General features: G+C 62.4%; 52 protein-coding genes and 1 pseudogene (1 of these 53 running past the window's edge). 26 read left to right on the top strand and 27 right to left on the bottom strand.

What is annotated here, in order from left to right:
- On the top strand, positions 1 to 278 hold the 3' portion of the coding sequence (locus NKF06_RS02615; RefSeq protein WP_253244439.1) for a hypothetical protein. 172 nt of this gene lie to the left of the window's left edge; 278 of the gene's 450 nt are visible here — the last part of the coding sequence; its start codon lies off the left edge, out of view; the stop codon is at positions 276 to 278.
- A gap of 91 nt (positions 279 to 369) precedes the next feature.
- Here NKF06_RS02615 and NKF06_RS02610 read toward each other — a convergent pair whose 3' ends face one another.
- The gene (locus tag NKF06_RS02610; RefSeq protein WP_253244438.1) at positions 370 to 675 is read right to left on the bottom strand and encodes a cupin domain-containing protein; all 306 of its coding nucleotides are present in this window, start codon (positions 673 to 675) and stop codon (positions 370 to 372) included.
- Between the two features lie 158 nt (positions 676 to 833).
- Here NKF06_RS02610 and NKF06_RS02605 point away from each other — a divergent pair, with 158 nt between their 5' ends.
- Positions 834 to 1133, top strand: coding sequence for a hypothetical protein (locus NKF06_RS02605; RefSeq protein WP_253244437.1), 300 nt, complete (start codon positions 834 to 836; stop codon positions 1131 to 1133).
- 30 nt (positions 1134 to 1163) lie between these two features.
- Here NKF06_RS02605 and NKF06_RS02600 read toward each other — a convergent pair whose 3' ends face one another.
- A complete protein-coding gene (locus NKF06_RS02600; protein ID WP_253244436.1) occupies positions 1164 to 2504 on the bottom strand; it encodes a hypothetical protein in 1341 nt (446 codons plus the stop codon).
- A 111-nt stretch (positions 2505 to 2615) separates the two neighbouring features.
- The gene (locus NKF06_RS02595) at positions 2616 to 2849 is read right to left on the bottom strand and encodes a DUF2249 domain-containing protein (RefSeq protein ID WP_058826941.1); all 234 of its coding nucleotides are present in this window, start codon (positions 2847 to 2849) and stop codon (positions 2616 to 2618) included.
- Between the two features lie 371 nt (positions 2850 to 3220).
- Here NKF06_RS02595 and glpK point away from each other — a divergent pair, with 371 nt between their 5' ends.
- The 3 genes from glpK to NKF06_RS02580 are packed head-to-tail and all read left to right on the top strand — an operon-like array spanning position 3221 to position 7066.
- The gene (gene glpK, locus NKF06_RS02590) at positions 3221 to 4771 is read left to right on the top strand and encodes a glycerol kinase GlpK (protein ID WP_253244435.1); all 1551 of its coding nucleotides are present in this window, start codon (positions 3221 to 3223) and stop codon (positions 4769 to 4771) included.
- Position 4772: 1 nt separating this feature from the next.
- The gene (locus tag NKF06_RS02585) at positions 4773 to 5852 is read left to right on the top strand and encodes a hypothetical protein (protein ID WP_253244434.1); all 1080 of its coding nucleotides are present in this window, start codon (positions 4773 to 4775) and stop codon (positions 5850 to 5852) included.
- A 47-nt stretch (positions 5853 to 5899) separates the two neighbouring features.
- Positions 5900 to 7066 (top strand): AAA family ATPase, encoded by a 1167-nt coding sequence (locus NKF06_RS02580; RefSeq protein ID WP_058826938.1) that lies wholly within the window; start codon positions 5900 to 5902, stop codon positions 7064 to 7066.
- 377 nt (positions 7067 to 7443) lie between these two features.
- On the opposite strand, the gene NKF06_RS02575 is transcribed toward NKF06_RS02580, so the two are convergent.
- Positions 7444 to 8265, bottom strand: coding sequence for a hypothetical protein (locus NKF06_RS02575; RefSeq protein ID WP_253244433.1), 822 nt, complete (start codon positions 8263 to 8265; stop codon positions 7444 to 7446).
- 377 nt (positions 8266 to 8642) lie between these two features.
- Here NKF06_RS02575 and NKF06_RS02570 point away from each other — a divergent pair, with 377 nt between their 5' ends.
- Positions 8643 to 9512, top strand: a complete 870-nt coding sequence (locus tag NKF06_RS02570) for a fructose-bisphosphatase class I (RefSeq protein ID WP_058826936.1) — start codon at positions 8643 to 8645, stop codon at positions 9510 to 9512.
- Between the two features lie 688 nt (positions 9513 to 10200).
- Here the strand turns inward: NKF06_RS02570 and NKF06_RS02565 are convergent.
- The 6 genes from NKF06_RS02565 to NKF06_RS02540 form a co-directional block, all read right to left on the bottom strand.
- Positions 10201 to 10434, bottom strand: coding sequence for a hypothetical protein (locus NKF06_RS02565; RefSeq protein ID WP_042666412.1), 234 nt, complete (start codon positions 10432 to 10434; stop codon positions 10201 to 10203).
- Positions 10435 to 10566: 132 nt separating this feature from the next.
- Entirely contained in the window at positions 10567 to 11673 is a 1107-nt protein-coding gene (locus tag NKF06_RS02560) for an oligopeptide/dipeptide ABC transporter ATP-binding protein (RefSeq protein ID WP_253244432.1), read from the bottom strand.
- Complete coding sequence (locus tag NKF06_RS02555) at positions 11670 to 12716, bottom strand: ABC transporter ATP-binding protein (RefSeq protein ID WP_157575442.1); 1047 nt, start codon at positions 12714 to 12716, stop codon at positions 11670 to 11672. Before NKF06_RS02555 ends, NKF06_RS02560 begins: the two co-directional genes overlap by 4 nt.
- Before the next feature lie 42 nt (positions 12717 to 12758).
- Positions 12759 to 13772, bottom strand: coding sequence for an ABC transporter permease (locus NKF06_RS02550; protein WP_253244431.1), 1014 nt, complete (start codon positions 13770 to 13772; stop codon positions 12759 to 12761).
- 34 nt (positions 13773 to 13806) lie between these two features.
- Complete coding sequence (locus NKF06_RS02545) at positions 13807 to 14811, bottom strand: ABC transporter permease (RefSeq protein ID WP_042666418.1); 1005 nt, start codon at positions 14809 to 14811, stop codon at positions 13807 to 13809.
- Positions 14812 to 14832: 21 nt separating this feature from the next.
- Complete coding sequence (locus NKF06_RS02540; RefSeq protein ID WP_052368173.1) at positions 14833 to 16431, bottom strand: ABC transporter substrate-binding protein; 1599 nt, start codon at positions 16429 to 16431, stop codon at positions 14833 to 14835.
- Positions 16432 to 16866: 435 nt separating this feature from the next.
- On the opposite strand from NKF06_RS02540, the gene NKF06_RS02535 reads away from it, so the two are divergent.
- Both NKF06_RS02535 and NKF06_RS02530 read left to right on the top strand, forming a co-directional pair.
- Complete coding sequence (locus tag NKF06_RS02535) at positions 16867 to 19098, top strand: glycoside hydrolase family 3 N-terminal domain-containing protein (RefSeq protein WP_253244430.1); 2232 nt, start codon at positions 16867 to 16869, stop codon at positions 19096 to 19098.
- 705 nt (positions 19099 to 19803) lie between these two features.
- Positions 19804 to 20901 (top strand): TrmB family transcriptional regulator, encoded by a 1098-nt coding sequence (locus tag NKF06_RS02530; protein WP_058826931.1) that lies wholly within the window; start codon positions 19804 to 19806, stop codon positions 20899 to 20901.
- A 246-nt stretch (positions 20902 to 21147) separates the two neighbouring features.
- Here the strand turns inward: NKF06_RS02530 and NKF06_RS02525 are convergent, their stop codons facing one another.
- The 3 genes from NKF06_RS02525 to NKF06_RS02515 form a co-directional block, all read right to left on the bottom strand.
- Positions 21148 to 21966 carry an IclR family transcriptional regulator gene (locus NKF06_RS02525; protein ID WP_253244429.1) on the bottom strand — a complete coding sequence of 273 codons (819 nt, stop codon included), beginning with the start codon at positions 21964 to 21966 and terminating at the stop codon, positions 21148 to 21150.
- 618 nt (positions 21967 to 22584) lie between these two features.
- Positions 22585 to 23841, bottom strand: coding sequence for a M20 family metallo-hydrolase (locus NKF06_RS02520; RefSeq protein WP_253244428.1), 1257 nt, complete (start codon positions 23839 to 23841; stop codon positions 22585 to 22587).
- Positions 23842 to 23970: 129 nt separating this feature from the next.
- Positions 23971 to 25233, bottom strand: coding sequence for an amidohydrolase (locus NKF06_RS02515; protein ID WP_253244427.1), 1263 nt, complete (start codon positions 25231 to 25233; stop codon positions 23971 to 23973).
- A gap of 186 nt (positions 25234 to 25419) precedes the next feature.
- On the opposite strand from NKF06_RS02515, the gene NKF06_RS02510 reads away from it, so the two are divergent.
- The 6 genes from NKF06_RS02510 (at position 25420) to NKF06_RS02485 (ending at position 31597) form a co-directional block, all read left to right on the top strand.
- A complete protein-coding gene (locus NKF06_RS02510) occupies positions 25420 to 27162 on the top strand; it encodes an ABC transporter substrate-binding protein (protein ID WP_253244426.1) in 1743 nt (580 codons plus the stop codon).
- Positions 27163 to 27237: 75 nt separating this feature from the next.
- Complete coding sequence (locus NKF06_RS02505; protein WP_042666462.1) at positions 27238 to 28197, top strand: ABC transporter permease; 960 nt, start codon at positions 27238 to 27240, stop codon at positions 28195 to 28197.
- A 1-nt stretch (position 28198) separates the two neighbouring features.
- Positions 28199 to 29203, top strand: a complete 1005-nt coding sequence (locus NKF06_RS02500; protein WP_253244425.1) for an ABC transporter permease — start codon at positions 28199 to 28201, stop codon at positions 29201 to 29203.
- Positions 29200 to 30276 carry an ABC transporter ATP-binding protein gene (locus tag NKF06_RS02495; protein ID WP_253244424.1) on the top strand — a complete coding sequence of 359 codons (1077 nt, stop codon included), beginning with the start codon at positions 29200 to 29202 and terminating at the stop codon, positions 30274 to 30276. Before NKF06_RS02500 ends, NKF06_RS02495 begins: the two co-directional genes overlap by 4 nt.
- Positions 30273 to 31391 (top strand): dipeptide ABC transporter ATP-binding protein, encoded by a 1119-nt coding sequence (locus NKF06_RS02490; RefSeq protein WP_253244423.1) that lies wholly within the window; start codon positions 30273 to 30275, stop codon positions 31389 to 31391. Before NKF06_RS02495 ends, NKF06_RS02490 begins: the two co-directional genes overlap by 4 nt.
- A complete protein-coding gene (locus NKF06_RS02485; RefSeq protein WP_058826925.1) occupies positions 31388 to 31597 on the top strand; it encodes a hypothetical protein in 210 nt (69 codons plus the stop codon). The genes NKF06_RS02490 and NKF06_RS02485 overlap by 4 nt, the downstream gene beginning before the upstream one ends.
- Positions 31598 to 32107: 510 nt before the next feature.
- On the opposite strand, the gene NKF06_RS02480 is transcribed toward NKF06_RS02485, so the two are convergent.
- The 6 genes from NKF06_RS02480 to NKF06_RS02455 all read right to left on the bottom strand — a co-directional run bounded on the left by NKF06_RS02480 (position 32108) and on the right by NKF06_RS02455 (position 37257).
- Positions 32108 to 32752: a sialidase family protein gene (locus tag NKF06_RS02480; RefSeq protein WP_253244422.1), complete on the bottom strand. Its 645-nt coding sequence runs from the start codon at positions 32750 to 32752 to the stop codon at positions 32108 to 32110.
- Entirely contained in the window at positions 32703 to 33266 is a 564-nt protein-coding gene (locus NKF06_RS02475; protein WP_253244421.1) for a hypothetical protein, read from the bottom strand. The genes NKF06_RS02480 and NKF06_RS02475 overlap by 50 nt, the downstream gene beginning before the upstream one ends.
- A 63-nt stretch (positions 33267 to 33329) precedes the next feature.
- Positions 33330 to 34133: a hypothetical protein gene (locus NKF06_RS02470; protein WP_253244420.1), complete on the bottom strand. Its 804-nt coding sequence runs from the start codon at positions 34131 to 34133 to the stop codon at positions 33330 to 33332.
- Between the two features lie 41 nt (positions 34134 to 34174).
- On the bottom strand, positions 34175 to 35275 hold the full coding sequence (locus NKF06_RS02465; protein ID WP_253244419.1) for an ABC transporter ATP-binding protein: 1101 nt from the start codon (positions 35273 to 35275) through the stop codon (positions 34175 to 34177).
- A 120-nt stretch (positions 35276 to 35395) separates the two neighbouring features.
- Positions 35396 to 36316: a carbohydrate ABC transporter permease gene (locus tag NKF06_RS02460; RefSeq protein WP_004042001.1), complete on the bottom strand. Its 921-nt coding sequence runs from the start codon at positions 36314 to 36316 to the stop codon at positions 35396 to 35398.
- On the bottom strand, positions 36313 to 37257 hold the full coding sequence (locus tag NKF06_RS02455) for a sugar ABC transporter permease (RefSeq protein ID WP_042663637.1): 945 nt from the start codon (positions 37255 to 37257) through the stop codon (positions 36313 to 36315). The genes NKF06_RS02460 and NKF06_RS02455 overlap by 4 nt, the downstream gene beginning before the upstream one ends.
- A gap of 159 nt (positions 37258 to 37416) precedes the next feature.
- Here NKF06_RS02455 and NKF06_RS02450 point away from each other — a divergent pair, with 159 nt between their 5' ends.
- Positions 37417 to 38214 (top strand): aldo/keto reductase, encoded by a 798-nt coding sequence (locus tag NKF06_RS02450; RefSeq protein WP_253244418.1) that lies wholly within the window; start codon positions 37417 to 37419, stop codon positions 38212 to 38214.
- Positions 38215 to 38475: 261 nt separating this feature from the next.
- Here NKF06_RS02450 and NKF06_RS02445 read toward each other — a convergent pair whose 3' ends face one another.
- Both NKF06_RS02445 and NKF06_RS02440 read right to left on the bottom strand, forming a co-directional pair.
- Positions 38476 to 39411: a dihydrodipicolinate synthase family protein gene (locus NKF06_RS02445; RefSeq protein ID WP_058826920.1), complete on the bottom strand. Its 936-nt coding sequence runs from the start codon at positions 39409 to 39411 to the stop codon at positions 38476 to 38478.
- Between the two features lie 136 nt (positions 39412 to 39547).
- Complete coding sequence (locus NKF06_RS02440; RefSeq protein WP_253244417.1) at positions 39548 to 40798, bottom strand: extracellular solute-binding protein; 1251 nt, start codon at positions 40796 to 40798, stop codon at positions 39548 to 39550.
- A 282-nt stretch (positions 40799 to 41080) separates the two neighbouring features.
- On the opposite strand from NKF06_RS02440, the gene NKF06_RS02435 reads away from it, so the two are divergent.
- The gene (locus tag NKF06_RS02435; protein ID WP_058826919.1) at positions 41081 to 42319 is read left to right on the top strand and encodes a four-carbon acid sugar kinase family protein; all 1239 of its coding nucleotides are present in this window, start codon (positions 41081 to 41083) and stop codon (positions 42317 to 42319) included.
- On the top strand, positions 42319 to 43326 hold the full coding sequence (gene pdxA / locus NKF06_RS02430) for a 4-hydroxythreonine-4-phosphate dehydrogenase PdxA (protein ID WP_058826918.1): 1008 nt from the start codon (positions 42319 to 42321) through the stop codon (positions 43324 to 43326). The genes NKF06_RS02435 and pdxA overlap by 1 nt, the downstream gene beginning before the upstream one ends.
- A gap of 69 nt (positions 43327 to 43395) precedes the next feature.
- On the opposite strand, the gene NKF06_RS02425 is transcribed toward pdxA, so the two are convergent.
- The 3 genes from NKF06_RS02425 to NKF06_RS02415 form a co-directional block, all read right to left on the bottom strand.
- Positions 43396 to 44160 carry an IclR family transcriptional regulator gene (locus tag NKF06_RS02425; RefSeq protein WP_004041993.1) on the bottom strand — a complete coding sequence of 255 codons (765 nt, stop codon included), beginning with the start codon at positions 44158 to 44160 and terminating at the stop codon, positions 43396 to 43398.
- A gap of 720 nt (positions 44161 to 44880) precedes the next feature.
- On the bottom strand, positions 44881 to 46341 hold the full coding sequence (locus NKF06_RS02420; RefSeq protein WP_253244416.1) for an FGGY family carbohydrate kinase: 1461 nt from the start codon (positions 46339 to 46341) through the stop codon (positions 44881 to 44883).
- Positions 46342 to 46687: 346 nt separating this feature from the next.
- Entirely contained in the window at positions 46688 to 47449 is a 762-nt protein-coding gene (locus NKF06_RS02415; protein ID WP_058826974.1) for an IclR family transcriptional regulator, read from the bottom strand.
- 213 nt (positions 47450 to 47662) lie between these two features.
- Here NKF06_RS02415 and NKF06_RS02410 point away from each other — a divergent pair, with 213 nt between their 5' ends.
- The 6 genes and pseudogenes from NKF06_RS02410 (at position 47663) to NKF06_RS02385 (ending at position 52198) form a co-directional block, all read left to right on the top strand.
- On the top strand, positions 47663 to 48088 hold the full coding sequence (locus NKF06_RS02410; RefSeq protein ID WP_004967184.1) for a secondary thiamine-phosphate synthase enzyme YjbQ: 426 nt from the start codon (positions 47663 to 47665) through the stop codon (positions 48086 to 48088).
- Between the two features lie 5 nt (positions 48089 to 48093).
- On the top strand, positions 48094 to 48870 hold the full coding sequence (locus NKF06_RS02405) for a fructose-1,6-bisphosphate aldolase (RefSeq protein WP_253244415.1): 777 nt from the start codon (positions 48094 to 48096) through the stop codon (positions 48868 to 48870).
- A gap of 28 nt (positions 48871 to 48898) precedes the next feature.
- Positions 48899 to 49576: a triose-phosphate isomerase gene (locus NKF06_RS02400; protein WP_042666450.1), complete on the top strand. Its 678-nt coding sequence runs from the start codon at positions 48899 to 48901 to the stop codon at positions 49574 to 49576.
- Between the two features lie 122 nt (positions 49577 to 49698).
- Positions 49699 to 49994 (top strand): annotated as a pseudogene (locus tag NKF06_RS02395) (PTS sugar transporter subunit IIB).
- Positions 49995 to 50166: 172 nt separating this feature from the next.
- Positions 50167 to 51609 (top strand): PTS transporter subunit IIC, encoded by a 1443-nt coding sequence (locus NKF06_RS02390; RefSeq protein WP_253244413.1) that lies wholly within the window; start codon positions 50167 to 50169, stop codon positions 51607 to 51609.
- Between the two features lie 127 nt (positions 51610 to 51736).
- Positions 51737 to 52198: a PTS sugar transporter subunit IIA gene (locus tag NKF06_RS02385; RefSeq protein WP_253244412.1), complete on the top strand. Its 462-nt coding sequence runs from the start codon at positions 51737 to 51739 to the stop codon at positions 52196 to 52198.
- Between the two features lie 64 nt (positions 52199 to 52262).
- On the opposite strand, the gene ptsP is transcribed toward NKF06_RS02385, so the two are convergent.
- Positions 52263 to 53945, bottom strand: a complete 1683-nt coding sequence (gene ptsP, locus NKF06_RS02380; protein WP_253244411.1) for a phosphoenolpyruvate--protein phosphotransferase — start codon at positions 53943 to 53945, stop codon at positions 52263 to 52265.
- A gap of 129 nt (positions 53946 to 54074) precedes the next feature.
- Here ptsP and NKF06_RS02375 point away from each other — a divergent pair, with 129 nt between their 5' ends.
- Positions 54075 to 54356, top strand: coding sequence for an HPr family phosphocarrier protein (locus NKF06_RS02375; RefSeq protein ID WP_253244410.1), 282 nt, complete (start codon positions 54075 to 54077; stop codon positions 54354 to 54356).
- Between the two features lie 565 nt (positions 54357 to 54921).
- Here NKF06_RS02375 and NKF06_RS02370 read toward each other — a convergent pair.
- The gene (locus NKF06_RS02370; RefSeq protein WP_253244409.1) at positions 54922 to 55071 is read right to left on the bottom strand and encodes a hypothetical protein; all 150 of its coding nucleotides are present in this window, start codon (positions 55069 to 55071) and stop codon (positions 54922 to 54924) included.
- A gap of 247 nt (positions 55072 to 55318) precedes the next feature.
- Here NKF06_RS02370 and tnpA point away from each other — a divergent pair, with 247 nt between their 5' ends.
- Both tnpA and NKF06_RS02360 read left to right on the top strand, forming a co-directional pair.
- Positions 55319 to 55699 carry an IS200/IS605-like element ISHla16 family transposase gene (gene tnpA, locus NKF06_RS02365; protein ID WP_058826911.1) on the top strand — a complete coding sequence of 127 codons (381 nt, stop codon included), beginning with the start codon at positions 55319 to 55321 and terminating at the stop codon, positions 55697 to 55699.
- Positions 55696 to 56973, top strand: a complete 1278-nt coding sequence (locus tag NKF06_RS02360) for a transposase (protein WP_253244408.1) — start codon at positions 55696 to 55698, stop codon at positions 56971 to 56973. Before tnpA ends, NKF06_RS02360 begins: the two co-directional genes overlap by 4 nt.
- Before the next feature lie 47 nt (positions 56974 to 57020).
- Here NKF06_RS02360 and NKF06_RS02355 read toward each other — a convergent pair.
- Positions 57021 to 57671: MFS transporter (locus NKF06_RS02355; RefSeq protein WP_253244407.1), on the bottom strand; the 651-nt coding region annotated here is incomplete at its 5' end.

The raw sequence follows: 57671 nt of genomic DNA, 5'->3' as shown, positions 1-57671 counted from the left end.
AGGAGGTCGCGTCTGATATTTCGGTGGAAGTATTAGATGGATCGGGCGAAGCGGTGTTCTCGGAGACGATTCGTACTGAGAACTCGACTGAATCAAGGTCTCAAGGGTTTACGAACGTGTTTCAAACATCCGGTGAGTACGAAATCATCATCAGGGTTGCAGGAGAGATACAGACAAAAGAAGTGAAGGCAATACTGGACTCGTCATCCGGCTGGCGGGGGGTGAATGTTTACGTCACGAACGGGCCGGAAATATCTATTACATCCGTCTACGAGTGACACCCTCTATATTCAGCACGCACATTCTGTCAGGTCTAGAGGATTTCAACAGAGCCGAGGCGTCCGTTTTCGTTCGTCGTGACCCCACGGTTTAGTCGTCGTCAACCGGCGCGAACACGAGCACCGCGGAACTATCGACTGGGGCGCGCGGCGAGATGTCGCGGTCGCCGCCGAACCGCAGCAGCTCTCCAGCCGCGACCTCGTGCGTCTCGCCGTCGAGTGCGAGTTCCATCCGGCCGTCGACGACGTGGAAGACGATGTCGAAGCCGGGGTGGGAGTGCGCCGGCACCTCGTCGCCGGCTTCGAGGCGGAGCCTGACGGTTTTCGGGCGGTCGGTCTCGAAGACGGGCGCGTGCATCTGCGGCGGGAGTTCGTCGAGCGCGGCGTGTTCTGGCATCACGAGTGAGTCGTCGGCCGCGCAGTCGGTAAGCCTGCGGCCGAACCCGTTCGGGGGAGACACGACCGGGAGCGAACGAGACTGAGGGAACGAGAACGCGAGCCAACGAGGGGCGAATGCAGGTGCGCTTTTGTCCTTCGCGTGAGTTGACGTGTTCGATGCCCTCCATCGTGGACCAAACCGTGTTCAGCGAGCCCTCCGGCGGCCTCTTTCCTGTCGTCCAGCTCTGTGGCGCGGTCGTCTTCTCGGCTCTGTACTGGCAGTATGCCATCGTGGAACAGTCCCTGTCGGGTGGGTGGCTGCTGTTTATGATAGTCGGAACCGCCCTGTCCGGAGTCGCCGAATCGCTCCCGAAGGACCGACGACGAGCGGCCGGTCTCCTGCGTCTCGCGGCGGTTCTCGTCCTGACCTGCCTGCTCGCGATTCTCTTTCTCGCACCCGAACTGCTCGGGATGTGAGCGTGCGAGACGCGTCTCTAACGCATCGACTCAGCCCGCGCCGTCGTCCGCATCGACAGCCGACGCGGCCGCGCCGCCGACCAGCGACTGCGGACTGTGGAGCCAGATAACTCGCAGGAGGTTCGCGGCGAACACCGCGATACCGATGAGCACGAGCGTCCAGCCGGCCGTCTCAGCAGCCGAGGAGAGCCCGGCGAGGTCGTGTGCGATGACGGCGACGACGCCCGATCCGACGAGGCCGAAGTCGAGGCGGGCGAGGCGGGTGCTGTAGAGGTCGTCGAGCATCGGCACGGGTTCGAGGCCGAGGCGGTCGCTGTAGCGGTGGACCCAGACGATGAAGGGAACGACGTGATAGAGTGTCCCGAGCACGACGAACCCGACGAACCCGAGGAGGAACAGTGAGTCGGTACCCGGCGCACCGAACAGGCGGTCTCCGGCCAGTGGAGCCGCGAGCCACGCGGGGAGCGTCAGGACAGCCCAACCGGCGAGGGCGACGGCCGCGACGGCGTACCGGGTGAGCATGGGCGTCCAGTCGACCGACGACTCGACGAGGCGGCGGGCGAGAATCGCGGCGATGCCGAGCAGCGAGAGCGCGACGAGCGCGCCGCCCACCCGCGCGAGCGTCGGGTCAGAGACGAGTCGGCCGCCGGCGAGCGCGACGACGCCGAGTGGGTAGCCGACCTCCTCGCCCCGGCGGAGCCACACGTCGACGCCGCGGAGTTTCGTCTGGGTGAACATCGTCGCGAGTTGGTAGAGCGCGCCGACGACGGTCGTCACGACGACCCCGAAGACGGCGAGCGTGACGTGGGTCGCGCGGACGGTCCCGTGAGTCGCGCCGACGCCGGCGAAAAGCGGCCGCGTGAAGTCAACCGCGAGCAGGACCCCGAGTGCGGTGACGACCACGAACGCGCCGATTGCGAGGCCGAAGTGGCGCTCAGTCACGTCGAACCCGTCGAGTCGAGAGAGCGTGCGCGCGATGTTGTAGGCGAACGTCCAGAAGCCGAGGAGGGCGACGGCACCGAAGACGGGGAGCCACGCGAACGCGCCGAGGAGGAAGCACCCCGCGACGCCGACGAGACCGACGCCGACGGCCCACAACTGTGCGGTCGCGAGCCGTCGGGAGTGGAGGTCGACGCCGGACCAGACCGGAACGAACTGCGTCATCGCGCCCATGATGGTGACGCACACCCAGCCCGCGACGAGGAGATGGACGTGCGCGAGGCGGGCGGCACCGGGAGCGACGCCGACGGCGAGGCCGACTCGGAGGCCCACCGCGGCCGCGAGGAAGCCGAGGGCGACGACGAAGTGCCGGAGCGGAATCGTCATCGGTGGCTGACGAGCCGTGTCGATGTCGGCGGGAATGGCGCTCATACGCGGACTAGCGCGGCGCGGAGTCCTACCGGTGACTCCGAACATATTCGCCGAGGATGGAGAAAGGAAGGAGACGAGCCGGGACCGCGGCCACGACCCGTGGTCACGACGCTACTTTTTCGGGAACGTCGCCGCGAATTCGTCGGGCGCGCGCTGTTCGACGGTGTAGTTGTCGGCGTCGAAGGCGTCGACTTCCGCCTGCATCTCGTAGAACAGCGGCTTGGGGTCGTGGTCGTTGAGAATCGTCAGCGACTCGCCTGCGTCGAGGTCGTCGAACGCGGCGTGAATCTTCGGGTGGCGCTCGACCGGTGGAAGTTCGCGCACGTCGAGGGTGGTGTCTGCCATACACGTCGAACCTCGCGGGAGACTACCGAGTCGATTGCCCCGAACACGTTCGCCGGCACACCCGGGTCGGATCGATACTATCTGCCGCACATTGCTAGTAAATATAATGATTCTACGACTGTTCTCGGTGAAGAAGACGTTTGTCGCCGAGCTTTGACCTGTTTCGAACGAGCACTGAATACGTTCTGAATTCGGGTTTGTAGCGCTCATACTGCAGTTTTTGATTCTCTCACTACCCACTCGAACGACAGTCGTTTCTCGCGTGTCACCGACGAAAATCAGTCTGAGAGGTATGTTTATAACGATTCAATATATTGTTTACTGGTAAGCCCACACCAGCAATAACAAATTGGGCAGGGCACGGAACACACATGACAGACACATACGTCGGTTCGATCGACCAGGGGACGACCGGAACGCGCTTCATGATCTTCGATCACAGCGGGCAGGTCGTCGGCAACGCCTACGAGAAACACGAGCAGATTTACCCGAATCCGGGCTGGGTCGAACACGACCCCCTCGAAATCTGGGAGAACACGAAGCAGGTTATCACGGCCGGGCTGGCCGACGCCGGCCTCGACGCGACGCAACTCGAAGCGCTCGGCATCACGAACCAGCGCGAGACGACCGTCGTCTGGGACCGCGAGACGGGCAAGCCGGTCCACAACGCACTCGTCTGGCAGGACCGCCGGACGACCGACCGCGTCGAGGAGCTCCAGGCCGAAGACAAAGTGGAGTGGATTCGCGAGAAGACCGGCCTCGAAGCGGACGCCTACTTCTCGGCGACGAAAGTCGAGTGGATTCTCGACAACGCGGAGCCGCTGAAACTCCAGAGTTCGCGCGGCGACGACCTCCGCAGTCGGGCCGAGGAGGGCGAACTTCTGATGGGCACCATCGACGCGTGGCTCATCTACAACCTGACGGGCAACCACATCACTGACGTGTCGAACGCCTCGCGGACGATGCTCTACGACATCGAGGCGCTCGACTGGGACGACGACCTGCTCGCCGAGTTCGACGTGCCCAAAGAGATGGTTCCGGAGGTTCGGCCGTCCTCGGACGAGAACCTCTACGGCCACACGGACGCCGACGGCTTCCTCGGTGCTTCGATACCTGTCGCCGGCGCGCTCGGCGACCAGCAGGCCGCGCTGTTCGGCCAGACCTGCTTCGACGAGGGCGACGCGAAGAACACCTACGGCACCGGCTCGTTCTACCTCATGAACACCGGGACCGAGGCGGTCTCGTCCGACCACGGCCTCCTGACGACCATCGGGTTCCAGCTCTCCGGCGAGCCCGTCCAGTACGCCCTCGAAGGCTCCATCTTCATCACCGGCGCGGCAATCGAGTGGCTCGAAGACATGACGCTCATCGACAACGCCGGCGAGTCCGAGAAGCTCGCTCGGTCGGTCGAGTCCACCGACGGCGTCTACTTCGTCCCCGCGTTCACGGGCCTCGGTGCGCCCCACTGGGACCAGCGCGCCCGCGGTACCATCGTCGGCATGACCCGCGGCACCCGCCGCGAGCACATCGTCCGCGCGACGCTCGAATCCATCGCGTTCCAGACGCGCGACGTGGCCGAGGCCATGGAAGCGGACTCGGGCGTCGAACTGAACGCGCTCCGCGTCGACGGCGGCGCGGTCAAGAACAACTTCCTCTGTCAGCTCCAGTCCGACATCATCCAGACGGACATCGCCCGGCCGGAGGTCGACGAGACGACCGCCCTCGGGTCGGCGTACGCCGCCGGCCTCGCGGTCGGCTACTGGGACACCGTCGACGAACTCCGCGACAACTGGCAGGTCGACCGCGAGTTCTCGCCCGAGGCCGACGCCGAGCGCGTCGACAAGATGTACGACCGCTGGCACGACGCGGTCGACCGCTCGCTCGACTGGGCGCGCGAAGACGAAGGCGAGGGGGGCGAGTGAGATGGCCATCGTGTTCGGCCTCGAAGCCATCGATATCCTCGTGCTCGTCATCGCCTCGTTCGCGGGCGGGATGTTCGGCGCGTCCCTCGGGGCGCTGCCGGCGTTCATCTTCACCGGTATCATGGTCCTCGTCGGCGAGGCTGGCAACGTCGTTTCCACGGAGTTCGTCGGGGGCGGGAGCCTCGTCGCCGACGCCGCGGGCGGCTACGGTGCCGGTATCGTCGGCCCGCTGGCGTTCGGTCCCGTCTTCGGTCCCCACGTCGCCTTCGCGGGCGGCGTCGCTGCCGCGGCCTACGCCGCGAAAAACGACGGCATGCCAGAGCCCGCCGACGGCGACTACCACCCGGCGAAGGACATCGCGTACGCGCTCGGCACCCGGCCGGACATCCTCGCGGTGGGCGGCGTCTTCGGCGTCATCGGGATGGCGATTCGACAGACCTCTGGGGGGCTCGCGCTCCCGCTCGACCCGCCCGCGGTTGGCGTCGTCGTGACCGCGCTGCTCGCCCGCGCTGCCTTCGGCTACGAACTCGTCGGGACCCCCCGCGGCAAGGGCTTCCTCGACGTGTCGCCGTTCGAGACGGGCAAAAAGCGTGAGGCGATGACCGACGGCGAGACCGCCACCGGCGGTTCGTACCGCCTCGCGGTCGAACCGTGGCTCCCGCACCAGTACAAGTGGAGCGGCGTCGCCGCGGTCGGGATGGCCGTCGGCATCCTCAGCGCGTACATCTTCGCGCGCACGGGGAGCCTGTTCATCCCGTTCGGCATCTCCGCGACGAGCCTGCTGTTCTTGAACCTCGGCGTCGAGAAGATACCCGTCACCCACCACATGAGCCTCCCGGCGACGTTCATCGCCAGCATGGCCATGCTCGACGGCGCGAGCGTCCCCGTCGCGCTCGTCCTCGGCGCGGGCTTCGGCGTCCTCGGCGGCGTCCTCGGCGAGGTGTACGAGCGCGTCTTCTACGCGCACGGCAGCACCCATTTTGACCCGCCCGCGGCCTCCATCGTGACGACCACGTTCATCCTCGGCCTGCTCGCCATCGCCGGCGTGTTCACCACGGCCGGCGCGGTGCCGCTGCCGTGAGCAGTCAGAACTGATATACCTCCCATTTCGGAACTATCATCCACGACATGGACATCGAAGCGAGGATCAAACGTCGGCAGCGCCGTGACGGTGAGCCTCGCCTCCTCGTCGATTACGATTCGCTCTCGCCGGTTGCGCACATCGACGACCCGGTGAACTGCGGGCCGGTGTTGGAGCGACTGCTCGACTACCTCGACCCGGTGTTCGACGGCCACCTCCCGCCGAACGCCTACGTCTACGGCCCCAAAGGGTCGGGGAAGTCGGCGGTCGTGACGGCGCTTTTCGACCGCCTCGTCCGCGTGTCGAGCGTCAACAACGCCGCCATCCACACGACGACCCGCGTGCAGGCGACGTTTGCGCCGCGGTTCGTCTACGTCGACGCGCGCGAGACGACGAGCGCGTTCGCGTTCTACCACGCCGTGCTCGACGCGCTCGTCGACGAGTCGGTGCCGAAGCAGGGCATCAAGACGGAGGCGCTCCAGTCGCGGCTCAAAGCGACGCTCGACGGCCCGAAGACGGGTGCTATCGTCGCCGTCGACCACCTCGAAGAGCCGGGGACGCTCGACGGCGAGACGTTCGTCGACCTCTGTGCCGGGCTTCCGAGCAAAGTCAGTTGGTTAGCCATCGGGCGCTCGTCGCCCGACGAGACGGTGCTGACCGACTACACGGCCAGCGAGATCCAGTTCGAACCGTACCAGAGTCAGGTGCTCATCGACGTGCTGATGACCCGGGCGTCGGCCGCGGGGTCTCAGCGAACGCTCGACCACCGACTGGCTCGCGACATCGCCGAGTGGGCCGACGGCGACGCTCACGACGCGCTCGCGGCGCTGTTCGGCGCGGCCGATGAGGCGGCCCGGAACAGACACCAGAGCATCACCGCCGCCGACACCGCCGCGGGAATCGCCGCAGTGCCGCGGCCTTGTGTCTCGCTCGGCCGCGTGTTCGCGCTCCCGGAGAACCGCCAGCAGGTGCTCCACGAACTCCTCGCGTTACGACCCGACCAACAGGAGTCGGTGCAGGCGACGAGCCAGCACATCGCGAAATCGGTCGACCTCTCGGCGGCGACGGTCAAGCGCATCCTCTACGAACTCGCCGAAGACGGCATCACCCGCCGGGTCACGGCGGAGCGCGTCGACCGGAAGGGGCGGCCGCCGAGCCGACTCGAACCGCAGTTCCCGACGGTCGTGTTCGAACGCTTATTCGCCGCTCAGTAACCTGTTTCCACTGAGCCACAACGAATTTGTTATAGCGAATTGTCACGTACTAGTGTGAGGTTGACTGTTAAGCGACGGTCCACTGCTGGCGTCCTCGCTATCTGTTTTGGACTCCTTTCTACAATGATCGCTGTGGACGTTATTGGTGGCTATCTCTCGATGGAAGGAATGCCAATCGTGTACGGCCTTCTGGGACTGTCAGCAGTCGGGTCTCTCGTGTCGAGTTGGTTCAGCCGAACCTCCTCGTGGAAGTCTGTGCTGCTGTACGGAGCATTGACGTTTGGCAGTTCGATTATACTGTTTCTCTATCTGTTCTCTCTCACAGCTGCATGATGGTCCGTGACTCGACGCTGGTGCATCACGAGACGCCGTCGGTTTCAACCGATTCCCAGTCCGCTTCCCAACGCGAGGCTGGCGATGACCGCAAACCCGCCCGAGGCCAGTCCGTACTTCAGGACCTGCCGACGAAGACTGCTGTTGAATTCCTCGAATCCTTGGTCAGAAAGCACCAGCGGCGTCTCGTCGCTCCCGTGGAGTACGGGCTTGCCCTGCTCAACCGTGACTTCCCCGCAGACGGCCAACTCCTCGCCATCGACGATAGCTCTCGCCTCAAAATACGTATCATCGAGGCTCTCGTCGTCGTCGCCTAGATCCGAGCCATCTACATCGGCAACGGGTACGGCAATCCAGTGGTCCTCTAGTTGGATGTACTGCGATTCCCAGCTACGCTTCGACAGCCAGGTCGATACCGTCCAATCCGAAGACACTGTTGTGATGTCGGTGCTGCCGTGGGTCTGAGCCAACCAGTCTGTGTCGATCCAGATCTCGCGTTGACCGTCGTTGACGGTAAACGTTCCAGACTCAATTCCGGATGCATACGTAATCAGATTCATATCCGCTCCGAGCTCTTCGGCATCAAGGTTGTAGTTATACGACTCGGCTTTCTTGAGCCGCCACACGTACGCACCAATCGACTCCTCCTCGTCAATCGGGACTGAGTTGCTTAGTGGCGGTGAGCTCCTGACGTTCACCGTTCCCTCAATGGCGACTGTCTCGCCACCGACGAGCGTTGATGGACTCTCGGCCTCGGATACCGACATCGAATGGGAGAGCATCCCAGCGGTGATCGCTCGGGAGCCAAACCACAACGAGCTAGCAAGAATAACTACCCCGAAGATAGTTCTGACCGCCTCAACCATATTCGACTACACTGCTTGGATATACATTATAGATAGGGCAGCGAGTCCCGATACAGAGGGCCTGTCTCACCAACACTGTACATACCGAGGTAAGCGGTCCATATTGAGTGCTGAACTCATAGCCGACTCGCGCGTCGTATTCAGCACGAGTCCAACAACCACCACCAGCGGAGGACTTCAACAGCGCCCAAGTCGAAAACCCGCCGCCAACTCCGTGGTCGATGCGGTGCAACGCTTACACGCGGGGACAGAACTATACTCCGTCCACGGTATCTGTAGGTGATGACGACCACCCCGACGCCCGTCCGCGCGCCGCCCGTCGGCGTCCCGTCGAATCGCCTCGGCGCAGCCGCGACTCCGCAGGGTGTATCGAACGCATGACAGACCCATCGAGTCGGGAGGACGACGTGGTCGATGCTGTCGTCGAGACGCTCTGTGCGGCCGCGCCGTCGATTCGGGCGGGACTGCCCGGTCGGCGCGTCTACGAGGAGGGCACGAACCCGAGCGGCGAGCGCCAGTTGGAAGCCGACACCTACGCCGACGAACTGCTGTTGAAGCGACTCCGTCCCCTCGACGGCGTCGGCGAGTACGCCAGCGAGGAGCGCCCCGACGTCATCGACATCGGTGAGGGCGTGTCGGTCGCGCTCGACCCGCTCGACGGGTCGACGAACCTGAAGCCGAACAACGTGATGGGGACGCTCTACAGCATCTACGGCGAACCGCTCCCCACGGGTGGCGAGAACCTGCTCGCCGCGGGCTACATTCTCTACGGCCCGGTGACGACGCTCGTGGCCGCCCGCGACGGCGTCGTCAGCGAGTACATCATCGAATCGGGCATCAAGCGCCCGCTCCGCGAGGAACTGACGCTCCCCGACGACCCCGCCATCTTCAGCTTCGGCGGCCGGGCCAACCACTGGTTCGACGACTTCGAGGCGTTCGCCCGCGAGACCGAACGCACCGAGGGGATGAAGCTTCGCTACGGCGGATCGATGATCGGCGACGTGAACCAGATTCTCCACTACGGCGGCATCTTCGCGTACCCCGCCCAGACTGACGCGCCGAGCGGGAAACTCCGACAGCAGTTCGAGGGCTTTCCCATCGGCTACATCATCGAGTGCGCCGGCGGGCGGTCGTCGGACGGCGAGAAGTCGCTCCTTTCGGGAACGCCCGACGGCATCCACGACCGCGTCCCAGTCTACATTGGCAACGACCCGCTCGTCGAGTCGCTGGAAGCGCGACTGCACTGACGGTCCAACTCAGTCGGTGATGGAGTCGCGTTCCGATACGAGGATAGCCCACTGAACCGAGCAACTCGTTCGTTGTCGTCTGAGTGACACGCCCGTTCCGAACATGGACAGAATGTCAAATATATTGATATTAAATTCAGATTTTGTTTGTGGGATTCACTCTCTAGAATACACGTCATCGACCGGCCTCGACAACCAACCGCCGAGGCAGTTTAAGATTTATAATATTGTTCAAACAGTTGAATATGGTGGTGGTTGTGTGGCTTTCACTCGAGGGGGTACGAACTCGGGACCGAGACCGATACTGGTGGTCGACGCCGAGAAAGACGCCATTCTGGTGATAATACGATACTGTCTGGAGCGGGTAGCGTACCCAGAACGGTTTTTCGGTGTCCAGTCAGATTGGAATCAAGAAGTAACTGGCTCAGTACACTTGCAAAATATAACCAATATTAAGCCGTCAAACCCGAGCATAGTTGACGAGTTTATCACCCACATCGCTGCTATCTCAGGCGAGTCATGCCTGTTGCCAGAACAGTGGTAAAAATATAAATATTCTGATGCTATTTCTATGTGGATGGCTTTCTTACATTATTGCCTAGCAGCGGTTGGGCGTCGCGTAGTTGCTACGCTTCTCGTGGGACTGGCTGTTCCCCACCGAGTGTTCGGCGCTGTCGCCAGTACTCCATCATTCCCCTACGGACCGCTTCGTACAGAGCCAAAAGCCGCCGCCGAATCCGACCACCGTAACCGCGACGAGGCCAATGTCGACGAGCGCGATCGCGTACGCGGCAGTTCCCGGTTCGAGATACAACAGCGAAAACCCGAGGAGGAGCCCCATCACGATGCCGATTGCGACGAACAGCGGGAACCGGTCACGCTGGTCGCAGATAACGTCGACAACTGTCTCTAATCGTGCCATACAGTGTCATGTCCAGCACTGATTATCAAGCTCTCGATTCGACCGATATCGATCGGATTCCGGTCGAGATGGGAGGACGGGTTCGCACCGGTGGCCAACGGGGGACGCGGAAGCGACAACCACTCATTCACATCAGTCACCCTCCTCCGTCAGCGGGTCACTATCCCAATAGGTGTGGTTCGGGTCGTCTCTGAAGCAGGCGACGCGATGGCCAGCGGCCTCGCCGGACTGTTGGAGTTGTGGGAACTCCTCCCGACACGCCTCACGGGCTTCGGGACAGCGCGTGTGGAACCGGCACCCGCTCGGTGGGTTGACCGGGTCTGGAATATCTATCTTCCGCATCGGCGGCTCACCAGCCTCGCCCGACTGTCGGGACAAGTTCGGCGTCGCCCAGCGGAGGACGTTCGTGTACGGGTGACTGGGGTCGCCGATGAGTTGGTCTGCCGGCCCGACTTCGACCAGATTTCCGAGATACATCACCCCGATTCGACCGTCCCCGTGTTCTGCGAAGTACCGTGCGTTCGAGAGGTCGTGTGAGACGAACACGAACGAGGTGTCGAACTCCGACTGCAGGTCGAGCATGAGGTCCATCATTTCGACCCGTAAGGAGACGTCGAGTGCGCTTATCGCCTCGTCTGCGAGGATGACGTCGGGGTTCATCAAGAGGGCGCGACAGAGCGCCACGCGCTGTTTCTCCCCGCCGCTGAGCTGGTGTGGGTACCGGTCCGCGAAGTCCGCTGCGGGGTTCATCCCGACGCGTTCGAGGAGCGCGTGAATCCGCTCGCGGCGTTCGTTGGTCCCGACCTCTGGGTGAGTGAGCTTGATCGGCTCTGCGAGGATGTTCAGAATCCGCCGGTTTGGGTTGAGCGAACTCCCCGGGTCCTGATGGATGATCTGGAGCGACGACCGAATCTCGTCGAACGGTATCTCTCCGCTGCCGTCTTTCGCGGCCCAGATGTCCTGTCCTTTGTACGTCACTGTCCCGCCCGTCGGTCGCTGGAGTCCGATGGTCGTCTTCCCGAGTGTGGTCTTTCCACACCCGCTTTCCCCAACGAGTGCGAGGACGTCGTTCTCCTCGATGTCGAGCGAGACGCCATCGACTGCTTTGACCACGTCCGGGTCCTCGAAGAGGTCGAACAGCCCTTGGTCTTTTTCGAAGTGGACTTCGACGTTTTCGAGTGAGATGAGTGGCTCGTCGCGTTGGTCGAACTCAGTCGACGATTCGCCGGCACGGCTCACGACTCTCCACCTCCCGAGACCGGAACGGACTCCTCGGAACGGTCGAAGTGCAGCGCAATCTCGTCTCGTGCGTCTTCCGCGTAGTGACAGGCAACGGCGTGGCCGTCGTCGAGTTGCGTGGACGCCGGGTCTTCAACTCGGCACTCTTCGGTGGCGAGTGGACATCGCGGTGCGAACGAACACCCCTGTGGAACGTTGATGGGTGCTGGACTCTGTCCCTCGATTGGTCGCATCTCTCCGAGCGGTGCTTCGATGTCGGGCGTCGCATTGAGCAACGCTCGCGTGTATGGGTGCCCACTATTCGCGATGAGTTGCTCACGGTCGCCGACCTCGATGAGTTGGAAGGCGTACATGACGGCCATCCGGTCGGCGAGTTCGGCGACCAGCGGCAGGTCGTGGGTGATGAACACCATCGTCAGGTCGTACTTCTCCTGTAGGTCCTCGAGGAGCGTCAGAATCGAACGCTGCATCAGGAGGTCGAGTGCGGCGGTCGGTTCGTCCATCACGAGGACTTCGGGTTCGAGGATGAGCGACAGGGCGATGAGTGCCCGCTGTTGCATCCCGCCGGAGAGTTCGTGTGGGTACGACGTCAGCACACGGTCCGCGTCGAGGTACAGGTCTGAGAGGAGTTCGCGGGCGAACTCCATTCCCGACGTAACGTCGGTGTCGTGGGCCTTCAGCGTCTCTCTGAAGTGTCCGCCGATCTTCATCGTCGGGTTGAACGAACTCATCGCGCCCTGGAAGACCATCGACACCTCCTCCCACCGAAACTCTCGAAGTTCGTCGTCGGAGAGTTCGAGTACGTCGACTGTGGTCCCATCGTCGCGGTGGTAGAGTATCTCACCGGACAGTCGTCCGGGGTCGGGGATGGCATCCAGCATCGAGTCGGCGAACATCGACTTGCCGCTTCCGCTCTCGCCCACGATGCCGAGAATCTCGCCGCGTTCGATAGACATGCTCACGTGGTCCAACACGAACGTCTCGCCGCCGTCGTACGTGACGGCCGCGTTGTTGATCTCGATGATTGGGTCGTCTGTCGTCATAGCTGTCGTAGGGGTCGTCGTTTCACGTTGTTTGGCAGTCATCTACAGGACCTCCGTCATGCCGGTGTCTTTCTCGTCGGCCGAAGCAGTCGACTCAGACTCCCCCGTCAGCCGAGTGCGAACGCGCGGGTTGAACACGCGGTCCATCCCCTGACCGAGGAGGATGAGGCCGACCGAGAGGCCGATAATCGCGGCCATCGGGACGAGAAGCCAGTGTGCGGCACTCCAAGAGAACAGGGCACCACCATTGTACGCGAAGTTCAGGGTGACGCCCCAGTTCTGGTCGGAGTACGGCAACACGCCGAGGAAGAACAGTCCAATCGATGCGAACACGACGTACCGGGCGGCGAACACGAAGTTGACCGTCACGTACGGCATGATGTTCGGAATCACGTCCTTCAGGATGATTCGCGGCGTGCTCACGCCCATCGTCCGGGAGGCTTCGACGTAGTTGTTCTCTCGAATCGTCAGCACCTGTGAGTGGATCGACCGGCCGAGGCCAGCCCAGTAGTTGATGTTGATGACGATTCCGAGCAGGATCGGGTTCTTGGGATTGAACGTAATCGCGAGAATCATCACCAGCGGGAGCCCGGGGATGGCCATGACGAAGTCCGACACCGACATCAACACGCGTCCCACCGAACCACCCTTGTACCCAGCGACGGTCCCGACGAGGACAGCGATACCGGTCGCCCAGAGTCCTCCCGAGGTGACCATCAGCAAGATGTCTGGAGTCGAGTGGATGATGAGTGCGGCGAGGTCCGTCCCCGACGCAGTCGTCCCGAGCGGGTACTGCATGTTCTCGAACAGCGTCAGGTACCGCGGGGCCTGACTCGTCGAGGGCTCTCGCCAGAGACCGAAGACGGCCACGAGCGCCAACGACACGTAGAACCCGATGATGAGCAGTCCGAGTCGGGTTCTGCTGTCCGACCACGCGACGAGCATCGGTTTCAAGATCGTTTCCTCGTAGAACTCTCGAAGTCGCTCCTCGCGCGTCACCGTCACCGACGACGAGGCCGACCCTCGCCAGTCGACCCCGGCACCGTCCGTAACCACTGCGCTGGACTCCGCTGCGCTGGACTCCGCTCTCTCAGTACGCTTCATCAGAACCTCCGGCACTGATTCGCGGGTCGATCTTGCTGTAGGTCAGGTCGGCGATGTAGACGCCGACGATGAGCGCGACGGTGATGACGAGGAACGTCGCCATCATGAGCGGGTAGTCGTTCGCCTTCAGCGCGGCGAACATGTAGTAGCCGAGGCCGGTGTACGAGAATATCTGCTCCAGAATGACGGTTCCCGACAAGCGGAATCCGAGGAGCAGCAAGAACCCGGTGTACATCGGAAGGATGGCGTTTCTCGCGACGTACCGAGTCGCGATACGGCGGTCGGCGAGTCCGCGGAGCCTCGCGACCCGGACGTAGTCGTTACCGAGCACCTGGATACTGTTCCCGCGCATGGCCAACGCCTGCCCGCCAATCCCGCCCAGCGTGTACGAGAAGATGGGCAAGAGACTGTGTTCGAGTGCGCTGAGCAAGAACGGGACGCTCAGTTCTTTCTCGACGTTGGTCCCAACTGTTCCCGCTGTCGGCAACCATCCCCACTGGTACGCGAAGACGTACAGTGAGATGACGGCGACGACGTAGAAGGGGACGGACATGAGGCCAATCGAGACGCCACTGAACGCCTTGTCGAACCGCGAACCTTCCCAGTAGGCCTGTAACGACCCAAGGAAGATACCGACGGCGAACATGAGAATCGTCGACACCAGGACGACGAACACCGTCCACGGCACCGCTTCGGCGATGACCTGTGCCACCGGTTCGCCCAGCGAGATTGACTCGCCGAAGTTCCCCTGCGCGACGGCACCCATGTAATCCAGGTACTGCCGCCAGAGCGGCGCGTTGGGGTTGATGTTCTGGAGATTCGAAATCCGGGCGTCGACCTCCGATGCCGGAACACCCTGCCGAAGCAGTTGCGCGCGCAACTGCGTGAAGGGGCCGCCTGGGAGGAGGCGAATCAGCCCGAACGTGAGCGTCGCGACCGCGAAGATAGTCGCGAACACCCTGGCCGTCCGACGGACGTAGTAGTTACTCATGGTTACGTTGCTCCACTCCGATTATTGCTCGGCCATGAGGTGTCCTTGGCGCGGGAGCCACTCGCTTGGCCACTTGATCGCTCGGTCGTCGCTCCCTTCCGCCGGGATGTCCCACTCGTCGTTGGTGAGCCACGACTGTTCGAGCTTCGCAACCAGCCCCAGTATTGGAAGGTTCTGGTTGTGGTGCCAGGCGACACGCTTGATGAGTTCCTCCGTCGTGGCTCGGTCTTGCGTGGTCGAAATCTCCTGTGCCACCGAGAGTGGGTCGATAGTCATCTCGCCGCCATCCATCCCGGGGACAGTCTGTTCGCCCTCCGGGAAGTTGTGGCCGCCGTCGATGTCCGGGTTAGTGAGCTGCCAGCGGAGCGGGAAGTATGGGAACGCCGACCGTGCACCACCGGGCATCCAGTAGAACGCGCCGATCTTGAAGTTGGACTCGATGTAGCCGCCGTAGAGATCTCCCGTCGGCTTCTGGCTGATTTCGAAGTCGAAGCCGAACGCGTTCAACTGGTCGACGACAGTGTTCGTCGCCGTGGTCCAGTCCGTCCAGCCAGCGGGGGTGTAGTACGTCCCACCGAGGGTTCGACCGCTGCTGTGTGTCCACGTGCCGTCTTCCTTCGAGTAGCCGGCCTCGCGGAGGAGCGCAGCGGCTTTGTCCGTCTGCGACGCCGCCATGCCGTACCCCTCGAAGGAGTCGTACGCATCACCGAGCCACGATTCCTGGTCGTCCGGGGCGATACCCGTAACCTTCGGTGCGGGCGCTTTCGTTCGCGGCCCCGCGTTATCAACGACCTGCTGGCGGTTGATGACGTGAGCGACCGCCTGCCGGACGTTTCGCTTCCCGAAGTCGGGGTCGTCGTGATTGAACAGGACACCGTACCCCCATTTCGCAGAGATGGTGACTTCTTCGACGGAGTCGGGGAAGTTGCCGACGATCTTCGGCGGCGCGAAGAGGCTCGTGACGAAATCGAGTTCGCGGCCCATCAGGCCCTGTTGGAGTGCGGTGTTGTCTGCCCGCGAGAGAAGCGAGATGCCCGCGAAGTTGATGTTGTCAGCGCCGTAGTATTCGGGGTTCCTCGTGAGTTCCCACGACTGCTTCGACTTCGACGCGACCGAGAAGGGACCGCTCGCAACCACGTCTCCTTCATATTTGAACTGCTGGAGTTCCTCGGCTTCTTTGTCGAGGAAGCGTTCGAAGGTCGGATGGTGCGCGAACAGTCGGAGTGACCCGTTGGCGAGCGTGTGTTTGATGACCTCCGGGTTGGATGGTCGCTTGAGGTTGAGAACGACGGTCTTGTCGTCTTCGCCCTGTTCGACGCTCTCGGTGAAGTCCCAAAGCGACGCGTTCATCTTCTTCATCAGGCGGAACTGTGTCAGGACGTCACGTGCAGTCACGTCTTCGCCAGTATCCCACAACAGGTCGTCGCGGAGCGTGAGCGTCACCGTCTGCCCGTCGATCGACCACGAATCGAGCGCGGCTAGCTCGAATTCACCGGTCGCAAAGTTGTAGGCCGCGAGCCGTTCGAAGACGAAGTTCCCCGCTCGTTCGTCGTAGTTCTGTGTCGCCTCCGGGTTTAGGTGTAGGTTCGTCGGGACGCCGTTGTTCGTGGCACCGACCATCTTCTTGTCGAGGACAGTCGTCCCACTCGACTCGGAATCGTCACCGCCAGTCTCGTCCCCGTTGGACCCGGTCGTGTCCCCGTTCGACCCACCGTCGTCAGTCGTTCCCCCTCCGGTGGAAGTACCGCTACACCCCGCAAGGGCTGCGATTCCGGTTGTCCCGGTTAGTTCGACGAAAGTGCGCCGGCTGATCAAGTCGCTAAAGCGGTCAGTACTGTCTGACATGGCGTACTGATAACAAACCATAGCCATTATTAATAAATATTTGGTTAGATGCGGTAGTTCGTTGTTGTAACGCTCCCGAGAGCGCCACCCGAACACGTCGGCGTCGGAGGGCACGACACGGTTTCGCGCTCGTCGCGAAACACGACCGTCTGCGCGACGATAGCCACGCGTTGGCAAATGTATAAGTAGTAGTGGTCTTCTCTTCGCTGTATGCAGTCAGAAAGCAAGCATCCCCCCTACAGAGATGAGACTCTACCGACCGACAAGCGCGTCGCGGACCTTCTCGACCGAATGACGGTCGAAGAGAAAGCCGGGCAACTCGTCGGCACGTGGGCGGGAGAGCTCGACGAGTTCAAATCGGTCGAAACAGTCGAAGACGAAATCGTCGAATCCGGAGTCGGCGCTGTTGCGTCGTTCGGGTGGGCCGGGGCGCTCGACTCTCGAATCGACGACGTGGTCGAGACGGTCAACCACCTGCAAGAAGTCGCGCTGTCGAAGACTCGACTCGGCATCCCGCTGTTGTTCAACGTGGATGCTGTCCACGGTCACGCGTACGTCGCCGAAGGGACAGCGTTCCCGAACGGACTCGGGATGGCGGCAACGTGGGATGAAGACGGCGTCGAGAGCGCAGCAGCGGCCACTGCAACCGAAGTCCGAAAGTCGGGGGCACAGCAGAACTATTCGCCCACGTGTGACGTTGCCCGAGAGCCGCGGTGGGGTCGCACCTTCGAGACGTTCGGCGAGAGTCCATTTTTGTGCGGACGGATGGCGGGTGCGATGGTACGCGGATACCAGGGCGACGGTCTCGGCGACCCAACCGCCGTGGCGGCAACCGCGAAACACTTCCCGGCCTATAGCGAGCCCGCACGAGGGGAAGATACTGCCCCCGTCGAAGTGTCCTCGTACCTCCTTCGAAACGTCTTCTTACCGTCGTTCGTCGACGCGATTGACGAGGGAGTCGCGTCCGTTATGCCCTGCTACAACGCAATCGACGGGAAACCCGCACACGCCTCGCGCGACTATCTCACAGACCTTCTCCGAGGGAAACTCGGGTTCGATGGCACCGTCGTCTCGGATTGGAACGGGGTCCGAATGCTCCACGAAGACCACCACGTCGCGAGCGACCACCGTGAGTCGGTCCGAATGACTCGCAACGCTGGACTCGATGTCGCATCAGTCGATGCGGTCGCGCACGCGGACCACCTCGTCTCGCTCGTCGAATCGGGGGCGGTTGCAGAACACGTTCTCGACGAGAGCGTCAGGCGCGTCCTCGACCTCAAATTCCGGCTCGGGCTCTTCGAAGACGCGTTCGTCGATGCGAACGAAGCGCGAGATGTCGTCGGTGCCGATGCGCACCGGGCCGACGCGTTAGCGACCGCGCGGAAGTCGATGACGCTCCTGCAGAACGACGACACGCTCCCGTTGGACCCCGCTGCCGACGTCCTCGTCGCTGGGCCGAACGCGGACAACCCCATTCACCAACTCGGTGGTTGGAGTGTCCCCGACGAGGCGGGCACCGATGTCATCTCAATCAAAGACGGAATCGAATCCGTGTGCGATGGGACGGTGACCTACGAGCAGGGAACGACGATAACCGAAGCGGTCGATATCGACGCCGCAGTCGAAGCGGCGAAGGATGCGGACGTCGCAGTGGTCGCCGTCGGAGAAAACTGGTATATCCACGAGTTCGGGCCGACCGCGGAGAGCGGGACCGCTCCCGACGAGTTTCCGAACCGGACCACGCTCGAACTCCCCGATGCGCAGCGCGACCTCGTGACGGCGTTGTACGAGACGGGGACGCCTGTCGTCGGCGTCCTCGTCACCGGTCGACCGCTGGCCGTGGAGTGGATGGCGGAGCATCTCCCGTCGCTGTTGCTGGCGTACTACCCGGGGACGATGGGTGGCCAAGCCGTCGCGGAGACGCTCTTCGGGGCGTGCGATCCCGGCGGGCGATTACCGATTTCGGTCCCCCGGTCCGCGAGTCACCTTCCAACCCGGTTCAATCACTTCCCGCACCCGGCACCGATCGGCCCCGACGAGCATCTTCCGTCGTACGACCCACTCTTCGAATTCGGTCACGGGCTGAGTTACACTGCGTTCGAGTTCGGCTCGATGACCGTGACGGACGAACGGATGTCTCCCCACGGGACCACGACAGTCGAACTTCCCGTGGAGAACGTCGGGGATCGACACGGTTCGACCGTCGTACAGGTGTACGTCACCGACCAGGCTGGAACGCGCATAACCCCGGTCCGGGAACTCTGCGGGTTCGAGCGTGTCTCGCTCGACCCCGGTGCCACAGAGACGGTGTCGATTCCCATTGATGCGGCATCGATTGGGCGCGTCGACGAAACTGGGAGAGTGTCGGCGATTCCGGGTGAGTACACCCTTCGTGTCGGCGAGCAAGACGTCACGATCACCGTCGAACCGAAATCCGACTGACCGACCCCGTCGCGGACTGAAGACCCCGTTCCGAGCGAGGTTTTTTGCGGCGATATCCTTCCTGGCAGTTCTTCGTCGAGAGCTCAGCCAAACGGTTCCTCCCGCTCGACGATGCGTCGAGAACAGACGCGGAACTGTCTCCTGTGAGCCGTCGCCCCGAGGTTTGTGAACGCCCTTATGGACGCCTCTGGACTCTCATTCGGTGTTTTCCGGAGGTCCCACTTCGTGACATTCGACCACATGAAACATACATACTATTTTCACCAGGTCATATAGACTAGCGTTTGAGAAAATAACTCAGAGCACAATGATGTCTGTGAGGATTCTTATCGTCTTAAATCTGGCTTTAGAACCTCTATTCTTGATTCTCTGTTTCAGATTGATTCGAACTATAAGACATCATATACAAGCAAATTTTCTGTATAGGGTGATGAAAAATAAGTTCACTGACATCACAAACGCCTGCTTGACGGCTTCTAACGGCGTATTTGTCCGTGGCGGGTGAGTCGGTTCGCTCCTCGGTCGGGACGTGAGGTCGTGACGTCGGCTTAGCTGTCATATTCTAGAGTGTCTCTGGGCTGGAGGGCACATTACCATTACAAAATTACGCCCGTAATGTTGGTACTGGTCGAACGCAACCGGCTCCTCGAAAAAGGGTCGGGCATCAGCGAAGTATTCATGGTGAATGATGGTGTGAGTGCGAGTATGGACCGCGAAACGCTGACGAAAGCACTCGAGTACGCGGACCTCACGTCGTACCAAGCCGACGCCTATCTCACACTCCTCGAGATGGGCGTCTCGCCTGCTATCGAAGTGGGCCGTGAGAGCGCCGTCCCCGTCTCGCAAGTGTACGACGTTCTCCGGAGCCTCGAATCGAAGGGGTACGTCGAAACGATCGAACGAGAGAAACTCTACGTGCAACCGTGTGACCCGGAGGCGGCGATGGCAGACCTCGAAACTAGGGGCGAACTCCTCAACGAGGCTGCCGAAGCGGTCCGCGAGCGATACCGGACCCCCGAGCGGATGGACGCGCGAGTCGGCGTCACCAAGCGTGTCGAGACAGCCGTCGAGAACGCACAGGAGCTCATCGACGACGCAGAAACCGTCGTGGAGGTTGCCGGGTCGTTCGAACAACTCCAGTCGCTCTCCCCAGCGCTCCAAGCGGCCCGCGACCGAGGTGTCGTCGTTCGTGCGTCCGTCTACATCGACCAGGGCGATGAACCGCCAGCAGCGTTCGACCCGAGTGGGGTGCTCTCGGAACTTCGTGTGTGCACCATTCCGGGACCGTTCCTCGTCGTCATCGACCGAAACCGGACGTGTTTCGGACCGAACACGCGCTCCGACGAAGACTACGGCGTCCTCGTCTACGACCGTATCCTGCCGTTTGTCTTTCACTGGTTCTTCCTCACCTGTCTGTGGAACCTCTACCCGACCGTCTACCTCGACGCCGAAGACCAGTTCACCTACGTGACCATCGAAGAGTTCATTCGAGATATCGTCCCGCTTTGGGAAAGCGGGTTCGAACTCGGGGCCACCGTCGAAGGCGTCGATCTTCCGGATGGAGGAGAGACGACTGTCGAAGGGAGCGTCGCCGACATCTCGTTCTACGGAGACGAGCGACCGCCGTCACGACTGGCACTGTCTGACCTGGGAGCGTACAAGAACCTCACACTCGACACGGGCGATGAAACGGCCGTCGTTGGCGGATGGGGTGCCGTCTTCGAAGACATGGAGATACGGACGATCACCTTGGAGCGTATCGACATCGGAGAGACCCCGTTCACCCACGAGAGACGAGACTGACCGGTCAGTTCTCGCCCGCTTCGAACGGCCGCCGACGGCTGCGGGACGGTTCTCCGACTCACAACACCGACGGTATTCACACACCTGATCGTGTTTCCATGACGGCTCGAGGACGAGCCCCGGTGAGACAGTCGAAACGGCGGTCAGAACGCCGATCCTCTCGACCGAACACCGTACCCGAAATCGAGTGAGATGCCGCAAAAGATTACGGGCATATCTATGTCATGGCAGTCGAGGATGGGCGGCTCAGTCGAAGCGCCCGGCGCTCGAACTCCGCGCGGCCATGTTCATGTTCACCTCGATGATGTTGGCCGTGCTCGTGACCATCTCGGGGATGGTGTCGCGGAACTGCTCGCCTTTGATGCGACTCGTCGGTCCGGAGACGCTCAGCGCGCCGAGGACGGTGCCGTTGCGGTCGCGGATCGGCGCGCCGACCGCGCGGAGGCCCTCGATTTCCTCCTCGTCGTTGCAGGCGTACCCCCGCTCGCGGATGGCGTCGAGCTCGTCGAACAGCGCGTCGCGGTCGGTAATCGTCGCCTCGGTCTTCGCCGGCAGGCCGTGTTGGTCGACGATTTCCCCCACCCGACTGCGCGGGAGGAACGCGAGGATGGCCTTCCCGGTCGACGACGCGTGGAGGTTGTCCGGTCGCTGAATCTTCGAGCGCTGGTACTGGCTGCCGACCGCGCGCTCGCCGCGCACCTTGAGCAGGCTGATGCGCAGACCGTGCTGTTCGGTCGAGAGGTGGGCGTACTCGCCGGTCTTCTCCGCAAGCGCCTCGACTTCCTCCTTGCCGACCTGGTAGAGTATCTGCTGGTTGCGCACGTACTCGCCCAGGAGGAGGAACTGGAGGCTGAGATGGTAGCTGTCGTCTTCCTTGGCGACGAGGTTGTTCTTCCGCAGGGTCGCGAGGTGGTTGTACACCGTGGACTTCGAGAGGCCCAGATAGTCGACTAACTCGGCGACGCGCGCCCCGTTCAACTCCTCGAGCGCCCGGACGACGCTGACCGCCGTGTCCACCGTGCTCAGCGTGCGGGACGGCGCATCGGTGTTGGGGTTCTCGGGCATGCTACGAGAACGTCTATCGGGTGTCATAGCTGTTCCGAATATCTTGCAATCGAAACGTGATGGGGACAATCGGTGTTGAGACCGCCGCTCGAAGGCGGCTTCGGTCGATACTTGTCAACCCCAACTCGAAACCGGAGCCGCCCGCCACCCTCGCCCAGCGCGAGCGCGAATGTGCGTCTCCCTCGAGACACACCGGAAGTGACGGCCGCCGCCCTCGACCTCGCTTGTCAGATGCGTGGAATCGGCTTCTCCGCGGATACTCGGCCGCTCGGTGACGCTATTCGCGGTCGAACCACACACGACTCGGAGAGCCGTTGTATTTGATGACAACACCGCGGAGCAGAGCGAATGGCTGCAGGTTTCGCAGGGAAAACTCGATGATTCACGAGGAGAGGGTTCGACTGAAGCGGGACGGAAAAACTGTGGTTCGCGTTCGAGCGCCTCCAGACCGCCGGAATACGAACGTCTGCCCGAGAGACGGTCCAGTTCGGGGCTGCGTGCCACATATCGAGACAGACACCGCGGCCGCGACGGAATCGCGACAGAGACGCGAATCTGGCCGTGAACTGTCTGAAAACGGGACCCTAGTTCACAACGAGGCAGGCCGTCGGCCGCAACTCACGCGCCGGCGAGGCGTGCGAGCGTCCCCGCGAGAACCGACGCTGCGGTCGCACAGTCCGCCCAGTCGGTCCATTCGCGTGGGTTGTGCGAGAGGCCGTCCGCGGACGGAGCGAACAGGAGTACGGCATCGGTTACCTCGGCAACATTTGCAGTATCGTGCATCGCCGCGGAATGCATGCGTTTCGCGTCGATATCCTCGGCCGCGGCGGCGTCGTGGGCGGCGCCGACGCAGTCGTCGGCCATCTGACTGGGGCGCTGGTCGCGGTAGCGGTCGAACGTCGTCTCGACCGGGTGGGTGGTTTCGAGGCGCGCGAGCGCGGCGTCGGCCCGTTCGGCGATAGCGTTCATCGCCCGGTAGTTCACGTCGCGGATGTCCATCTGCAGCGTGACCTCTCCGGGGACGATGTTACGCGCGTTCGGGGCCACGTCGAACTGGCCGACGGTCCCCACGGCAGTCTGGCTCTGGCTCTGCGCCACATCGTCGGCCGCGGCCCGGAAATCGACGACGAACTCGCTGGCGGCGACCAGCGCATCGCGGCGCTCGTCCATCGGCGTCGCGCCCGCGTGGTCGGCCTCGCCGACGATGTCGGCCGCGCAGGTCGTGATGCCGGTGATAGCGTCGACGACGCCGACCGCCGCGCCCGCGGACTCCAGCACTGTTCCCTGTTCGATGTGGAGTTCGGCCCACGCGTCCCACGCCGCGGCGTCGATGGTGTCAGTCCCGCGGAAGCCGATGGCGTCGAGGTGGGCGTCGAGGGTCGTGCCCTCGGCGTCTCGGAACGCGAGCGCGTCGTCGGCGTCTCGCGCCCTCGTCGCCACCGACGACCCGAGCAGGCCGTGCGAGAAGCGCGCGCCCTCCTCTTCGGTGAACGAGACCACGTCGATTGGGCGGTCGAGGCTCACGTCGGCGTCTCGTTCTTGGAGCGTCCGGACCGCTTCGAGCGCCGCGTAGACGCCGAGCGGACCGTCGAAAATGCCGCCCTCGGGGACCGAATCGAGGTGACTTCCCGTGGCGACGGGTGCCGCGTCGGGGTCGGCTCCGGCGGGAACCCACCGCCCGGCGACGTTACCCACGGCGTCGATGCGGACCGAGAGGCCGGCGTCGCGCAGTCGCTCGACGAGGTACTCGCGGGCGCGGCGGTCGGCGTCGCTCCCCGTCAGGACGGTGCGGCCGCGTCCCGCCGGCGCGTCGATGTCGCCGAAGCGGGCGTTCGCTTCGATGTCCTCGCGGAGTCGCTGCTGGGAGGCCTGCATGTGCGACTCAACTCGCAAACGATGTCTAATAATTGTGTGTGTTCGTGGCAGATTCTACGGGGCGACGGCGGCGATGACGGGTGAGACGCGCGGCTGGTCGGGGTCGAACAGCCGGGTCGAATCGCCGCGTTAGAGCGTTCGAATCGTCTGACACACTACGTCGACGCCGATGTCGAGGGCGTCTTCGTCGATGTCGAACCGCGAGGTGTGGTGGCCGAACTCGTTGCTCGCACCGATGCCGACGTAGGTCGCCTTCCCGCCGTGTTCCTGTACGCGCCGGATGAGGTAGGAGGCGTCCTCGCTGCCGCCGATGTCGAGTCGCGGGACCGTTTCGGTCACGTCGTCGAGGTCGGCCGCCGACGCGAGGACGGCCTCAACCATCTCGTCGTCGGCCGTGAACGTCGCCGTCTTTCCGTAGAGGCCCGTCTCGACCGACACGTCGTGCATGCCCGCGGCGTGGTCGAGCATGCGTCGCGCCTTCTCGAGCATGTACTCGTTCAGGTCGGCGGTCCCGCCGCGGACCTCGACGCGGAGGCGCGCCTCTTCTGCGATGATGTTCTGCGGATTGGGGGACTCGAACTTCCCGACGTTGATGCGGGTCGTCCCGTCGGCGTGGCGCGGAATCCCGTAGAGGTTCTGGACCGCGGCCGTCGCCGCGTGGAGCGCGTTGCGCCCCTCGTTCGGCGCGTTGCCCGCGTGGCTCGGCGCGCCCTCGAAGGTCACGTCGAGTTTCGCGTTCGAAAGCGGGTTCTCGTAGGCGGCGATGACCGTCCCCGTGGGGTTGCCGAGGCCGAGGTGGAGCGCGAGGAAGTAGTCGATGTCCGCGAGCAGGTCGGTCTCGCTCATCGGCTTGCCGCCGCGGCCGCCTTCCTCCGCCGGCTGGAAGAACAGTCGGAGCGTGCCGTCGAATCCGCCGTTGTCGTCGAGGTCGCGGGCGATGCCGAGGCCGATGGCGGTGTGACCGTCGTGGCCGCACGCGTGCATCTCGTTGGGGTGCGTGCTCGCGAAGCCCAGTTTCGCGGGGCGATGTTCCTCGTCGCTCGATTCGGTGCGTTCGAGGGCGTCCATGTCGACGCGGACGCCGACAGTCGGCCCGTCGCCGAAGCGCTTCTCGGCGACGAGCCCCGTGATGCCGTCCATCCGGTCCAGGTAGGCCTCGGGTGCGCCTTCCTCGCGTGCGCGTTCGACTGCGGCCGCGACCGCGTCGTCGTCGGGGACGCCCAGTCGCTCGTCTTCGGCGACGGCGTGCGGGCCGAGGTGGAGTGTGAACTCGCGGTCGTCGAGCGCGGCGGCGATGAGGGCTGTCGTGCGGAACTCCTTCCACCCGGACTCGGGGTGGGCGTGAAGGTCCTGTCGTAACTCTCGCAGAGAGAGCGTGCTGGCGTACGCCATGAAGCCGACATTGCAACCACCCGGTTAAACTGTTTGGGAAGCGGTAGCACAACGAACGCGTCCGGAACTCCATTGCGAGATAGTGCCAGGATTGTGAGGGGTTGCCAAAGCTATAAATAACGGTGTTTCATGAGCTAAGGTATCACGCGTACCGCTACAAGGGTGTGTACGTAGCTCCAGAAAACAATGTCAGACGACAACATTACCGAGATAAACATGGACAGACGGCAATTTATTGCGGCCGCGAGCGCGGTCGGGGCGACCGCGTTTGCGGGCTGTACCGGCGGCGATTCCGGCGGTTCCGACGGAACCGAGACGAGCGGCGAGAGCACCGACAGCGGTTCGTCGGGCAACTCGGGCGAGACCGTCCGCGTCAACGTCGCACTCGCCGCGGAGCCGTGGAACTTCGACCCCGCGCTCTGGACGGACACCGCGACCAGCACCATCGGCGGCCTCATCTACGACGAGGTCATCGAACTGACGCCCGACTCCGAACTCCAGCCCGGCCTCGTGACCGAGGTTCCCGACCCCGTCGACGGCGGGACGGCGTTCGAGTACACGCTCCGCGAGGGCATCACGTTCCACAACGGCGACGAGGTGACCGTCGAGGACTTCAAGTACTCCGTCGACTGGATTCTCAACCCCGACAACAAGTCGCCGGTCAAGAGCCGCCTCCCGTTCGTCGAGGACACCGAAATCGTCGGCGACCGGACGCTTCGGCTCAACCTCTCCCAGCCGTTCGGGACGCTCAACTGGTGGCTCACCCGCGGCCTCGAAGGCATCGTCCCCGAAGGCTCCCGCGGCGACACCGCAGACGGCAAGGGACCGAGCGGCCTCGCGACCGACCTCACGCAGGACCCCTCCGGCGCTGGCACCGGCGCGTTCAAATTCGTCGAGTGGAAAAGCGGAAGTCACGTCCTCCTCGAGAAGAACGAAGACTACTGGAAGGAGGGATCGCCCGCCGTCGACGAGTTCAAGTTCAACTTCATCGGCGAGGACTCCACGCGCCTCGCGAACCTCCGTTCGGGCCAGCTCGACCTGACGGACAAGGTTCCCCCGAAGGACTTCGAGAGCCTCAGCGGCCAACCCGACATCACGACCGAGTCCGTCCCCGGTAACTTCACCCAGGTACTGTACGTGAACCTCATGGAGTCCGAGGGCAACCCGATGAGCAACCGGCACAACCGCCGCGCGGTGCTGTTCGGCATCGACCGCGAGGAGATTCTCGACGAGGTGTTCTACGGGCAGGGCGCGGTCCAGAAGGGACCGTGGTACCCCGACAGCGACTGGACCTCGCCGAAGCTCAAGGAGATGCAGATGTATGACCCCGAGAAGGCCAAGAAAGAACTCGAACTCGCGGGCAACCCCGACGGCTTCGAGATGGACATCATCGCCACCAAGGGGTCGTGGTTCAAAGACGAGGCCGTCGTCATCCAGAACCAACTGTCGAAAATCGGCATCGAAGCCAGCGTCACCGCCGTCGACAAGTCCACGCTCCTCAACCAAGTGTACAGCACGGACACGTGGCACGCCGCGATGGAAGACTGGGCGCAGTCGATTCCGGTTGCCACGTCGTGGCTCGACGCCGGCTACGCCGACAACAACCACAACCACAACAACTGGCACCACCCCTCCGACGACCTCGAAGACATCTACGCGCCGAGCGGCCCCGCCGCGCCCGAAGACGCCGAGGGCGACTTCTCGAACGGCCACGAGTGGTACGTCTCGAAGCTCCGCGAGGCGCAGGCGTCGACGGACGAACAAGTACAGAAGGAAATCGTCTGGGAACTGGAGGAGTACCTCGTCGAACACGGCATCCAGATCGACATCGCCTACGTCAACAAACTCGAGGCGTGGCGCAACGCCGTCAACGACTACGACGTGGGCACGTTCCAAGACAACTACCGCTTCGTCTCGAAGGGTGAGTGACGAACAGATGCACACGCGTTCGCGCCAGCCACGTCGAGTTCCAACGGCGACCCGGGAGGTGACTCAGCCGTGAGCATGTTCCGGTTCGTCCTCAAGCGCCTGCTGTTGAGCGTTCCCGTCCTCCTCGGGGTGAGCGTCGTCGTCTTCGCGCTCGTCCACCTCGCACCGGGCGGTCCGGTGCGGGTGATGCTCGGCCCGCTCAGCAGCGAGGAACTCGTCAGGCAGATTCGACTGGAGATGGGGCTCAACCGCCCGCTGTACGTCCAGTACGGTCTGTGGATGCTCGACGCCATCCAAGGCGACTTCGGCGTGTCGTGGACGGTCCAGCAGGGGACGCCCGTGACTGACATCATCGTCGAGCGCATCCCGCTGACGGTCGAGCTGTCGATTCTCAGCATGATCACGGCGATTCTCATCGCCATCCCGGCGGGCATCATCAGCGCCGTCCGCAAGGACAAGCCCGCGGACCACGCCGCGCGCATCGCCGCGCTGTCGGGGATTTCGATTCCCGATTTCTGGCTGGGAATCATTCTCATCATGATCTTCGCGGTGCAGTTTTCGTTCCCGTGGGCGACCGGCGGCTGGACGCCGCCGTGGGTCGACCCGGTGGCGAACCTCCAGCAGTTGTTCCTCCCGGTCATCACGCTCGGGACGGCCTACTCCGCGCTCATCGCCCGGATGATGCGCTCGGAGATGCTGGACACGCTCAGTCAGGACTACGTCAAGACCGCCCGCGCGATGGGTATCGGCGCGCGCGAAATCGTCCTCAAGGACGCCTCGAAGAACGCGCTCATCCCCGTCGTGACCGTCATCGGTGTCGGACTCGGCCAACTGATGAACGGCGCGATTCTGACCGAGACGGTGTTCAACCTCCCCGGTATCGGCAAGCTTCTGATACTGGCCATCGACCGCCGCGACTACCGCATCATCCAGGCGCTCATCCTGTTCATCGCGAGCGTGTTCGTCTTCGCGAACCTCGCGGTGGACGTGCTGTACGCCTACCTCGACCCCCGCATCAGACACGATGGAAACTAACATGGCAACGACAGACCACACGGACGAGGCGGTGCCGGCCGCGCAAGCCCCCGGTACGCACCACAGTCAGTTCGAGATGTTCTGGAAGGAGTTCCGCAAGAACACCCTCTCGCTCGTGGGGACCGCGATTATCCTCACGATGCTCCTGACCGCACTGTTCGCGCCGTTTCTCGCCCCCCACGACCCGACGACGCAGTTCGAGGCACCGGACGGCGAACACAACCCGATGCCGATGGGCACCGAGATGATCGTCGAGAACGACGCCGGCGAGGTCGTCGGCACGACGACGGCCTACCTCGGCACCGACCACCACGGTCGGGACATCCTCTCGCGCATCATCTACGGGTTGCGGACGCTGATGACCGTCTCGCTCGGCGTCGTCGGCTTCGCGATGGCGATTGGCGTGACCGCCGGCGCGATTGCGGGCTACTACCGCAACACCTGGGTCGACGAGGTCGTCATGCGCTTCATGGACATCCTGTTTTCCTTCCCGAGTCTCATCCTCGCCATCGCGGTGCTCGGCGTGCTCGGGGTCGGAAGCACGGAGTACGGCTCGTTCACCCTCCCGAACATCGTGAAGGTCATCGCCGTCATCGGCGTCGTCTACATCCCGAGTTTCGCGCGCGTCATGCGCGGGTCGGTCCTCAAGGAGATGGAAGAAGACTACGTCGACGCCGCGAAGTCCCTCGGCGCGAGCGACCGACACATCCTCGTGAAGGACATCGCCGTCAACACCCTGCCGACCGTCGTGGTCCAGGGGACGCTCTACATGGGGACGGCCGTCCTCGCCAGCGCCGCGCTGTCGTTCCTCGGGCTCGGTATCCAGCCGCCGAACGCGAGCCTCGGACTGATGCTGTCGAACGCCCGTGGCTACCTCTACAGCGGCGAGTGGTGGTACTCGGTGTTCCCCGGCCTCGTCATCGTCGTCACCATCCTCGGGTTCAACCTGCTCGGTGACGGCCTGCGCGACGCGCTCGACCCCCGCAACGACGGAGGCGAGCGATGAGCGTCGAACCGGACGAACAGCCGGTGCTCGAAATCCGCGACCTCGTCACGCGGTTCTACACCGACGAGGGGACGGTCAAAGCCGTCGATGGCTCGTCGTTCGACCTCTACGAGGGTGAGACGCTGGGCATCGTCGGTGAGTCGGGTTCCGGCAAGTCCGTGACCGCGCTGTCGATGCTCCAACTCGTCGACAGCCCCGGTCGCATCGAGGGGGGAAGCGTCCGTTACCGCGGCGACGACCTGCTCGAAAAAAGCGAGGCGGAGATGCGGTCGATTCGGGGCAACGACATCGCGATGATGTTCCAAGACCCGATGACGAGTCTCAACCCCGTGTTCACCGTCGGCGACCAGATCAGCCGGGTCATCAAGACTCACCAGGACGTGTCGGACGCGGCGGCCCGCGAGCGGACCATCGAACTCATGGCCGACGTGGGCATCCCCGAACCGACCTCGCGCGTCGACAACTACCCCCACCAGTTCTCCGGCGGGATGCGTCAGCGCGCGCTCCTCGCGATGGCGATCTCCTGCGAGCCGGACGTGCTCATCGCCGACGAACCGACGACGGCGCTCGACGTGACCATCGAGACGCAGATATTCACCGTCCTCGATAAACTCCAAGAGAAGTACGGGATGAGCATCATCCTCATCACCCACGACCTCGGCGTCGTCGCCGGGACCTGCGACCGCGTCGCCGTCGCCTACGGCGGCCGCGTCGTCGAGCGCGCTGGGGTGGACGCACTCTTCGAGAACCCACGGCATCCCTACACCCGCGGCCTCATGCGGTCGATTCCGCGGCTCACCGACGACACCGACCGACTGACGCCCGTCGAGGGCGACGTGCCAAACCTCACGGACCTGCCGTCGGGCTGTTCGTTCCACCCGCGGTGTCCCCACGCGACCGCCGAGTGCGAGTCGTACGACCCCGAACTGCGGGAGGTCGAACCCGGCCGGGAAGCGGCGTGTCTCCACGCGCGCGGCTACAACCTCTCGAAGTCGGCCATCGAGATGGAGCGTGCGGAGGCCGACGGCGGCAGTCCCGCGACGCCCGCGACCGATGGGGGTGCGTCCCAATGAGCGACGACCCGCTGTTGTCCGTCTCGGGGCTCCACAAGTACTTCACGCAGAACGACGGCTTCATCGACCGTCTGCTCGGTGCCGACGAGACCGTGAAGGCCGTCAACGGTGTCTCGTTCGACATCGAGCGCGGCGAGACGCTCGGCCTCGTCGGCGAGTCCGGTTCGGGCAAATCGACGACCGCGCGGTCGGTCCTCCGGCTGGACGAACCAACGAAGGGGACGATCAGCTACGACGGCACCGACCTGACGGCGCTGTCGGACCGGGAGATGACGGAGATGCGAAAGCGCATCCAAATCGTCTTCCAGGACCCCGCATCGAGTCTCAACCGCCGGAAGACCGTCGGCCAAATCATCAAACAGCCGATGGAGATTCACGGCCTCTACGAGGGCGAACGCGACGCCCGCGTGGACGAACTCATGGAGACGGTCGGCCTCCCGCCGCAGTACTCGAACCGCTACCCCCACGAGTTCTCCGGCGGCCAGCGCCAGCGCATCGGCATCGCCCGCGCGCTCGCGGTCGACCCGGACTTCATCGTCGCCGACGAGCCCGTCTCGGCGCTCGACGTGTCGATTCAGGCGCAGATCCTCAACCTGCTCGAGGACCTTCAGGAGGAGTTCGACCTAACGCTGTTGTTCATCGCCCACGACCTCAGCGTGATTCGCCACGTCTGTGACCGCGTCGCCGTGATGTACCTCGGCGAAATCGTCGAACTCGCGGACGCCGACGAGCTGTTTTCGAATCCGCAGCACCCCTACACGCGGGCGCTGTTGGGTGCGATTCCCCAGCCGGTCCCGGAGCTGGCGCGGCAGCGGCAGGTGCTCGAAGGCGAGGTCCCCTCGCCGCTCGACCCGCCGTCCGGCTGTTCGTTCAATCCGCGGTGTCCCGAGGCGACAGAAGAGTGCACGTCGGTCGACCCGACGCTCGACGAGGTGGCGGGCGCGACCGGCGGCCACAAGGCCGCCTGCATTCACGTCGACGAGTTCGAGACCGGGGCGGGCGTCCCGAGCGCCGCACAAGACGTCGACGAACGGTTCAGCATCGAGAACTTCGACGCCGAACCGACGGTCGCGACCGACGGTCGCGGACGGGGTCAGGGTGACGACGACAGATGAGCATCGCCGTCAAACCGATGCTCCGAATCGTCCTGACGTTTGCCATCGTGTGGTTCTACCGCGGGCTGTTGCCGCCGCTGTCGCCCATCGCGAGCACGGTCGCGCTGGTCGTCCTCGCGGTGCCGACGTGGGTGGTCGTGAGCCGCCTGCTGTTCAACTCCGGCGGGGCGCTGGCGATGATAGACGACGAGTTCGACCGTACCTAGTAGGTGGCTGCCGAACCATGGCATCCGTTCGAGACCCTCTGCGTCCAAGCGAATAGAGTCACGTTGGCGTTCTATAGAATAGCATAAATATAACAATAATGACTCAGAATACAACTGAGGGTCCTTTCAATGAGGGGAAATCAGATATGTCTTGAATACGGGAGTAAAAGTACAATTATATTGGGATATTTGTCTGATTAGTATATATTCCGAATATCAGGAATGAGTATATTTGAAAAAATATTAAATATATACTTTTATTTTTTATAAAATAACTATGTGTGTCTCATAGGTGTGTCACGAATAAACAATATTCGTCTGTCCAAATCATCCTCGAGTGAAGTCCTGGGCCTTCCTCTACATCTGCGTCAATACCCACTCTCAGAGACTGCGGAGCGGATAGGAAGCAAAACACTAGAAGAGGCGATTCGAACCGAAGTTTCGAGGTTCGACGGAGGCTGTTCTATTGCGAAGCGGAGGACGGTAGAGACGCGGCTGTTCGTCGGGTCATCACCGGTTGGAGAGTAGTTCCTCGGGGTCGAATCTGGTGGCCGCGATGTGTCGAGGACCACCATCGACGGCGACTTCATCGTCCTGTTGGTTGAAATAGTACGTGGCGAGAATCGTCCCGTCGTCGAGTACGGCCGCGCGCGGGTAGCCGAGGTCGTAGTTCGCACCGTCGTCACGGAGAATCCACTCGCGGCTCCACGTGGCACCGTCGTCGTGACTCACACGTGCGCGGATACCGTACGGTGGATGGCGATATCCGTAGATACACACGAGTGAACCATCGTACTCCAAGAGTTTGCTCGGTGCGCCAAGGTCGTTCACTCGCGAGACGAACGTCCAGTTTCGCCCGTCGTCAGTTGAGCGATAGATCTCGGTCCACTCACAGTCGACGGAAATCTTACAGCGCACGGCCGCGACAAGCGTCCCGTCGTCAAGCAGTACTGGCGAGGGGCACAGCATGCGGTACTTTTCGCTCCCACCGATCTGCGACAGGAACGACCAGTTTTGTCCCCCATCGAACGACGCGTACACGATCGGCACGTCGTGGGGGTCGGTGCTGGTTTTCCCCGTTAGCATCAACAGGAGGGTGCCATCTTCACGAGTAATGTACGACGGGCGGCCCTGGATTCGCTCGAAGTCGAACATGGGGAGCCGTTTCGCATCGCTCCACGAGTCCCCCCCCATCGTCGGAGAGTTTCACCCACGGCACCGCGTCAGAGGCAGCCGAATGCGGCGAAGACCAACAGGCCATGAGCGTATTCTGATTCGAGAAGTCGTGCGCCTCGATGTCCGGAATCTCGTTGTAGAGGACCTGTTCAGAGGTCTCGACGTTGTCCGAGATGACGCCGTCGTCCGTCCACGTCGCGCCGCCGTCGGTGGTGCGCATCGCACGGATGGACCCGTAGGTCTCGATACGCGCGTGGCTCAACTGATTCTGCTTATTCTCGGTCGGAGAGACGACGCTCCCGTAGCGAACGACCTTAGCGTCGTGGAGATTCTCCGGAACTGAGTAATCACAGTCGTGGTTGATGAACCCGACGACGACGCCGTCATCGGTCTTCCACATCCCGCCGTTGAACGGCCACGCTGAGAACTCATCATCACTGTGGTAGACGATAGTGTGTTCGGCACTCTCGACGCTCTTGGGTGACGCTAACATGTGTCTGTTTCAGAGAGTTGGGGCGGGGATATTAAAGATATCGCAGCCGGTCGTGGAGCCGAGCTACGCACCGACGACTTCGACAAACGTCGCGTTGCAGTCCGTACATCGCATCGTCGTGATGGTTCGCGTTCGGCAGCACGTCTCTTCAGTTCGCTGCTGAATGTTCGGTTCACCGTCGCAGGTTGGGCAGCGTTCGAGGAACAGTCGAAGCTCACCGAGCGCCACGCCTCGTACTCTCGAAGACAGATCGTGCCAGTTCGGGAGCTCGGTGGCCAGCGCTACCGCACCGGCCGCGTCGGCGAGGAAGGCGGCTCGAGATGGCCACCGACCGACGTGTGCCCCATCGACGGAGATGGCGAAGTCAGCAGCCGATTCGTCGACAACCACCTCAGACGAATCAGCATCGACGAACGCGGACACCGAGAGCGCGGTGTCCACGTCGGAATCAATCGTGTCGATGGCGTTCGTCCACGCGGCGTGAAAACGGTCCGTCAGGCAGAAATCGGCCCCACCGTCGCACGGTACAAGTACGCCGTTGTCGACGAGGAGGGTGTCGTGGTCGGCGTTGGTCACGTCGACTGGCTCCGAGTGCGAATCGACGGCCGTCTGTTCCGGCCCGTGTTCGAAATACGCCATCACCCGCGAGGGAAGGTATCGCTGTGTCAGCGTCGGTGTGCCGGGTATCAGATACCCGCGGAGGCTGATGACTGCGGCCGACACCGCGAGGACGACCGCACTCAGGAGTGGCAATCCAACCCACGCGACGAGTCCAGCGAGTGCGATGGCCAAGGCGGCGTTTACGCCAGTACAGGGGAGACACCGGTTCTCGCCCGTGTACGCTGGATTCCGGACTCGGTCGAGCACGACTGAATCACGCTGTCGCATCCAACTCATCGGTCACCTCGTCACACGTCCGGTCCGCGAGTCACGACGTCGTCCCGGGAGTCGAAGAGGTGCGTCGTCCGGGCCTCGATAGCGAGGCGGATCTCCTCGCCCTTCTCGTAGGAGTTGTCGGCCGGGAGCGTCACCCGAACCTCGCCCTGCGGGCCCTCGATAGTTGCCAGCATCTGCTTTCCGATTCGCTCGATGAGAGTGATCTCGCCTTCGAGGTCTCCGTGGTTCCGATCAAGCGTGACGTCTTCGGGGCGGACGCCAACCGTGACTTCGTCGCCGACGCTGAGCGCCGTTGAGTCGACCACTTGGAGTTCGACGTCTTGCCCGTCGATGGCGACGATGGCCGTCTCACCGCTCGCGCGGTCGATAGTCCCGTCGAAGAAGTTCATCGATGGGTTGCCGATGAAGTTCGCGACGAACCGGTTCGCAGGTCGCTGGTAGAGTTCGTCCGGCGTCCCGATCTGTTCGATACCACCGTCGTTGAACACCGCGATACGGTCGCTCATCGTCATCGCTTCCTCCTGGTCGTGCGTCACGTAGATCGTCGGCTTCTTTACGCGGTCGTGGACGCGCTGAATCTCCTTGCGAATCTCGACTTTCAGCTTCGCGTCGAGGTCGCTCAGCGGCTCGTCCATCAGGAACGCCTCCGGTTCGTGGACGATTGTTCGCGCTAAGGCCGCCCGCTGTTGCTGGCCACCGCTGAGTTCGCCGGGGTACTTCTCCAGTAGTTCTCGAATCTGCATGATGTCCGCGGCCTCTTCGGCGTTCTCGTGTCGCTCTTGCTTCGGAACGTTCCGGACTTTCAGCGGGTAGGAGATGTTCTCTTTCACCTTCATGTGTGGGTAGAGGGCGATGTTCTGGAACATCATCGCCAGATTCCGCTTGTGAGCCGGTTTCCCCGTCATGTCCTCGCCGTCGAACCGGATACTCCCGCTCGTCGGCGTTTCGAGGCCCGCGATACAACGGAGCGTCGTCGTCTTCCCACACCCGGACGGGCCGACGAACGTGAAGAAATCGCCTTCGTCGATGCTGAAGTCGATACCATCGACGGCCGTGATCGTTCCGGACGGCGAACTGAATTCTTTTCGCAGGGAGCTAACCTCAATAGTCATTGATTGACAACCACTCACACGTTATTCGACGGGGACATTATACGTTTCGGTGAACGCAGGATCTCTGCTGCCAGAACGGACGAAAATGAGAGGGGTGTCGAAGGACCGCGTGGTCGACTGTTACATCTGTCCGCCGACTTCGAACCCTTCGAGGAGGTACTTCTGGAGCGCGAAGACGAAGATGAACGCCGGGATTACCATCATCACGCTCGCGGCCATGACCTCTCCCCAGAGAGTCTGTTTCTGAATCGTGAACATGTGGATACCCACGGTGAGCGGCCAGTTTTCACTCGTCGGCATGATGATGCGGGGAATCGTGTACGCACCCCACGCCGTTGCATACGAGAAGATGGCTACCGCGATGACACCGGGTTTCGCCATCGGTAGTGCGATCTCGTAGAACGCCCGGAACGGCGACGCGCCCGCCATCTGGGCGGACTCTTCGAGCGAGATGGGAACGTTCTGGAAGAACTTCCACATCAACCAGATGCCGAACGGCAAGGCGGTCGCGGTAACCGCCAAGATGAGGCCGAGGTGGCTGTTGATGAGGCCGATGCGACTCCAGAAGATGAACATCGGGATCGCGAGCAGAATCTGCGGGAACATGTACCCGAAAAGAATGATTCTCGCGAACGTCTTCTTGTGTGGGATGTCGATGCGCGTGAGCCCGTAGCCAGCCAGCGTCGACATCGATGTCGTGACCACGACGACGCCCACCGAGAGAATCATGCTGTTTTTGAAGTACGTCGGGAAGTTCGTCCCCTCGAACGTGTTGACGAAGTTCTCGACGGAGAATATCTGCGGTAGCAGCGTTTGCGGAACGTTGTAAATCATGTCCGTCGGCCGTAGCGCCGTACTGACCATCCAGAAGATGGGGAAGATGACGACGAACAGCTGCAGCACCAACAGGGCGTTCAGCGTCAAGTTCCACCCCGTCGACCGACCCTGGTGCGAGAGGTGCGTCAGCGGGTTCCACGGCTTGTCCACGGTCCGCTGTTTGACGTTCGACCACTTGCGTCCGATGTCGTTACGAATGCTCATTCTGCACGCACCTCCTCAGACGGCTCGAAGATCCGGAAGTACAACACTGCCGCGACCAACAAGACGAGGAACAGCACGGTCGAAACGGCCGCGGCGATGCCGAGCCGACTCGTCCCGAAGGCGATGTTGTACGCGTAGATGGGTGCGGTCGTCGTCGCTCCTCGCGGTCCTCCTTGCGTGAGGACCCAGATGTAGTCGAAGGTGTTGAACATCCACACCGCACGCAGCAGCAGCACGATAAAGAACACACCCTTCAGGTTCGGCAGGGTGATATCTCGGAATCGCTGGTAGGCCGTCGCACCGGACATCTTCGCCGCCTCATAGAAGCTCTCGGGGATAGCCTGCAGTCGAGCGAGCACCATCACCGTGACGAAGATAGAGTCTTTCCAACTACTCGTGAGAATCGCCGCGAGCATCGCCGATCCTTGGTCTCCGAAGAACGACACGTACCCTTGGGTGAGACCGATCTGGACGGCGAGCTGGTTGACGATTCCCCACTGCGAATTGAGCATCCAGAGCGCCATGAAGCCGATGACGGCGTTCGGGATGAGGTACGGGAGAATTGCGAACGTGCGCGCGATATTCACGAACTTGAACGACCGGTTGAGCAATAGCGCGAGAGTCGTCCCGAAAATCACCTGAATGACGACCGAGCCACCCGCGTATATCACCGACCGGTTGAGCGCATCGTAGAACGAGTCGCTCGTCAGGAGCGACTCGAAGTTCGCAGTCCCGATCCACTGCCACTCGTTCGAGAAGGCGTTGATGTTGAAGAAACTCGCGCCGATGACGCCGATAATCGGAACGAGATTCACGAACGTGAAGAGTAGCATCGGCGGGAGAATCGTCAGCGCGGCCAATACCTTCTTTTTTGAGAGGAACTCGAACACCTCGTCTCGTAACTCTCGAGCCCGGGAGCCATGCTTGTTGATTGTACTCATGGAACGTGCCAATTCTTCATGAACCAACGGTAAAAACCTTCCCATCAGTACAGTCACAGCTGTTCGAGAGACGAACGAAGACTCCAGTCACCCGATCCACTGTCTTCTCGCGTCCCCCCATAGATTATTATAGGATCACCCGAGAACGTACTGACGATCATGGTATTTAGCGAGCCAAGAGTAGGCTTCGGGACGTGGCAGAACACTGATCCGGAGGCCTGTGCCGAAAGCGTACGAACGGCACTAGAGATGGGCTACCGACACATCGATACCGCACAGCTGTATGAAAACGAAGCCTACGTGGGCGATGGAATCGAACGAGCGGACGTCGACCGAGAGGAGATTACCCTTGGGACGAAGCTCTGGCCGGGCGACCTCGCGTCCGACCGGGTCCCCGACGCAGTCGCCGAGAGCCTCGACCGCCTTGGCGTGGACTATCTCGACATCCTCTACGTTCACTGGCCAGCGAAGGACTACGACGCCGCCGACACGCTCGGCGCGTTCTCGGAACTCCGAGACGAGGGACTGATTCAGCATATCGGTGTCAGTAACTTCACTCCCGAACTGCTGGACGAGGCGCAGGCGGCCTGCGACGCCCCAATCGACGTCAACCAGGTCGAGCTTCATCCACTCCTCCCGCAACCGGACCTCCTCGAGTACTGTCGCGGTCACGACATCGAAGTCGTCGCCTACTCCCCGCTCGCCCGCGGGAGGGTCTTCGAGATTCCGGAGATCACCGACATCGCCCGCGAAAACGGCCTCAGCCAAGCACAGGTCGCCATCGCGTGGCTGCTCTCGAAAGACGGCGTTAATCCCATCCCGAAGGCGTCGAGCGAGGCGCACATCCGTGGGAATCTCGAAGCCGCGGAAATCGAACTCACCGCGGAAGAACTTGCTCGGATCGACGACATCGACCGCGAGCTTCGGATCGCCGACCGAGACTGGGTCGACTGGTAACCTCGAACGCTCGGCGCGAATCGAACCGAGCCGAGAACTGTTTTTGCGGTCGTGCTGCGAGCGGGACTCGAGAACTGGAACTCCCACGGCAGAACCGACGCCAGCGACGACGAGTGTCCGCTCGACGATCGTCGGCGCGTTCGTCTCAAGGGGAGCGGCTATCGAAGACGCGGGACGGGTCGCTGAAAGGGCCCATCCGATCGGCAGGCTGTTTCGAGGTCTGACGGACAGACCGGTCAGTGCTGGCCGAGTTTCTCCGTCCTAATCGTCGGCGTGGACGATTTCTCTCGTTCCTCGGTCGTGCATCTGTGAGACTGCGTCCTCAATGGCCGCGCGCTTCTCGTCACCGTCTTCGACTCCGTCGAAGGGATGGAAGAGACAGCCCGCATCGCGTCCGAGCACGTCGATCGCCGTTTTCTCGCCAGCGGGGAAGTTCGATTCGTAGTTCTCCATCGCGGCGCGGATGAGCGGGACGAGCGCGAAATGAAGGTCTCGGGCACGGTCGTAATCGCCACGTTGTGTGGCTTCCCAGATTTGGACGGAGATGCGTGGACAGACACTACTGATACCCACGATCCCGCCGTTGACACCCAATGTGTACGTTGGGAACTGGCCGATGCTCATCCCGCCGAGCACGAAGCCGTCATCGCCGATGGCTCGGAGATAGTGCGTCAGATTGCCGAGCGTGCTGCTGACTTTGATGCCGACGACTTCCGGGATGTCCCGGACGAGGTCACCGACGAGTTCCGCGTCGAGGTCGAGCAACGACATGACGTCGTAGATGACGATTGGTAACTCGGAAACGTCCGCAATTGCGCGGTAGTAGTCGCGGATCGAGTCGTTGTCGGCCATGTGCGAGCCGACGTACCCCGTCGGTGGCATCGCCATGATGAAGTCCGCACCCGCGTCACGAGCCAGTTCCGCTTTTACGGTGGCCTCGCGCGTCTGTCGTGCGATGACTCCCGCGACCACGGGAACGTCGCCGTCCACTTCGTCGACCGCGACGTCGTAGAGTTGCTTGAGTTGGTCGTCGGTCATTCGCATCCCTTCGCCGGTGCTTCCGCCGACGACGACGCCTGAGACGCCAGCACCGAGATGGTAGCGAATCTCATCTCTGAACGCGTCTTCGTCCAACTGACCGTCGGCGTCGAGCGGGGTGATAAGCGGTGGATTTACGCCGTGTAGTTCGTGTTTCATCTGTTTGTTGAGGTCGTATGTGAGTCGATGTGTGGATTCGAGTGTACTTGGAGGCTGGTCTGCTGGTCTCTGGTTACGGGTTCCTCGACAGGGTGAGGTGAGCGTGCCTGTGGCCGATGTGTCTACGCATGTATTCTCATGGCCCCTTCGCCTGGTTCAGCGACTCGCGAGCCTTCGCTGCGACTTGGTCGACTGCCTTGCCTGGGTCCATGTCCTCGCTGATCACGAGTGAGATGGCAGTCGAGCCCGGCCGAGTCGTGAAGATGGAATCGACGTACGGGTTCGGCGGACTCGTCTCGTGTGCCGGTGGAATCGCGTCGGTCACCGACTTCCACGCCTCGATATCCGCGTCGGTGTAGGAGTCCGGAAGCTTCTCGCGCATGTCGATCTCCTCTTTCTGTTTCGGGTACAGCGGCGCGTTCTGAATGTTGATGTAGCGCTCGTAGTACTCCGGCTGGAAGATGAACTGATCGAGGAACGTCTTGGCCATGTCCGTGTTCGACCCCTGGAACGAGCAGATGGACTTGATGACGCCGAAGAACTTCCCCGGTCCGTCCGGCCCCGGGATCGGAGCGGCGCGAATATGCTCGTGGAAGTCACGCTCGCGTTCGATGGACTGAATCTTCGGCCGCGCACCACCGTACGTCGTATGCGCCGACGACTCAGTATGAAGTGCGTTGATCCGCTCTTCGCAGCCGATGTCCGAACCGGGGCCGGTGTAGGGCTGGAGCTGCTTGCGGAATTCGAGCATTTCGATCCAGCGCTCGCGGTTCTCTCCCTGGTCGATCGAGACCACAACCTCACCGTCATCGTTTCGAGTCGCCATGTTCGCACCGTTACTTCGGAGGAAACACTGAGCGACGAGTTCGCTACAGTAGTGCGTCGACCACGGAAGCAGCGTCGCGTCGGTCACCTCGTCCGAACCACTGGCTTCCTCCATCCAGCCAACCATGTTCTCCCAGGAGTCTGGTTTCGACTCGGCGATGTCCTCTCGGTACCACTGCAGGTACGGAATCGCGAAGAAGGGAATCGTGTAGTGTTCGCCGTCGCGTTCGAGGAACGACCGCTCGTGGGGCATGCCTAATCGGTCCGTGACCGTCTCGACTAAGTCGGTCATCGGAGCGAGCGTCCCTTGGTTCTGGAGTTGCGTCGATTGCGTCACCGATGTCGGGAACAGCTCCGGCGGGTTGCCGGACTGAATAAGCTGAATGATACGCTCTTGAATGCTCTGTCCCTCTGCGCCGCATTCGAGGGTGACGGACGCGCCCGTCTTGTTTTCGAACTCGGCGAACGCGTCTTCCCAGACGCGCTTGAACACGTCCGAACACTCGTCGGTGACAACGCGCATCTCGCGCCCGCTGTAGTCAGGCCAGCCGTTTTCGTTCACGGTCCCCGTGGTGGTTCCGTCGCCGGATCCCGAACCCGAGCCTGAGCCCGAGCCGTCTCCCCCACCACCGCCAACGCAGCCTGCAAGCCCTGCGACTGCTGAGCCCCCCACGGCCTTGAGGACGGTTCGGCGTCTCGTAGCGGTCCTATCACTGTCTCGGCATTCGTTCGATGCCATGGAATTACGCTTCTTGACTGTAATGTAAATACATTTCTAATCCTTGTTGACATTTATCATGGCACGGCCGAACATTCATAGGCTGGCAACCAAGACTCAGACGGTATGACCGAGTTGAACGCAGTTGTTATTGCAGACGATATCACCGGAGCGAACGACACCGGGAGCCAGTTCGCCAGCCGTGGGTATCGGACGAACGTGGTGTTCGACCCAAGCGCACCGACGAGCTGCGACGTCCTCGTCGTCGATACGGAGACACGGGAAGCACCACCGGCAGCGGCGTACGAAACGGTTCGCGCCGCCGTGTCACAACACGACACCACGCTTCTGTACAACAAGCTCGACTCCACGCTCCGCGGGAACGTCACCGACGAACTGGCGGCGGTGCTCGACGCCGCGACGCCCGACATCCTGTTGCTTGCACCGGCGTTTCCCAGTAACGGGCGGACGACCGAAGACGGCGTCCAGTTGGTCGACGGTGACCCCGTGCTCGAGACGCTTACCGACTCAGAGAACCTGCCTGCAACGTCGTCGGTGGTCGAGCTGCTCTCATCGCTCGCGTATCCCGTCGAAACACTCCCGCTGGACGTCGTAACCAAGGGAACAGGACACGTCCGGTCGAAACTCGCCGAGATAGACCGCAACCGCGACGGGCCGGTAGTCGTCGTCGCCGACGCCACAACTCACACCCACCTTCGGTCGCTTGCCGACGCCGCCAGCCGACTCACAGCCACCGTCGCCTATGCGGGGAGTGGCGGACTCGCGGGGGCGTTGTCGCGTTCGACCGCAGTAAGTGGGGGCCAATCGGTCCTCGGCGTGGTCGGGAGCGTCAGCGAGACTTCGTTCGGGCAACTCGCGCGGGTTCCGGACCAAGCGATCGTTGCGCTGGACCCCGAGACGATGCTCGAGCGTCCAACGGAAGCGGCGTCCGAAGCTGTCGGCCCGGTTCTCGCCGCGCAGCGCGCTCACGGATTCGCCATCGTCACGTCGGCTCCGTCTTCTCGCGCCGTCGACGTAGTGACCCGGAACGCGGACGCGCTCGGACTCGACGAGCACGCCGTCAAAGATCGAATCGCGACGACGTTGCGTGCGACCGTCCGCGGAGTCCACGAGACACGGCCGTTGACCGGTCTGTTCACGACTGGTGGCTCGACGACCATCGCGGTACTCGACGAACTCGACGCGGAGTCACTCGAACTGACGGGAATCGAACTCGCCGACGGCATTCCACTCACCCGAATTCGCGGTGGAGCGGCCGACGAGACCCTCCTCGTGACCAAGGCGGGGTCGTTCGGTGACCCGACGACAATAGTTAATTGCCTCGACTTCATCGGTACGCCGTGATGACAGCAGTAGAGCGACCTCTCGTCGGCGTGACGATGGGTGACCCCGGTGGCATCGGAAGCGAAATAATCGTCGAAGCAGCACCCGAGGTGACCGAGGACGCAAGCCTCGTGGTCATCGGCGACGCGGACGTGATTCGGCACGCAGTCGACCAGTGTGATAGCGACCTGTCGGTCGAAGCGGTCGAGTCCGTCGCAGACGTTCGATCCGACCCATCGACGCTGTTCGTACTCGACCTCGACAACGTCGCGTCGCTGACCTACGGCGAAATCGACGAGGCGTACGGCCGCGCCTCGCTTGAGTACATCGAACGCGCGATCGAACTCGCCATCGCAGGCGACATCGACGCCATCGCGACGGCCCCGATTCACAAGCAAGCGACAGCCCAGGCGGGAAGCGAATTCGCGGGCCACACCGGGATGCTCGCGGCGTACACCGAGACAGATAACTATTCGATGATGCTTATCGAGGGGGGGCTTCGCGTCACGCACGTGAGCACACACGTCCCGCTTCGCGAGGCGTGCGACCTCGTGACAACCGAGAACGTCCTCGACACCATCGCTGTCACTAATCAGGGGTTACACGACCTGGGAATCGACGACCCGACGATCGCCGTCGCTGGCTTGAATCCTCACGCCGGCGAGGGGGGACTCCTCGGGACGGAAGACGACGACGCCATCGAACCGGCCGTCGAACAGGCCCGTGAGGCTGGTATCGACGCCGAAGGGCCCATTCCGCCGGACACCGTCTACGTCAAGGCAGCCGCTGGCGCGTACGACTGCGTCGTCTCGATGTACCACGACCAGGGACATATCCCGATCAAGATGCTCGGCTTCGACAGCACCGACACGGTCAGCGGCGTCAACATGACGGTCGGACTGCCGATCATCAGAACGAGTGTTGACCACGGGACGGCGTTCGATATTGCGGGACAGGGAATCGCCTCCGAGTCCAGTATGGTCGACGCGATTCGAACCGCCGCTCGCGTCGCCATCGAGCGAGCGTGACAGGTACATAGAACCCGTCAGGTGGACTCGGCGGAATTTCCAACCAGCGTGGAAATGGTGTCTCGTCGGTTATGCGTGTTCTATCTTGAGTTCGATGATGTTGGTTCCATTGAGAATCTTGTGTGAGAGTTCTTCTTCGACGCGGTCGTCCCGAAGTTTGTTCGAGGGGACGGTCACGCTGATCGCGCCAACGGGGTTTCCTTCGATGTCCTGAATCGGCGCGCCGACACAGCTGATTCCGACGTCTCCTTCGTCTCGCTCGATCGCGTACCCGCGCTCTCGGGTCGCTTCGAGTTCCTCGAAGAGCGCCTCACGCGTATGGATGGTGTTTTCGGTGACCGCTCGAAGCCCCCATTTGTCGACGATATCGTTCACCTCCTCGTCGGAGAAACACGAGAGGATGGCCCGCCCGAAAGCCGGTCGATGGAGGTACGAGTGCTTCCCAACGGGTGCGAGGTCGACAGCAGCGTTGTCGCCGCGTGCCATGAATATCACGACACCGCGGCCGTTCTCCTCAATCGCGAGATTGACCAGTTCGCCAGTCTCTTTGGCCAGGTCGTGGACGACCTTCCGTCCATGTCGGTAGACCGGAAGCCGTTCTCGAATCTTGCCCCCATAGTGGAGGAACTGAAGCGAGAGTCGGTACTTGCTCCCTTCCTTGACGACGTAGTCGTTCTCCCGAAGCGTCTGCAGGTGCACGTAGACGGTGCTCGTTGGAAGTCCAGTTCGCTCCGAGAGTTCCGTCACCCCTAGCGAGTCCTCCTCGACCAGTGCCTCGATGAGTTCGAGAGACCGTTCAACCGCCTCCAGCGTTCGTGGTTTGTTGGTTGCCATACGATAACACACCATTTCCAACCTGATTAAATATTTGGGTTCAGGACACGGTTCGGAACGGTCACTATTGCAGAAGCGAGGCCTGATCAAGAAAGCGTCTCTGTATCGGGTCGTTGCCCGTTTCATCAGCACCGTTTCGGATAGTGCTCATTGTCTCCATCCCGGGGGTAAGCGGTGTGTCGTAATCGCTCACGAGGAACCTCTTTCCAAACGGTCTCCTGCGTCGCGAGCGAGTGGATAGTTCGCTTGTCTTTCCCGTTATAATGCCACGATTACGAATAAAGGCAGTCGAAACGGACATTTCCACTTCAGTTGGAAACACTAGTCGGGTTGGCTCACGTGGTCCCCAGATATTCCCGGTAATACCCGTGCAAGCACGCGGTCTCGAGCGTTGTCTGGGTATCTCGGCGGCAAGCAAGCGACCAACGGGCACGTAACCCGTTGGGGAAGTCGCTGCTGGTTGGTTTCGCCGTGTGTTCGGTTCCATGCGTGTTGGAAACTGTTTTCACACCGAGTTCTCACGTGATTCGGTCAGCTGCGCGATGGACATTTTGGATTACAAGTGTATGCTTGTAACTCTCCCGAGGTTCATTTCACGAAACACGGGACGTGCTCGTAGTCTCGATCTCACCTTCGACGCGATCGTCTCGGTGCTCATGTCTGCGCCGTCGGTGTCGCCGGTTGTCGTACAGCCGGCAGGCAAAGCCGGTGCGTTCGGCGTCACTCCCGTTGATAGAACTCCGCGATGTCCCGCCATCGGTCGAAGTACGCCTCTTTTTGCGTATCGAAGTCTGCGCCGACCGATGGGTCCGGCTCGATAACGCCACGCTCTCGGAGGAGGTTTTCCGCTGCTGTTTCGACATCGCTGTAAATCGACGTGATGAGCGCGGGGGCCATGACCGCGCCGGCGGTCGTCCGCGGCTCCATCTCGACGACCGGACGGTCCCAGATCGACGCGCGGAGCGTGTTCCACCAGTCGTAGTTGCCGTCGAGCGTCGGCGTCCCGTCGTTGATGACGAGCACGCGGTCGATGTCGGTGTTGAAGTGTTCTTCGACCAGCGAGATGTAGGTCCACTCGGTCAGAATGATGCCGGTAATGAGCCCGCGCGCCAGTCGGCCGTGGACCTCCTCGGTCGACAGGGAGTTGTCGTAGTTGAGTCCGAGGAGCGACCCCGCGACGTCGGCGTCGAAAAACGGGCTTCGGTTGCCCTTGAGGAACATTTCGTAGCCCTGTCCGCTCGGGACCTGTCGGGCGAGTTCGAGCCCGCGCTCCGGCGTACAGTTGAGGATGCGGTCGAAGAACCACCGAAGGAGGTTGCCGGTGTCGAACGACGCACCGGGAAGATAGCCGTCGATGGGGTGACGGTGGTAGTACAGCGCCGGGTGCGGCGAGACGGATTCCGAGACGTACTTGACGACGCTCGACGCGCCGAAGGTGATGCTGAACTCCCCCGGTTTGACGCCGCCGTTCGCCAGCACCGACGCGTTGCCGTCGGTGAGCCCCTGAAAGAGTTTGATGCCCTCGAAGCCGGTCCGCTCGGCTAACTGACCGTCGGCGACGCCGATGAACGACCCCGGGGGTCGAATCGCCGGAAAGAGCGACCGAGGCAGGTCGAGCGTCTCGAACAGCGACTCGAACCACGTGGGAAGGGGCGTCGTCACGTCGGCACCGAACTTCAACGCGTTCGTCCAGTCGGTCTCGATGTCGTGCCACGGCGTCGACGCGTCGAACCGGAGCCGATACAACAGCCACGTCGTCGGACTGAGAATCCACTCCACCCGCTGGAACTTTTCGGGGTGTTCCGCGCGAAGCTTCAGAATCTTCGGCAGGGGACTGGTCGGAGAAAACGCGATGTTCTGGTTAATCGAGAGACCGGACAGGTCGAGGTCGCGGAGCTTCGATGCCTGTTCGGGCGCGGAATCGAAGTACATCTGCGGCGGGAACACCGGCTCGCCGTACTTATCGACGAGTACGGCCGTCCCCGACGTACTCGCGACCGAGCCGATACCGGTCTGTGGCAGCGCCGGTGCCGCTTCGTGGAGCGCTCGCTCCCACGCGAGCGTCGTCTGCTCGGCGACCGGCGCCTCACCGCCGGCGAGTCGTTCGCCGTCGGTGCTGTACACATCGACGTGCACGCTCGCAGTACCGAGATGAACGCCGACCAGTTGCGGGCTCTCCATACCACGGGGTCACGTAGGACGCAGTTAAATCCTTCCGAGGGTAGTAACCCGTCGAGCGCGCGAGCGCGCAGTGTGGCCGACTGACCGCAGCGGAGTTCATTTGATGAGTGTTAGCATACCATCTGGTCGAGAGCACGTTCAATTGACATACAGTTCGATGACGCTGTCATTCCGAGAGTTGACACCGAAATATGAGAAATAAACGGACAAACACGAACTATCGTCGGCATTCTATTCATTCCGTATCTAAGAACAGTGGTTCACTCTGACTGAACCGCATCGTCGGGGCCGGCGGCGGCCTGCAAGCGTAGTCGGAACGAGCATTACAAAAATATACATGTAATCTCTAGTGGTTCGCGTGGAGTTCGATGACGTTGGCGGCGCTCTGGACGATGTCGGGAACCTCGTCGGTGAACCGTTCGTTATTCATGCGGCTGACGGGCTGCGAGACGCTGATTGCACCCAGGACGGTCCCGTCTTTTGCGATGATGGGTGCGCCAACGCACCGGAGCCCTCGGATGAGTTCCTCGTTGTCCACGGCGTAGCCCCGGTCACGGACCGTCGCCAACTGCTCGTCGAGTTCCGCTCTGTCGGTGATTGTCTGGTCGGTTTCCGCGGGAAGTCCGTGTTCGTCGATGATGTCGTCGACGCGCTCGGGAGGGAGGTGCGCCAGTATCGCCTTTCCGAGTCCGATAGCGTGGAGCGGCCGTCTGAGGCCGGGATAGATGTCTAAATCGACCGCTCGCTCACCCTGTTCGGAGGCGAGATAGACGCCCTGTCCGTACTCCTCGACCATCAGGTTCGCGAGTTCGCCGGTCTGGGACGCCAATCGGTGGACCTCGCGTTTCGCCACCTGATACAGCGAGTGGCGGTGCTGTACGTATCCCCCGAACTCGAGGAGTCGAAGACTCAGATCGTAATTGGTCCCGTCGCGGACGACGAACTTCTCGGCTTCGAGCGTACTGAGGTGGTTGTGGACGGTACTCTTGTTCATCCCGAGTTCCCGTGCGAGGAACGTGACGCTACTCGACCCGTGTTCTCGAAGCGCGTCGAGCACCCGAATCGTCTTCCGACTCGTCTCGACCCGGTGGGGCGTGTTCTCTGTCATGAGCGAGGTGTCGTCGAGGCAGCCGTAAATAGTTTGTTCTATTGGGTAGAACAGCCGTTCGACTCGGTGAGACAGCGGGACAGACCGTCGATACCGGTCGAGCGGCGGAGCAAGAAGCGTGGAACCGAGGTATTTGGTGTCTAAGGGCCGCTGTGCGGTGTTCGGAACACTGTCGGCAAAAACTATTTACGCTCACTCTCTGAGCTACGGTGTATGGAGATACAGACAGAGAGCTTCTCCATCGAGAGCCACAGCAGGTTCGAGATTCTGAGCGTCACTCCCGAGGTGGAAGCGACCATCGAGGACCTCGGCGTGACCGATGGACTCGTGTACGTGTCGACGCCGCACACGTCTGCGGCGCTTTCGACCAACGAGTACGAAGAGAAGCTTCTCGACGACATGATTGATAAGTTCAAGGAGATTGCCCCCCCGGACGAGGGCTACTACCACGACCTCGACCACATCACCGCGGGCGAGCAGCCGAACGCTCACGCGCACCTCATCTCCGCGATGATCAAGCGTCCGGTCCTTCTCGTTCTTCGCGACGGGGAACTCGACCTCGGGACCTGGGAGGAGGTCATGTTCTTCGAACTGTGCGGCCCGCGCGAGCGAACGATTACCACGACGATTCTACAATAACAGCCATGACGGACCAACGACTCGGACGATCGGTGACTGTTGCTATCGACCACGGCCTCCATTGGGGTTCCCTCGAAGGGTTCGAAGACCCCGCGGCGCTCCTCGACACGGTACTGGACGCCGGGCCCGACGGTATCCTGGCGAGCGTGCCCTTCCTGAAGCGCTTCGAGGACCGAATCAACGCCGCCGACGTGCACACTATCGGCACGCTCGACCTCCTGTACGACTCGACGATGCCGGGCGACATCGAGAACGCAGAGATCCACTCACAAGTGTTTAGCGTCGAAGACTGCGCCGAGGTCGCCGACGCCGCGAAGGTCGCGCTCGTCTTCGGCCGGGAGGACACCGACGTGCTGAAGGAGAACGCCGAGTTCGTCGCAGCCGCGGCCGAGGACTGCGACGACGCGGGGATTCCGCTCATCGTCGAGCCGACCCTCTGGGGCCAGCGCGCCGACGACGAGTTCGACACCGACTACCTCGTCAACGCCAACCGCCTGGGCTTCGAACTCGGCGCGGACATCCTGAAGACGCCGTATCCACCCACGGGCTTCGAGCGCATTGTGAACAACGCGCCGGTGCCGACGTACATCGCCGGTGGCCCCACCGTCGAGACGGACCGAGAGGTGCTGGAGATGGTCCACGGTGCCGTGGAGGCCGGCTCGGAGGGCGTGATGTTCGGCCGAAACGTCTGGCAGCGGGACGACCCTGCGGCCATCATCGACGCGCTCTCGGCCATCGTCCACGAGGGCGCGACCATCGAGGAGGCGGAGACGTTGCTATGACCCGCCGAACCACCTCCCGAACTCACTCATGAACCTTCCGTACCCCCACTTTCAGGTCAACTTCAAGGTGTACCCGGACACGAGCGGGGAGGACGCGCTCGCGTTCGCGCGGATGCTCGAGACGATAGAGGCAGAGACCGACGCACGCTTCGTGCTGACGCCCCAACTGCCCGACATCCGACTGATAACCGAACACACCGACCTCGCCGTCACCGCGCCCGCGATGGATGCCGTCGAGCCCGGTCGCGGGATGGGGAAGATCCTCCCGGAGACCATCGCGGACGCGGGGGCCGACGGTGTCGTCATCAATCACGCGGAGAACCGCGACACGCTGTCCGACCTCGTGTGGAAAATCGAGCGCTGCCACGACCTCGGCCTCGACTCGGTCGTCTGCGTCGACAGCATCGAGATGGGTCGCGCAGTCGCGGAGTTCGACCCCGACTCGATGATATACGAGATGCCCGAAGACATCTCGTCGGACCGCGCGATCACGCAGACCCACCCCGACCGCGTTCGCGACTTCATGTCGATGGTCGAGGCGGAGAACCCGCGCACTCGTGTCCTCGTCGGCGGCGGTATCTCGACCGCCGAGGACGTCCGCCTCGCGTTCGAACAGGGCGGTCACGCGACCGGTGCCGCGTCGGCCGTATCGCTCGCGTCGGACCCGGAGTCGCTCCTCCGCGACATCGCCGCGAGTTTCCCCTGAGACGGTCGCCGACAGCGGGCCGCGCCGTCTCGCGCCGCGCCGTCCCGCCCCATTCGGTGACTGCGACGCGTCGGACCGGCGCAATCTTTTTAGTGGTCATCGATGATGTGCAATACACGTCAATGACAACCAAAAACATCCTCGTAGTGTGTGGCACATCGGTCGCGACGTCGACGGTCGTCAAGGAAGCGCTGAAAGAGAAGCTCCCCGCGCGGGCCTCGACATCGGCACCATCGCCAAGGCGAAGGCGACGGAAGCCCCCGGCAAGGTCTCGTCGGGGAACTTCGACCTCATCGTCACCACGACGCAACTCAACCAGGACAAGTTCGACATCCCGGTCATCCACACGACGGCGTTCATGACCGGTATCGGTCAAGACGAAGTCCTCGACGACATCGCCGCGGCGCTCGAAGACTGATTGACACGTCGGCGACGCGGATTTTTCACGAACGATAGCAATGTTTATGTGGGCTCACTCTCATCCTGAGACAGGGTTGTGAGTTAATAGCATGGCAGTACCAGAAGTACTCTTACAGAGTGGTGTGAGTTCCCTGTTGAATTCGATCAACAGCGTAATCCAATCGTTGGGCGTGAGCGTCCTCCTTCCGATAATCATCTTCCTCATCGCGCTCGCGTTCCGGGTGGACGTGTTGAAGGCGGCGCGCTCGTCCATCCTCATCGGCATCGGTTTCATCGGCATCAATCTCGTCATCGGGCTGTTCAGCGAGAACATCAGTCCGCTGGCCCAACAGATGGTCGAGGTGACCGGCATCACGCTGCCGGCGGTCGACGTCGGCTGGCCTGCCGCCGCAGCCATCGCCTTCGGTATCGCGGAACTCGGCGTCTGGATGATTCCGCTGTTCGTCGTGATGAACCTCGTCCTCTTCGCGATCGGGTTCACTTACACGCTCAACGTGGACATCTGGAACTACTGGCACTTCGCCTTCATCGGCGGGCTGGTCTACATGAGCACGAACAACTGGCTGTACTCGGTGGCAGTCGGGCTGACGCTGGGGCTGTTCGTCCTCGTGGCCGCGGACTGGACGCAACCGGCCGTCGAAGAGACGTTCGACACGCCCGGCATCTCCATTCCACACGGGACCTCGGCACCCTACGCCGTCGCCGCGATTCCGATCCACTGGGCGGTGGATAAGACGCCGCTCGGGAACATCGAAGCCGACCCCGACGCGATTCAAGACCGGTTCGGCATCCTCGGTGAACCAATCTTCGTCGGTCTCGCTATCGGACTCGTCATCGGTATCGCCGCCTACAGTAACGCGCTCTTCGTCGCCGAGAGCTGGTACGCCATCCTCACCGCCGGCATCTCGTTCGCCGCGGTGATGCATATCCTCCCGATGATGGTCGGCATCCTCATGGAGGGGCTGACGCCGCTTTCGGAGTCGATTCGGAACTACATGACCTCGCGGTTCGAAGACCGCGACATGGCGATCGGCCTCGACTCGGCTATCCTCATCGGCCACGAGTCGGTCATCGCGTCCAGCCTGCTCATCGTTCCCATCGCCATCGTGATGTCGATCATCCTCCCCGGCAACGACGTCCTGTGGGGAATCGACCTGGCGACGTTCCCGTTCTTCTTCGCGCTGATGGTTCCCATCATGAACGGCAACATCGTGAAGATGGTCGTCACGGGGACCATCCTGCTCATTCCGCTGCACTACATCTCCTCCGCGGTGGCTCCCCTCCTGACGCAGGCGGCGGGAAGCGCGGGCTTCGACCTCGGTGGCCGCGGGCTCATCACGTCGCCCGTCGCTGACGCGGGGTCGCCCGCGACGGGCATCCTGGCCCTCATCCCGGCACCGGTCGCCCTCGCGGTCGCACTCGTCATCGTCCTCGGCATCTGGGTCGCGCTTCGGACGTGGCCCCAGCGGATGTACATGGTCGCCGGCGCGTCCGAAGAGAAAGCGCAGGAGACCGTCGAACGTCGTCACACCGGCAAGGGCGGCGGCCTCCTGCCCAACAAAATCGGCTCGACCGTCGACGCGACGAGCGCAGAGGGTCGCTCGGACGACTGACCGCGCAGTTACAGTTACAGTCACCCGTCGGCGTTCGCGACTCGGCCGCGACGAGCCGCCGCGGTTCGCGGCACCGACGGCGAACCGGCACCAACACTTTTCTCGGAGACCCGCGTACGACTCATCGATGCGAACCGAAAGCCTCGAACTGACTGGCGAGACGGACGAAGCGGTCCTCACGGAACTCGGTGCGTACGCCTACGACCAAGGCTGGGCCGACGAGAGCTACGCCGACGCCCTTCTGGCACGCGAAGCCGACTACCCGACGGGACTCGACATCCCGACGATGGGATTCGGCATCGCCATCCCCCACGCCGACCCCGACCACGTCACAGAACAGGCCGTGCTCCTCGGGTTACCGCCCGCGGGCGAGTCGATAGCGTTCCGAAGCATGGACAACCCCGACGAGCGCGTCGCCGCCGAAGTCGTCGTGTTACTCCTCGTGACCGACACCGACGGCTACTCGTCGTTCCTCTCGAACCTCGCTAAACTCTTCCAGGCCGAGGAGTTCGCCGAGATGACGAAGCGCCGCGACGCCGACGGGCTGCTCGACCTCGTCGTCGAGCGCTGCGTGGAATTCGACGGCTGAACGAACTGAAAGAACACGCCGTGGGGTCCGCTTCATCTCGGACGAGCGGCCGGTCTTCCGACCCTCAGTCGATGAGCGCTCGCACGTCCTCGTTGGTCTCGGCGCGGAGAGCTGTCTCGGCGAGCGCCGCCGCAGACTCGTCATCCACGGCTTGGACGCCCGCTTTCACGTCGGGAATCGTCACGGCGCTCATGCTCAGTTCGTCGAGGCCGAGCCCGACGAGCAGTTCGGTGAGATCCGGGTCGCCGGCCATCTCGCCGCACATGCCGACCCAAGCGTCGCCTTCGTGGGCGGCTTCGACCGTCCGCGCGATGGCGCGGAGGACCGGCGGGTGAAGCGGGTCGTGTAACGAGGCGACGCGGTCGTCGTCGCGGGCCGCGGCCATCACGTACTGCGTGAGGTCGTTCGTCCCGATACTGAGGAAGTCGAGGCGGTCGGCGAACTCGCGGGCGAGAAAGACCGACGCCGGCGTCTCGACCATCGCGCCGAGTTCGGGAACCGCGTAGTCGACGCCTGCCTCCTCCAGTTCCGCGGCGATTGCGCTCACTTCGTCGAGAAGCGCGTCGAGTTCGGTGACTGTCGACACCAGCGGGAACATCACGGCGAGTTGCGCCGGCCCGGCGGCCGCGCGCAGAATCGCGCGGACGTGTTCTTCGAACAGCTCGGGTCGCTCGCCCGGTGCGAACCGGACGCCACGAACGCCGAGGAACGGGTTGTCGCCGGGGTCGGAGTCGACGTACGGAATCGGCTTGTCGCCCCCGATGTCGAGCGTTCGGACGACCACGCGCGACCCGTCGAACGCCTCGCACACCCCGGTGAGCGCTTCGTACTGCTCGTCTTCGTCCGGCGGCGCCTCCCGGTCGAGAAAGAGGAACTCCGTTCGAAAGAGCCCGACGCCGTCCGCACCGCGCTCGGCGGCCGCCTCCGCCTCCCGCGGCGTTCCGACGTTCGCGGCGACTTCGACGTGCCGCCCATCGGCCGTCGTGACGGGGTCGTGTCGGACCGTCGCACCGTCCGATTCCCGCGCCGCGGCGATGGCGTCGTCGTCCGGGTCGACGGTCACGTCGCCCGTGGTGCCATCGACGACGAGACGCGTGCCGTCTGCGAGGTCGAGCGCGTCGGGGTCGACGCCGACCACCGCCGGAATCGCCAGCGACCGCGCCATGATGGCGGCGTGCGACGTGCGGCCTCCCTCGACCGTGACGAACCCGGCGACTGCGTCGGGGTCTAACTGCGCGGTGTCGCTCGGGGTGAGTCGCTCCGCGACGAGTACCGTTCCCTCGGGGAGCGCCGAGAGGTCGACCCGGTCGCGGTCGAGCAGGATGCGGAGCACTCGGTCGCGAACGTCGCGGAGGTCGTCCGCGCGCTCGGCGAACATCCCATCTGCCTCCTCGAACCTGGCGATTGGGTCCTCGAACGCCCGCGAGACGGCCCGCTCGGCGGTGAGACCGTCTTCGCTGACCGCGGTTTCGACGCCGTCGGTGATCTGTGGGTCGGCGAGGAACTGCTGGTGTGCGTCGAATATCTCCGCTTCGTCCGCGCCGACGCGCTCGGCGGTCTGAGAGCGCTCGCGGGCGAGTTCGTCCGCCGCCGTCTCTCGTGCCTCTTCGAACCGCCGACGTTCGGTCTCGGGGTCGGCCGCCGACCGCTCGTCGTCGTCGAGGTTGACCGTCGAATCGTACTGGACGACCGTGCCGACACCGAGTAGCGGCGTCACCCCGACGCCTGAGATTCGGCGGTCGCTCATCGGTCCCTCGTAGCTATCGCTGAATACGCTGGGCTTGCGAACATCGCACGCGTCTAGTCCGCGTCCGCCGGCAAAAACCCTCTCCAAGCGGTAAAGCCTTTAGTACCGGCGTGGGAAATGGTCGCACGGATGGCAGCGAAATCAGCGACAGTAGTCGTAGAGCACGAGACCGGTCTCCACGCGCGCCCCGCGTCGATGTTCGTCCAGACGGCGTCGAAGTTCGAGACGGACATCTCCGTGCGGAAAGCCGGCGGGGAGACGGAAGTAGACGCCAAAAGCAGCATCGCCGTTCTCTCGCTCGGCGTCGGCCCGGACGAGGAAATCGTCATCACCGCCGACGGCAGCGACGGCGAACAGGCCGTCGAGCGACTCGTCGAACTCGTCCGCAACGACTTCGACCTCGATCAGTAGACGGCCGCCCGGACTCGTGGTCGATTCGACGCCCGACGACGTGGTGGGCGCGACGAGTGACTACAAAGCCGTCTGCAGTCGCGTCGATGTGTTCGACTGTAGGGAGTGTGCGTCCTGACGGAATCGGTTTGGTTCCCAGCCGATTCTTAGACAGAAAACTGATAAATTCTGTTAGTATTCAGATATTCTATGATTTCAGCGGACAGTCTCTGAGCGCGCGATATGTTCCGGAATGACGCGCTGAAAGTGGCGTTAAACGCTGTTTTAGATTTTAGACGGTCAGGAACCGCGATTTGGCGTTTCGATATAGGAAACTGAGCGTATCGTTGGCTTCGAACGCACCAATCGGGGTTTCTGAATATCTATCTCTACACCGACGATATCTAATTTTCTAGATATCTTATATGTATGTCTAAAAAATATTGTTTGTCGTCGGGTCGTCGGTCAGAGCGACGACTACTCGGTGGTCGTGTCGTTCGTCGCGGCCGGCGGGCTGGTGTCGCTCGGCGGTCAACGTGGTCAGAAAAACACGTGCTGAAGTGGGGTCTTGTGGCGTGGCGACGCGTTAGTGGAGCGCTCTCCACACCAGACCGAGGAGGATGAACGGCGCGAACGGAATCATCAGCACCGCGATTCCAGCGACGATGAGCGTTCCCATCAGCCCCATCTGAATGTTCGAGTAGTCGGTTCGAACGGGATTGACTGCGCGGGCCATACCTACTCGTCCGTTCCCCTCATACATAACGTGACTGGATAGTTAATATATAAATAGGCGTGGCGACGGCGCGGCAGTCACGGGTAAAAAAACACGACGCAACGGTGGGCTTACGAAAAAATTCGAGGCGAAAGCCTCGCCTTTCAGGGCGGGGATGAAGCCGACCAACAGTATTCAACCGCCGTCGATGACATAGACGGGGTTCCAACGCAATTTTTAAGCCGTCCGACCATGATAGTATGCATAGCTGGTGAAGAGTACCCGTCACGCGAAATACGAACTCTACTACCACATAGTGTTCGTGCCGAAATACAGGCGTTCGCACCTGACGGGGAAGACGAAGGAACGTCTCGAAACCATCTTCGCGGAAATCTGTGAGGACAAGGGCCTCGAACTGGCCGAGTCAGAGGTCATGCCCGACCACGTACACCTGTTCATCGGGAGTCCGCCCAAGAACGCCCCGTCCCTCATCGTCAACTGGGTCAAGGGCATCTCGGCGCGGAAGTATAACCAGCGGTACGACGACCGCGTGAAGTGGACTCGTTCCTACTACGTCGGTACCGCGGGGAGTGCCTCGAAGGGCGCTGTCGAACAGTACATCGCTGAACAGGAGGGTGGCGACGAATGAAGCGCGTCAACACCTTCGAGGTCGACCCACAGACCGAGAACGACAAAGAGTGCCTCCTACGGCTACTCGATGCCTCAGCCTCCCTGTGGAACGAACTGACCTACGAACGTCGTCAAAGCTACTTTGGCGACGGTGACGTGTGGGATACCTCCGAGTACCGAGGACGCTACAACGGCGTCGTCGGAAGCGCGACTGTCCAACAGGTCACGCGCAAGAACAGCGAAGCGTGGCGGTCGTTCTTTGCCCTCAAGGAGAAAGGCGAGTACGCCAACCCACCATCGTACTGGGGCAACGAAGAGAACGGACGCGAACTCCGCACCTACATTCGGTGCAACCAGTACACGATTGAGTGGAGGAAGCGTAGCCGTCTCGAAATCCCTGTCGGGCAAGAACTGAAAGACCAATACGGACTCGGCTACCACGAACGACTCCGCCTCGAAGTCCGAGGCAACCCGAAGTGGGACGGCAAACAAGGTCGTCTGGAACTTGAGTATGACGAAGTGAGCGACACGTTCAGGGCTTCCCAACCAGTCACCGTACCTGATTCTCGACTGGATTCACCACTGGCTTCTCACGAAGCCGCCCTCGACGTTGGCGCAAACAATCTCGTCGCGTGTTCCACGACTACTGGGAACCAGTACCTCTACGACGGTCGGGAGTTGTTCGGACGGTTCCGCGAGACGACAGACGAAATCGCCCGCCTACAGTCGAAACTCCGTGAAGGACGATACAGTTCCAAGCGAATTCGACGGCTGTACCGACAGCGGACGAAGCGTCGTGACCACGCACAGAACGCGCTGGTACGCGACCTCGTTGAACGACTGTACGACGAGGGCGTGGCGACGGTGTACGTAGGCGACTTGACCGACGTGCTGAAAACGCACTGGTCGGCCAGGGTGAACGAGAAAACGCACAACTTCTGGGCGTTCAAGAAGTTCATCCACCGTCTCGCGTGTGTCTGTGAGGAGTACGGCATCAGCCTCGAAGCCGAGTCGGAAGCGTGGACGAGTCAGACATGTCCTGAGTGTGGCGACCACGAGGAGACGGTTCGCCACGGGGACACGCTGACGTGTCCGTGCGGATTCGAGGGGTACGCTGACCTCACGGCGTCTAAGACGTTCCTTCGAGAGAACAGCGAATGCGAAATCAGGCCGATGGCACGGCCCGTGCGATTCGAGTGGGACGACCACAATTGGTCGGGGAAACCATACCCTCACGAAAGTCCCAAAGAAGTGCGCACAAACCCGAAAGTTGCCTCCGTGGAATCGGCATAGCCGAACCCCCAACGGAGGAATCCTCGCGCTTTAGCGCGGGGAGGATGTCAAACCCGGCTCGGCTCCGGTGCGCGGAGCGCCAAGAGCACGCCGACGACGGCGACGCCGCCCGCGGCGAAGAACGCCGGTGGGTATCCTGCGTAGTCGATAATCGCGCCCCCGGCGATGGGCGCGGCGAACGCGCCCAAGAGCCCGACGCTCGTCAGGATCGAGACGGCCGTGGTCCGCACCGAGGGGGCGACGAGTTCGGCGATGTACGAGAAGATGAGCCCGATCACGAGTTGGATGGCGAAGCCGACGACGACGACTCCGACGACGACCGCGTCGAGTCCCGAGACGAACGCGAACGCGACGATTGCGGGCGTGGCGACGGCGAACGACGAGACGATGACGCGACGGCGACGCCCGCCGAACACGCGGTCGGTAATCACGCCGCTACTCGCCCGCGCGACCGCGCCGATGGCGGGGAACAGCGCGGTCAGGAGGCCGCTCGCCGCCAGTGAGATTTCGAACTCGCTGGCGAGAAAGCTCGGGAGCCACGTGTTGACGAAGAGATACAGCGAGTAGGCGAGAAAACAGAGCGCGCAGACGGTCCAGACCGCCCGGCTGGCGAACAGTTCGCTGAGCGCCGCCCGGTCGGGCGCAGGTGCGTCGACCCCGGGCACGCGGCGGCGCGTCGCGAGCGCGAAGAACACGAC

Origin of the sequence: Haloferax sp. AB510 (assembly GCF_024136985.1) — an archaeon.
Taxonomy (GTDB): Archaea; Halobacteriota; Halobacteria; order Halobacteriales; family Haloferacaceae; genus Haloferax.
This window is presented reverse-complemented; position numbering and strand designations above follow the sequence as displayed.

Coding starts and splice junctions, on each gene's coding strand:
- NKF06_RS02585 (WP_253244434.1), top strand. CDS start 4,773: ATGGCCATCGTGTTCGGCCTCGAAGCCATCGATATCCTCGTGCTCGTC.
- NKF06_RS02495 (WP_253244424.1), top strand. CDS start 29,200: ATGAGCGTCGAACCGGACGAACAGCCGGTGCTCGAAATCCGCGACCTC.
- NKF06_RS02595 (WP_058826941.1), bottom strand. CDS start 2,849: ATGGCAGACACCACCCTCGACGTGCGCGAACTTCCACCGGTCGAGCGC.
- NKF06_RS02370 (WP_253244409.1), bottom strand. CDS start 55,071: ATGGCCCGCGCAGTCAATCCCGTTCGAACCGACTACTCGAACATTCAG.
- NKF06_RS02375 (WP_253244410.1), top strand. CDS start 54,075: ATGGCAGCGAAATCAGCGACAGTAGTCGTAGAGCACGAGACCGGTCTC.
- NKF06_RS02545 (WP_042666418.1), bottom strand. CDS start 14,811: ATGAGTAACTACTACGTCCGTCGGACGGCCAGGGTGTTCGCGACTATC.
- NKF06_RS02515 (WP_253244427.1), bottom strand. CDS start 25,233: ATGGCGTACGCCAGCACGCTCTCTCTGCGAGAGTTACGACAGGACCTT.
- NKF06_RS02485 (WP_058826925.1), top strand. CDS start 31,388: ATGAGCATCGCCGTCAAACCGATGCTCCGAATCGTCCTGACGTTTGCC.
- NKF06_RS02510 (WP_253244426.1), top strand. CDS start 25,420: ATGTCAGACGACAACATTACCGAGATAAACATGGACAGACGGCAATTT.
- NKF06_RS02580 (WP_058826938.1), top strand. CDS start 5,900: ATGGACATCGAAGCGAGGATCAAACGTCGGCAGCGCCGTGACGGTGAG.
- NKF06_RS02360 (WP_253244408.1), top strand. CDS start 55,696: ATGAAGCGCGTCAACACCTTCGAGGTCGACCCACAGACCGAGAACGAC.
- NKF06_RS02445 (WP_058826920.1), bottom strand. CDS start 39,411: ATGAAACACGAACTACACGGCGTAAATCCACCGCTTATCACCCCGCTC.
- NKF06_RS02450 (WP_253244418.1), top strand. CDS start 37,417: ATGGTATTTAGCGAGCCAAGAGTAGGCTTCGGGACGTGGCAGAACACT.
- NKF06_RS02405 (WP_253244415.1), top strand. CDS start 48,094: ATGACGGACCAACGACTCGGACGATCGGTGACTGTTGCTATCGACCAC.
- NKF06_RS02525 (WP_253244429.1), bottom strand. CDS start 21,966: ATGCCCGAGAACCCCAACACCGATGCGCCGTCCCGCACGCTGAGCACG.
- NKF06_RS02520 (WP_253244428.1), bottom strand. CDS start 23,841: ATGCAGGCCTCCCAGCAGCGACTCCGCGAGGACATCGAAGCGAACGCC.
- NKF06_RS02420 (WP_253244416.1), bottom strand. CDS start 46,341: ATGGAGAGCCCGCAACTGGTCGGCGTTCATCTCGGTACTGCGAGCGTG.
- NKF06_RS02425 (WP_004041993.1), bottom strand. CDS start 44,160: ATGGCAACCAACAAACCACGAACGCTGGAGGCGGTTGAACGGTCTCTC.
- NKF06_RS02600 (WP_253244436.1), bottom strand. CDS start 2,504: ATGAGCGCCATTCCCGCCGACATCGACACGGCTCGTCAGCCACCGATG.
- NKF06_RS02490 (WP_253244423.1), top strand. CDS start 30,273: ATGAGCGACGACCCGCTGTTGTCCGTCTCGGGGCTCCACAAGTACTTC.
- NKF06_RS02385 (WP_253244412.1), top strand. CDS start 51,737: ATGCGAACCGAAAGCCTCGAACTGACTGGCGAGACGGACGAAGCGGTC.
- NKF06_RS02410 (WP_004967184.1), top strand. CDS start 47,663: ATGGAGATACAGACAGAGAGCTTCTCCATCGAGAGCCACAGCAGGTTC.
- NKF06_RS02565 (WP_042666412.1), bottom strand. CDS start 10,434: ATGGCACGATTAGAGACAGTTGTCGACGTTATCTGCGACCAGCGTGAC.
- NKF06_RS02540 (WP_052368173.1), bottom strand. CDS start 16,431: ATGGTCGGTGCCACGAACAACGGCGTCCCGACGAACCTACACCTAAAC.
- NKF06_RS02460 (WP_004042001.1), bottom strand. CDS start 36,316: ATGAGCATTCGTAACGACATCGGACGCAAGTGGTCGAACGTCAAACAG.
- NKF06_RS02455 (WP_042663637.1), bottom strand. CDS start 37,257: ATGAGTACAATCAACAAGCATGGCTCCCGGGCTCGAGAGTTACGAGAC.
- pdxA (WP_058826918.1), top strand. CDS start 42,319: ATGACAGCAGTAGAGCGACCTCTCGTCGGCGTGACGATGGGTGACCCC.
- NKF06_RS02535 (WP_253244430.1), top strand. CDS start 16,867: ATGCAGTCAGAAAGCAAGCATCCCCCCTACAGAGATGAGACTCTACCG.
- NKF06_RS02475 (WP_253244421.1), bottom strand. CDS start 33,266: ATGTTAGCGTCACCCAAGAGCGTCGAGAGTGCCGAACACACTATCGTC.
- NKF06_RS02400 (WP_042666450.1), top strand. CDS start 48,899: ATGAACCTTCCGTACCCCCACTTTCAGGTCAACTTCAAGGTGTACCCG.
- glpK (WP_253244435.1), top strand. CDS start 3,221: ATGACAGACACATACGTCGGTTCGATCGACCAGGGGACGACCGGAACG.
- NKF06_RS02480 (WP_253244422.1), bottom strand. CDS start 32,752: ATGTTCGACTTCGAGCGAATCCAGGGCCGCCCGTCGTACATTACTCGT.
- NKF06_RS02555 (WP_157575442.1), bottom strand. CDS start 12,716: ATGACGACAGACGACCCAATCATCGAGATCAACAACGCGGCCGTCACG.
- NKF06_RS02570 (WP_058826936.1), top strand. CDS start 8,643: ATGACAGACCCATCGAGTCGGGAGGACGACGTGGTCGATGCTGTCGTC.
- ptsP (WP_253244411.1), bottom strand. CDS start 53,945: ATGAGCGACCGCCGAATCTCAGGCGTCGGGGTGACGCCGCTACTCGGT.
- NKF06_RS02605 (WP_253244437.1), top strand. CDS start 834: ATGCCCTCCATCGTGGACCAAACCGTGTTCAGCGAGCCCTCCGGCGGC.
- NKF06_RS02500 (WP_253244425.1), top strand. CDS start 28,199: ATGGCAACGACAGACCACACGGACGAGGCGGTGCCGGCCGCGCAAGCC.
- NKF06_RS02415 (WP_058826974.1), bottom strand. CDS start 47,449: ATGACAGAGAACACGCCCCACCGGGTCGAGACGAGTCGGAAGACGATT.
- NKF06_RS02610 (WP_253244438.1), bottom strand. CDS start 675: ATGCCAGAACACGCCGCGCTCGACGAACTCCCGCCGCAGATGCACGCG.
- NKF06_RS02505 (WP_042666462.1), top strand. CDS start 27,238: ATGTTCCGGTTCGTCCTCAAGCGCCTGCTGTTGAGCGTTCCCGTCCTC.
- NKF06_RS02435 (WP_058826919.1), top strand. CDS start 41,081: ATGACCGAGTTGAACGCAGTTGTTATTGCAGACGATATCACCGGAGCG.
- NKF06_RS02465 (WP_253244419.1), bottom strand. CDS start 35,275: ATGACTATTGAGGTTAGCTCCCTGCGAAAAGAATTCAGTTCGCCGTCC.
- NKF06_RS02575 (WP_253244433.1), bottom strand. CDS start 8,265: ATGGTTGAGGCGGTCAGAACTATCTTCGGGGTAGTTATTCTTGCTAGC.
- NKF06_RS02530 (WP_058826931.1), top strand. CDS start 19,804: ATGGACCGCGAAACGCTGACGAAAGCACTCGAGTACGCGGACCTCACG.